Source organism: Thalassospira sp. A40-3 (genome assembly GCF_015871485.1).
Taxonomy (GTDB): Bacteria; Pseudomonadota; Alphaproteobacteria; order Rhodospirillales; family Thalassospiraceae; genus Thalassospira; species Thalassospira tepidiphila.
The window spans coordinates 2,927,501-2,985,171 of sequence record NZ_CP065428.1; the positions used below are offsets into that span (position 1 = coordinate 2,927,501).

Annotated in this window: 53 protein-coding genes and 1 pseudogene (1 of these 54 cut by a window edge); 18 read left to right on the forward strand and 36 right to left on the reverse strand. The window is 54.9% G+C overall.

All coding sequences use genetic code 11. The annotated features are described in order from the left end of the window. Window positions 1-49: 49 nt before the first annotated feature. Together IT893_RS13510 and cyaY are read right to left on the reverse strand one after the other, a co-directional pair. Complete coding sequence (locus IT893_RS13510; RefSeq protein WP_197145471.1) at window positions 50-1,846, reverse strand: ABC transporter transmembrane domain-containing protein; 1,797 nt, start codon at window positions 1,844-1,846, stop codon at window positions 50-52. A 49-nt stretch (window positions 1,847-1,895) separates the two neighbouring features. Continuing rightward, the gene (gene cyaY / locus IT893_RS13515; RefSeq protein WP_063088989.1) at window positions 1,896-2,234 is read right to left on the reverse strand and encodes an iron donor protein CyaY; all 339 of its coding nucleotides are present in this window, start codon (window positions 2,232-2,234) and stop codon (window positions 1,896-1,898) included. Between the two features lie 267 nt (window positions 2,235-2,501). Between cyaY and rpmE the strand changes: the two genes are divergently transcribed. Then, complete coding sequence (gene rpmE / locus IT893_RS13520) at window positions 2,502-2,726, forward strand: 50S ribosomal protein L31 (RefSeq protein ID WP_008891651.1); 225 nt, start codon at window positions 2,502-2,504, stop codon at window positions 2,724-2,726. A gap of 256 nt (window positions 2,727-2,982) precedes the next feature. Further along, a complete protein-coding gene (locus IT893_RS13525; protein ID WP_197145472.1) occupies window positions 2,983-4,806 on the forward strand; it encodes an adenylate/guanylate cyclase domain-containing protein in 1,824 nt (607 codons plus the stop codon). Window positions 4,807-4,924: 118 nt separating this feature from the next. On the opposite strand, the gene IT893_RS13530 is transcribed toward IT893_RS13525, so the two are convergent. Both IT893_RS13530 and IT893_RS13535 read right to left on the reverse strand, forming a co-directional pair. Continuing rightward, window positions 4,925-5,371 (reverse strand): DUF1465 family protein, encoded by a 447-nt coding sequence (locus IT893_RS13530; protein ID WP_197145473.1) that lies wholly within the window; start codon window positions 5,369-5,371, stop codon window positions 4,925-4,927. Window positions 5,372-5,862: 491 nt separating this feature from the next. Then, on the reverse strand, window positions 5,863-6,057 hold the full coding sequence (locus IT893_RS13535; protein ID WP_063088987.1) for a DUF1192 family protein: 195 nt from the start codon (window positions 6,055-6,057) through the stop codon (window positions 5,863-5,865). 89 nt (window positions 6,058-6,146) lie between these two features. Between IT893_RS13535 and IT893_RS13540 the strand changes: the two genes are divergently transcribed. The 3 genes from IT893_RS13540 (at window position 6,147) to IT893_RS13550 (ending at window position 9,111) form a co-directional block, all read left to right on the forward strand. Continuing rightward, entirely contained in the window at window positions 6,147-7,154 is a 1,008-nt protein-coding gene (locus IT893_RS13540) for an NAD(P)H-quinone oxidoreductase (RefSeq protein ID WP_252723955.1), read from the forward strand. A 300-nt stretch (window positions 7,155-7,454) separates the two neighbouring features. Beyond that, a complete protein-coding gene (locus tag IT893_RS13545) occupies window positions 7,455-8,135 on the forward strand; it encodes a DUF1013 domain-containing protein (protein ID WP_008891656.1) in 681 nt (226 codons plus the stop codon). A 166-nt stretch (window positions 8,136-8,301) separates the two neighbouring features. Further along, entirely contained in the window at window positions 8,302-9,111 is an 810-nt protein-coding gene (locus IT893_RS13550; RefSeq protein WP_197145474.1) for a DeoR/GlpR family DNA-binding transcription regulator, read from the forward strand. A gap of 5 nt (window positions 9,112-9,116) precedes the next feature. Here IT893_RS13550 and IT893_RS13555 read toward each other — a convergent pair whose 3' ends face one another. Both IT893_RS13555 and IT893_RS20310 read right to left on the reverse strand, forming a co-directional pair. Beyond that, complete coding sequence (locus IT893_RS13555; RefSeq protein ID WP_371810701.1) at window positions 9,117-9,788, reverse strand: LysR family transcriptional regulator substrate-binding protein; 672 nt, start codon at window positions 9,786-9,788, stop codon at window positions 9,117-9,119. A gap of 51 nt (window positions 9,789-9,839) precedes the next feature. Continuing rightward, window positions 9,840-10,019 (reverse strand): annotated as a pseudogene (locus IT893_RS20310) (LysR family transcriptional regulator); the annotation flags it as partial. Between the two features lie 100 nt (window positions 10,020-10,119). On the opposite strand from IT893_RS20310, the gene IT893_RS13560 reads away from it, so the two are divergent. Beyond that, the gene (locus IT893_RS13560) at window positions 10,120-10,692 is read left to right on the forward strand and encodes a GNAT family N-acetyltransferase (RefSeq protein WP_197145476.1); all 573 of its coding nucleotides are present in this window, start codon (window positions 10,120-10,122) and stop codon (window positions 10,690-10,692) included. A 96-nt stretch (window positions 10,693-10,788) separates the two neighbouring features. On the opposite strand, the gene IT893_RS13565 is transcribed toward IT893_RS13560, so the two are convergent. Both IT893_RS13565 and IT893_RS13570 read right to left on the reverse strand, forming a co-directional pair. Beyond that, the gene (locus IT893_RS13565; protein WP_063088983.1) at window positions 10,789-12,684 is read right to left on the reverse strand and encodes a propionyl-CoA synthetase; all 1,896 of its coding nucleotides are present in this window, start codon (window positions 12,682-12,684) and stop codon (window positions 10,789-10,791) included. 395 nt (window positions 12,685-13,079) lie between these two features. Next, window positions 13,080-13,244, reverse strand: a complete 165-nt coding sequence (locus IT893_RS13570) for a YdcH family protein (protein WP_008891661.1) — start codon at window positions 13,242-13,244, stop codon at window positions 13,080-13,082. A 115-nt stretch (window positions 13,245-13,359) separates the two neighbouring features. Between IT893_RS13570 and IT893_RS13575 the strand changes: the two genes are divergently transcribed. After that, window positions 13,360-13,977, forward strand: coding sequence for a UbiX family flavin prenyltransferase (locus IT893_RS13575; RefSeq protein WP_064779464.1), 618 nt, complete (start codon window positions 13,360-13,362; stop codon window positions 13,975-13,977). Between the two features lie 12 nt (window positions 13,978-13,989). On the opposite strand, the gene IT893_RS13580 is transcribed toward IT893_RS13575, so the two are convergent. Both IT893_RS13580 and IT893_RS13585 read right to left on the reverse strand, forming a co-directional pair. Then, window positions 13,990-14,454, reverse strand: coding sequence for a TIGR02444 family protein (locus IT893_RS13580; protein WP_197145477.1), 465 nt, complete (start codon window positions 14,452-14,454; stop codon window positions 13,990-13,992). A gap of 28 nt (window positions 14,455-14,482) precedes the next feature. Then, complete coding sequence (locus IT893_RS13585) at window positions 14,483-15,589, reverse strand: ATP-dependent 6-phosphofructokinase (protein WP_197145478.1); 1,107 nt, start codon at window positions 15,587-15,589, stop codon at window positions 14,483-14,485. Between the two features lie 120 nt (window positions 15,590-15,709). Here IT893_RS13585 and IT893_RS13590 point away from each other — a divergent pair, with 120 nt between their 5' ends. Then, window positions 15,710-15,916 carry a YdcH family protein gene (locus IT893_RS13590; protein WP_008891665.1) on the forward strand — a complete coding sequence of 69 codons (207 nt, stop codon included), beginning with the start codon at window positions 15,710-15,712 and terminating at the stop codon, window positions 15,914-15,916. Window positions 15,917-15,963: 47 nt separating this feature from the next. Here the strand turns inward: IT893_RS13590 and IT893_RS13595 are convergent, their stop codons facing one another. Beyond that, complete coding sequence (locus IT893_RS13595) at window positions 15,964-16,776, reverse strand: diguanylate cyclase domain-containing protein (protein ID WP_252723956.1); 813 nt, start codon at window positions 16,774-16,776, stop codon at window positions 15,964-15,966. 283 nt (window positions 16,777-17,059) lie between these two features. Between IT893_RS13595 and purE the strand changes: the two genes are divergently transcribed. The 3 genes from purE (at window position 17,060) to IT893_RS13610 (ending at window position 19,609) form a co-directional block, all read left to right on the forward strand. Next, a complete protein-coding gene (gene purE / locus IT893_RS13600; protein WP_008891667.1) occupies window positions 17,060-17,560 on the forward strand; it encodes a 5-(carboxyamino)imidazole ribonucleotide mutase in 501 nt (166 codons plus the stop codon). Between the two features lie 103 nt (window positions 17,561-17,663). Then, window positions 17,664-18,749, forward strand: a complete 1,086-nt coding sequence (locus IT893_RS13605; protein ID WP_197145479.1) for a 5-(carboxyamino)imidazole ribonucleotide synthase — start codon at window positions 17,664-17,666, stop codon at window positions 18,747-18,749. Window positions 18,750-18,928: 179 nt separating this feature from the next. Beyond that, window positions 18,929-19,609 carry a thermonuclease family protein gene (locus tag IT893_RS13610; RefSeq protein WP_197145480.1) on the forward strand — a complete coding sequence of 227 codons (681 nt, stop codon included), beginning with the start codon at window positions 18,929-18,931 and terminating at the stop codon, window positions 19,607-19,609. 112 nt (window positions 19,610-19,721) lie between these two features. Here the strand turns inward: IT893_RS13610 and IT893_RS13615 are convergent, their stop codons facing one another. From IT893_RS13615 to IT893_RS13630, 4 genes are read right to left on the reverse strand one after another with little or no spacing between them, the layout of a single operon-like run. Further along, window positions 19,722-20,417: a COQ9 family protein gene (locus IT893_RS13615; RefSeq protein ID WP_063088977.1), complete on the reverse strand. Its 696-nt coding sequence runs from the start codon at window positions 20,415-20,417 to the stop codon at window positions 19,722-19,724. Continuing rightward, window positions 20,418-21,002, reverse strand: a complete 585-nt coding sequence (def, locus tag IT893_RS13620) for a peptide deformylase (protein ID WP_197145481.1) — start codon at window positions 21,000-21,002, stop codon at window positions 20,418-20,420. Window positions 21,003-21,054: 52 nt separating this feature from the next. Then, on the reverse strand, window positions 21,055-22,287 hold the full coding sequence (locus IT893_RS13625; protein WP_063088975.1) for an HlyD family secretion protein: 1,233 nt from the start codon (window positions 22,285-22,287) through the stop codon (window positions 21,055-21,057). Continuing rightward, entirely contained in the window at window positions 22,280-22,693 is a 414-nt protein-coding gene (locus tag IT893_RS13630; RefSeq protein WP_197145482.1) for a hypothetical protein, read from the reverse strand. The genes IT893_RS13625 and IT893_RS13630 overlap by 8 nt, the downstream gene beginning before the upstream one ends. 361 nt (window positions 22,694-23,054) lie before the next feature. Here IT893_RS13630 and rpsU point away from each other — a divergent pair, with 361 nt between their 5' ends. Further along, on the forward strand, window positions 23,055-23,258 hold the full coding sequence (gene rpsU / locus IT893_RS13635) for a 30S ribosomal protein S21 (RefSeq protein WP_008891676.1): 204 nt from the start codon (window positions 23,055-23,057) through the stop codon (window positions 23,256-23,258). Window positions 23,259-23,411: 153 nt separating this feature from the next. On the opposite strand, the gene IT893_RS13640 is transcribed toward rpsU, so the two are convergent. The 7 genes from IT893_RS13640 to IT893_RS13670 form a co-directional block, all read right to left on the reverse strand. Beyond that, complete coding sequence (locus IT893_RS13640) at window positions 23,412-24,176, reverse strand: SDR family oxidoreductase (protein WP_197145483.1); 765 nt, start codon at window positions 24,174-24,176, stop codon at window positions 23,412-23,414. A 137-nt stretch (window positions 24,177-24,313) separates the two neighbouring features. After that, entirely contained in the window at window positions 24,314-24,901 is a 588-nt protein-coding gene (locus IT893_RS13645; protein WP_197145484.1) for a hypothetical protein, read from the reverse strand. Between the two features lie 119 nt (window positions 24,902-25,020). Next, window positions 25,021-26,418, reverse strand: a complete 1,398-nt coding sequence (locus tag IT893_RS13650) for an NAD(P)(+) transhydrogenase (Re/Si-specific) subunit beta (protein WP_063088968.1) — start codon at window positions 26,416-26,418, stop codon at window positions 25,021-25,023. 12 nt (window positions 26,419-26,430) lie between these two features. Next, window positions 26,431-26,862 (reverse strand): NAD(P) transhydrogenase subunit alpha, encoded by a 432-nt coding sequence (locus tag IT893_RS13655; protein ID WP_197145485.1) that lies wholly within the window; start codon window positions 26,860-26,862, stop codon window positions 26,431-26,433. Further along, the gene (locus tag IT893_RS13660) at window positions 26,855-28,018 is read right to left on the reverse strand and encodes a Re/Si-specific NAD(P)(+) transhydrogenase subunit alpha (protein WP_008891681.1); all 1,164 of its coding nucleotides are present in this window, start codon (window positions 28,016-28,018) and stop codon (window positions 26,855-26,857) included. Before IT893_RS13660 ends, IT893_RS13655 begins: the two co-directional genes overlap by 8 nt. A gap of 771 nt (window positions 28,019-28,789) precedes the next feature. Continuing rightward, a complete protein-coding gene (locus tag IT893_RS13665) occupies window positions 28,790-30,169 on the reverse strand; it encodes an AarF/ABC1/UbiB kinase family protein (RefSeq protein WP_197145486.1) in 1,380 nt (459 codons plus the stop codon). Between the two features lies 1 nt (window position 30,170). Then, window positions 30,171-31,946, reverse strand: a complete 1,776-nt coding sequence (locus tag IT893_RS13670; protein ID WP_064779479.1) for a M3 family oligoendopeptidase — start codon at window positions 31,944-31,946, stop codon at window positions 30,171-30,173. 417 nt (window positions 31,947-32,363) lie between these two features. Between IT893_RS13670 and IT893_RS13675 the strand changes: the two genes are divergently transcribed. Further along, the gene (locus IT893_RS13675; RefSeq protein WP_197145487.1) at window positions 32,364-34,184 is read left to right on the forward strand and encodes a long-chain fatty acid--CoA ligase; all 1,821 of its coding nucleotides are present in this window, start codon (window positions 32,364-32,366) and stop codon (window positions 34,182-34,184) included. Window positions 34,185-34,211: 27 nt separating this feature from the next. Further along, on the forward strand, window positions 34,212-34,634 hold the full coding sequence (locus IT893_RS13680) for an ATP-binding protein (protein WP_197145488.1): 423 nt from the start codon (window positions 34,212-34,214) through the stop codon (window positions 34,632-34,634). A 10-nt stretch (window positions 34,635-34,644) separates the two neighbouring features. Here the strand turns inward: IT893_RS13680 and IT893_RS13685 are convergent, their stop codons facing one another. Then, on the reverse strand, window positions 34,645-35,448 hold the full coding sequence (locus tag IT893_RS13685) for a DUF4197 domain-containing protein (protein ID WP_252723957.1): 804 nt from the start codon (window positions 35,446-35,448) through the stop codon (window positions 34,645-34,647). Between the two features lie 125 nt (window positions 35,449-35,573). After that, complete coding sequence (gene clpB, locus IT893_RS13690) at window positions 35,574-38,165, reverse strand: ATP-dependent chaperone ClpB (protein WP_197145490.1); 2,592 nt, start codon at window positions 38,163-38,165, stop codon at window positions 35,574-35,576. 373 nt (window positions 38,166-38,538) lie between these two features. On the opposite strand from clpB, the gene IT893_RS13695 reads away from it, so the two are divergent. Next, the gene (locus tag IT893_RS13695) at window positions 38,539-39,309 is read left to right on the forward strand and encodes an MOSC domain-containing protein (RefSeq protein WP_197145491.1); all 771 of its coding nucleotides are present in this window, start codon (window positions 38,539-38,541) and stop codon (window positions 39,307-39,309) included. Window positions 39,310-39,318: 9 nt separating this feature from the next. On the opposite strand, the gene IT893_RS13700 is transcribed toward IT893_RS13695, so the two are convergent. From IT893_RS13700 to IT893_RS13750, 11 genes are all read right to left on the reverse strand, one after another. After that, window positions 39,319-40,911 carry a type IV secretory system conjugative DNA transfer family protein gene (locus IT893_RS13700; protein WP_197145492.1) on the reverse strand — a complete coding sequence of 531 codons (1,593 nt, stop codon included), beginning with the start codon at window positions 40,909-40,911 and terminating at the stop codon, window positions 39,319-39,321. 282 nt (window positions 40,912-41,193) lie between these two features. Beyond that, window positions 41,194-41,970, reverse strand: a complete 777-nt coding sequence (locus tag IT893_RS13705) for a DUF4167 domain-containing protein (RefSeq protein ID WP_197145493.1) — start codon at window positions 41,968-41,970, stop codon at window positions 41,194-41,196. Window positions 41,971-42,262: 292 nt separating this feature from the next. Beyond that, a complete protein-coding gene (gene prmC / locus IT893_RS13710) occupies window positions 42,263-43,165 on the reverse strand; it encodes a peptide chain release factor N(5)-glutamine methyltransferase (RefSeq protein WP_197145494.1) in 903 nt (300 codons plus the stop codon). 2 nt (window positions 43,166-43,167) lie between these two features. Next, window positions 43,168-44,250 carry a peptide chain release factor 1 gene (gene prfA, locus IT893_RS13715; RefSeq protein WP_197145495.1) on the reverse strand — a complete coding sequence of 361 codons (1,083 nt, stop codon included), beginning with the start codon at window positions 44,248-44,250 and terminating at the stop codon, window positions 43,168-43,170. Continuing rightward, complete coding sequence (hemA, locus tag IT893_RS13720; RefSeq protein ID WP_008891693.1) at window positions 44,247-45,593, reverse strand: glutamyl-tRNA reductase; 1,347 nt, start codon at window positions 45,591-45,593, stop codon at window positions 44,247-44,249. Before hemA ends, prfA begins: the two co-directional genes overlap by 4 nt. 7 nt (window positions 45,594-45,600) lie before the next feature. Beyond that, the gene (hisS, locus tag IT893_RS13725) at window positions 45,601-46,842 is read right to left on the reverse strand and encodes a histidine--tRNA ligase (RefSeq protein WP_040824508.1); all 1,242 of its coding nucleotides are present in this window, start codon (window positions 46,840-46,842) and stop codon (window positions 45,601-45,603) included. A 128-nt stretch (window positions 46,843-46,970) separates the two neighbouring features. Next, window positions 46,971-48,095: a flavodoxin-dependent (E)-4-hydroxy-3-methylbut-2-enyl-diphosphate synthase gene (gene ispG, locus IT893_RS13730; RefSeq protein ID WP_197145496.1), complete on the reverse strand. Its 1,125-nt coding sequence runs from the start codon at window positions 48,093-48,095 to the stop codon at window positions 46,971-46,973. A gap of 180 nt (window positions 48,096-48,275) precedes the next feature. Beyond that, window positions 48,276-49,478 carry a helix-turn-helix domain-containing protein gene (locus IT893_RS13735; RefSeq protein ID WP_252723958.1) on the reverse strand — a complete coding sequence of 401 codons (1,203 nt, stop codon included), beginning with the start codon at window positions 49,476-49,478 and terminating at the stop codon, window positions 48,276-48,278. A 168-nt stretch (window positions 49,479-49,646) separates the two neighbouring features. After that, entirely contained in the window at window positions 49,647-51,929 is a 2,283-nt protein-coding gene (gene ptsP / locus IT893_RS13740; protein ID WP_008891697.1) for a phosphoenolpyruvate--protein phosphotransferase, read from the reverse strand. Between the two features lie 5 nt (window positions 51,930-51,934). Continuing rightward, complete coding sequence (locus IT893_RS13745; RefSeq protein ID WP_197145498.1) at window positions 51,935-52,963, reverse strand: nitronate monooxygenase family protein; 1,029 nt, start codon at window positions 52,961-52,963, stop codon at window positions 51,935-51,937. A gap of 139 nt (window positions 52,964-53,102) precedes the next feature. Further along, window positions 53,103-54,323, reverse strand: a complete 1,221-nt coding sequence (locus IT893_RS13750) for an aspartate kinase (protein WP_008891699.1) — start codon at window positions 54,321-54,323, stop codon at window positions 53,103-53,105. Window positions 54,324-54,746: 423 nt separating this feature from the next. Here IT893_RS13750 and ubiG point away from each other — a divergent pair, with 423 nt between their 5' ends. Further along, the gene (ubiG, locus tag IT893_RS13755) at window positions 54,747-55,505 is read left to right on the forward strand and encodes a bifunctional 2-polyprenyl-6-hydroxyphenol methylase/3-demethylubiquinol 3-O-methyltransferase UbiG (RefSeq protein WP_197145499.1); all 759 of its coding nucleotides are present in this window, start codon (window positions 54,747-54,749) and stop codon (window positions 55,503-55,505) included. Window positions 55,506-55,520: 15 nt separating this feature from the next. Here ubiG and IT893_RS13760 read toward each other — a convergent pair whose 3' ends face one another. After that, complete coding sequence (locus IT893_RS13760) at window positions 55,521-55,955, reverse strand: DUF1178 family protein (protein ID WP_063088954.1); 435 nt, start codon at window positions 55,953-55,955, stop codon at window positions 55,521-55,523. Between the two features lie 125 nt (window positions 55,956-56,080). On the opposite strand from IT893_RS13760, the gene IT893_RS13765 reads away from it, so the two are divergent. Together IT893_RS13765 and IT893_RS13770 are read left to right on the forward strand one after the other, a co-directional pair. Continuing rightward, complete coding sequence (locus tag IT893_RS13765) at window positions 56,081-56,605, forward strand: bifunctional 2-polyprenyl-6-hydroxyphenol methylase/3-demethylubiquinol 3-O-methyltransferase UbiG (RefSeq protein ID WP_197145500.1); 525 nt, start codon at window positions 56,081-56,083, stop codon at window positions 56,603-56,605. 149 nt (window positions 56,606-56,754) lie between these two features. Next, window positions 56,755-57,671 carry the 5' portion of a PhoX family phosphatase gene (locus IT893_RS13770; protein WP_197145501.1) on the forward strand. It continues 997 nt past the right edge of the window, so the window shows 917 of its 1,914 coding nt (coding positions 1-917); the start codon lies at window positions 56,755-56,757; its stop codon lies off the right edge, out of view.

Genomic DNA, 57,671 nt, shown 5'->3' on the forward strand with positions numbered 1-57,671 from the left:
AAAACGGATCGAGGACCGCTATACGGCACGCTTTGGCTTTATCCTGAGATCAAGCTGCGTCGCGTTCAAACTGCAGCTTGGCCAAGCGCCCGTAAAGCGGGGAGCTTTCGAGCAGTTCCTGATGCGTCCCGACTGCTACTAGCTTGCCATCATCGATCACAGCAATCCGGTCTGCATGCAGAACCGTTGCCAAACGATGCGCAATCACGAGCGTGGTGCGCTCTTTCATGATGGTTTCAAGTGCCTTTTGAACAACCTGTTCACTTTCAGCATCCAGCGCGCTGGTGGCTTCATCCAGAAGCAGGATGGCCGGATTGCGCAGGATCGCGCGCGCAATGGCAATGCGTTGACGCTGACCGCCCGACAGGCGCACACCCTTTTCACCCAGGAAGGTATTAAAGCCATCTGGCAAGCGGTCAAGGAACTCGCTGGCGTGCGCGGCGTCAGCAGCCGCACGCACATCAGCATCACTTGCCCCCGGACGGCCATAACGGATGTTGTCCCAGGCACTGGCAGCAAAGATCACCGGATCCTGTGCGACAAGACCAATGCGTTCGCGCACCGCGACCGGATCGGCCGTCTTGATGTCGATCCCGTCAACTTTGATCACACCACTTGCCGGATCATAGAAGCGCAGCAGCAGCTGAAACACGGTGGTCTTGCCTGCACCCGAAGGGCCAACAAGTGCAACCGTTTCCCCCGGCTTGACCGACAGGCTGAGCCCCTCAAGAGCAGAGCGATCCGGACGGGCAGGATAATGGAAGGTAACGTTTTCGAAACTGACATGGCCCTGATGGGGTACTGGCAACGCGAAGGGGTTTTCCGGCGCCTTGATTTCAGGTTCAGTCGACAACAACGCAACAAGGCGCTCCGCCGCACCGGCCGCGCGTTGCAAATCACCTATCACTTCACTGATGGCGCCAACCGATCCGGCAACCACCACCGCATAGAAGACAAAGGCCGAAAGTTCCCCGGCCGAGATCGTGCCATCAAGCACATCATGACCACCAATCCACAGGATGGTGCCGACCGCACCAAACACCATGACGATAACAATCGCAGTCAGAAGGGCGCGGGCGGAAATACGCGCGACCGCCGTTCTGAAGGCCCCTTCGACATGGCCGCTGAAACGCTGGCTTTCGATTTCTTCGTGGGTATAGGCCTGCACCGTGCGCAGCGCATTGAGGGTTTCTTCGGAAAAGGCGCTGACGTCGGCTACTCTGTCTTGCGACTCTCGCGACAAACGCCGCACGCGTCGGCCGTATCCGACAATCGGAATGACCACCAACGGCACCACCAGCAAGACAAGGGCTGTGAGCTTGGGACTGGTGATGGCCAACATCGTCAGTCCCCCGACAAACATCAGGGCATTGCGAAGCGCGATCGAGACGCTTGAGCCAATGACGGCCTGAAGCAATGTGGTATCGGTTGTCAGGCGCGAAAGAACTTCACCGGTTCTTGTGACTTCAAAGAAGGCTGAGTCCAGTCGGATGATATGGCGGTACACGGCGGAACGGATATCGGCAACCACACGTTCCCCGATCCAGGAAACCAGGAAGAAGCGCATGTAACTTGCGCCCGCCAGCAACAGGGTTACCGCAAACAGAACGAACAATGCCCGGTCAAGAAGCGCGCCATCACCTTCGGCAAAGCCTTCGTCAACCAGCATGCGCAAGCCATTGCCAAGCGCAAGTACGGTGCCAGATGCTGTCACCAGTGCGATCAGCGCGCCGAACAGCTGCAAACGGTATTTTGTGACGAACGGGACAATGGCACGGAGCGACGAAAGGTTCCGGCTGGTTTCACGATCGGTAAGTTTTGCAGAAGAAGTCGGTGTACGCGCCAAGGCACTTTATTCCGTATGCAGTGGTAACCACGCGGCCGATATAAAGAGATCAGCCAAGATCAAGCTTGTTCCCGGTTTTGACAGCAAGATCAGCCGAAAGCTGATCATGGAGCGTGGTCGAACCGCGGGTCGAGGTCCAGGTTTCGTTGTCTTCATCAAAGTCATAGTGGCTTGCCCCACTGACTGGCGAAGAAAGCCAGACCTGACGGTTCGGACCATGCTTGTTGATGATGAATTGTTCGCCCGAATCGAGTTCGATGGTCAGGATGCCGGACTGCAGATCAACATCAAGGTCATCGCCCAAGGCATCATCAATAACATCAGACAGCGTTTCGATGGTTTCGTCTGCAAGCTGATGGAAGCGGGTTTCCTCAAGGGCCACAGTCATATTCTCCGTCTATCATCGGGGTCCAATGCCCCGGCAAGGCGACAATCAATTGTTGGCGCACCATACTATATAAAGAGGCCTGTGCAAGTATGCATAAGCACGGGTGCGAGAAAAGCTTGAAACATGGGTCAACCACTGTTAAACGACCGCCTGATCGCTACTGCACTCCCCTCATTTGGCGTTAATCGGATAATTACCGGTTACAGGGGTTGCGCGAGCCGATTTTTTACACTATACACCGCGCTTCAAATTCCGGAGTGATAGGCGATGAAAAAAGATATCCATCCCGATTACCATGAGATCACCGTTCAGATGACTGACGGCAGCACCTTCACCACGCAGTCGACCTGGGGCAATCCGGGCGATGTGTTGAAGCTCGACATCGATCCGAAAAGCCACCCGGCTTGGACTGGTGTTCACCGTCTTCTGGACAGCGGCGGGCAGCTTGCTAAGTTCAAAAAGCGCTTCGCTGGTTTCAATATCGGCAACTAAGCAAAGAACACGCTTCTGTGTTCTGTGGGATCAGCGCCCGTCGCATCTTCTTGATGCCGCGGGCGTTTTTCTTTGTCTAAACCCTGAATTTGCATAGCTGCCGACGGTAAAAAGCTATGGTTGGAACAACTCTTGGCTGTTATTGAGCATATCTGATGGTGATTTCGGCATTTTTTTGCCATAATCCCATTCGTTAGGATAAGGCGGCACCGATTCTGCTGCCCTGTTCTGCTTGCACGCATGATCAGGCTCTTAGATGAATCAAGTGACAGCACGTAACCAGGTTAGCTATGAGGTCTATGTTAAAGACCGTTCAGGCCGGTGGCAGATCCACGGTCACTTTACTGGTGCGCAAAGAAAGCAGGCAGAAGAAGAAGCCAAACAGATCGAGCGCGCGAATCACGTTTCAGGCGTGAAAGTCATTCGCGAGGTTTACGACCACGCAACCAACAGCTCTGACGAGTATGTGATTTATGAAACGCGCGGTCAGGGCAGACTGGAAAACACCAACCCGCAGGCAAAGCCAAAGCGGTCAGCCCCACCCAAGGCCGATGCCCAGCGTCCTGCCCCCGCCCCAATGATACCAAAGGCAGATACATCTGCCGACAAGCCCAACGATGAGGCACCTGCGAGCGAGAAGAAGCCCGCTATTGCTCGCCCGTCTGCATCGGTTGCAGAAAGCCAGACCCTTATTGGTCTTGGCCTTAAGATGATGGTGGCCTTCTGTGTTGCGATTGCGGTTGGCCTTGCCACCATGTTGCTTGCTGCCAAGGGGCTTGAATTCCTGCCGGGAATGGGGCTCAAGATCAGTCAGGGCTTTTATGACAAGGCCAACTTCCTGTCCTTCACCGTTGGTTTTTTGGCCAGCGTCGTACCGATGCTGATGGCGCTGACCAAAAAGTTCAAGGGACGTGCCCGCAGATCTTCGATGGCGTCTTTTCGTTCGACAGGTTCCAAAACGGCCCGCACTGGTAATCGCACGGGCAACACACAGGGATCTGGTTCGGATGTGCGCCGCAAGTCAGCCGCAGAAATGGCGGCCGAAATGGCCCGTGAGGATGGTGACACGGACGTAGAGGTCGCAGAAGACGCGCAGGACGACACACCGGCAGAGGCCACACCGGAGCCGATTGACGATACGCCCGAAAAACCGTTGGTCGAAACACGCGAAATGCGGGCGACACGTGAACAGATGCGCGACTTCATCACCGGATCGATCGAAGCCATTCAGCGTAAAGTGACCTCGCTTGATGCCTATCACAAGTTTGGCGTTAACCTTTATGTCGCCGGGGCCTGTGACGCATGCAGTGAAAAACACGCACTGGATCAAAAAGACGGGCGCGTCATTTTGCGGGATTGCATTTCGGCTATGGGCGCGAACAAAAGCATGGCCGAGACTTTCTGCAAGAATGTCGACGACTATATTCTTGAGCCGAAATACAAGGATATGTATGGCGCGGGCCGCCAGTCGATGGACGCCTATATCAAAGATGAAAAGAGCATCACGTCATCGGTTGCCAAAGCAATCAATGACTGGAGCGACAAGCCCGCGGCAGGTCCACAAGGTGCCGGTGGCAAAAAGCTTCATGCCCTGATGTTTACCGACATCGTCAATTCCACAGCCAAGACCCAGGAACTGGGGGATCATGGCGCACAGCAGATGGTGCATATCCATAACCAGATCGTGCGCACGGCCCTGATCAACAATTATGGCAAGGAAGTCAAACATATGGGCGACGGCATCATGGCCGTGTTCCCATCCTCGGCGAGTTCGGTAGAGGCCGCCATTGAAATCCAGAAGAACATGGCGTCCCACAATGCCAGCCAGGATCTGAAATTCCAGATCCGTATCGGCATCAATGCCGGTGAAGCCATTGCCGAGGAAAACGACCTGTTTGGCAGTGTGGTGCAGCTTGCCGCGCGTGTCTGTGCGCAAGCAGGCGGTGACGAAACACTGGTTTCGGAAAACGTCAAGAATACCTATAGCGGCAGTCGGGCAAGCTTTGTCTCGCAAGGCACACGCCAGATGAAGGGCTTTGCCGACCCGATTGAGGTCTTTCAGGTTCAAGCCCGCAGCTGAGCTTTGCGCGCTCCCCCCTATATCCCGTGATCACCAGAATGCGCCATGCGCGGTCATCAACCCACAGCGCTGCAACCAGTCCTGGGCAAAAACAATGTTCGGGTAAGGCTGAGATCTATTAGCCGTTGCAGCGTGCGGCGACCTGCAATTCCATACGGGCGGCGCGCATATAAAGTGAATGGGCGCGCCCCATCAGGTCGAGAAGACCGGGCGAGAGAAAACCATATTCCTCGTGCGGATTGACCGTACAGACCCGAAGATCGACCATCAGATCATCAATATCGACAGCCTCATCCCAAGGGATTTCCCCCGCTTCAACAGCGCGCACGGCAAGAAGCCACGCCATTGCCCGTATCAATCGCGTGGTCATGCGCATCTCTTCGACGCATTGTGCAACGGCTTCGCGACTGCCCTGTTTCTTGCTTTGGCCACGATGGGCGGAAAGGTAATTCCGTGCCTCTATCAGCAGTGTGAAGGCTTCATCGTAGGTACGCGAAAAATGAACAACCGAGAAATTGCTTTGATACGACGCCGCCTTTGACGTCGGGGGATGTTCGTGAGTCATCCTGAATATATTGGGAAGGTTTTGAGCGGCTTCAAGACGGGAATTGCGCAAATAGAAAGACCGCCCACTTTCGGGGCGGTCTCACCTCAACCTGCTAAACTTGCCGGACTTTTTTTGGTTTTGTTTTTGTTGTGTGCGAACTTTAGCCAGCGCTTAAGAGGCGGTCAAGGCTATTCATGGCACAAATGTGACAATACGTATTAACCCGTACCTTTTTGCAGATTAATACGGGCACGCAGATGCGCACTGCCTTAATTGGCAGGCCACTAAGTCGCTAAAAATCAATCACAAAGAAAAAGAACCGCCCAAAAAAGGGCGGCTCAGTTTAACAGGGAGGCATCGAAACATCACGTTCGACAAGAGAGCCATCAGATGACCCTCTATTCCACATATAAGACGGCAAGTTTAATTTTCAATTAACCGCAGGTTTAAAAAAACCATCCTCACGTCTAGTAATCGAACATGCCGCTCCGAAGCATCCAGATGGGGTTTCAGCTCTTGAACAATGCTTCTGCACCTTCGGTCACACCTTTGCGGTGTTCGAGCGTCTCATCCACATGTTTAATTTCACGCTCCAGCGCTGCGCGATAGTCTTTGAGACTGGTGATCGACATTCCTTCAAGATTGCGCGGCAAGCCAAATTCACCCGATTTGAGAACAGCAAACTCTTCTTCGTCCACAATCATCCTCCATTATTCCCTGTCAGGTCAGGGGCATTGAATTTCCTTCATGTCCTAGATAGGTATAAAACGCAGTTTTCGCCAACGAGGTCCCGATGTCCAATCCAGAATTTCCCAAAAAGATGAAAGCCGTCGAGATCACGAAAGACACCGACACCCCTGCCCTTGTGCTGGGTAATGTCGCTGTGCCGGACCATGGCCCGGATGATGTCTTGGTGCGGGTTGCGGCAAGTGGGGTGAATAGACCGGACCTGATGCAAGTTGTCGGCATGTACCCGCCCCCGCCCGGTGCATCGGAAATCCCTGGGCTTGAACTGTCGGGCGAAATTGTTGCCGTTGGATCAAACGTCACCGACTGGAAATGCGGGGATAAGGTTTGCGCACTGGTTACCGGCGGAGGCTACGCCCAATATGCCGCAGTACCAGCGGCGCAATGCCTGCCGGTGCCCAACGGCATGTCCATGACAGCCGCCGCCGGGGTTCCGGAAACCTTTTTCACGGTCTGGCATAACGTCTTTGACAAGGCACAGCTGAAGGCGGGCGAGACATTTCTGGTGCATGGTGGCACATCAGGGATCGGCACCACCGCCATCCAGCTTGCCAAGGCATTTGGCGCCAGGGTGATTGCCACCGCGGGCACAGACGAAAAATGTCAGGCCTGCCGTGACCTGGGGGCAGATGTTGCGATCAACTACAAGGCCCAGGACTTTGTCGAAGAGGTCAAAGCCGCAACCGATGGCAAAGGCGCAGATGTTATTCTGGATATGGTCGCAGGCGACTATGTTAGCCGGAATTTCAAGGCAGCTGCCTTTGAAGCGCGCATTCTGATCATTGCCTTTTTGCGCGGACCCAAGGCGGAAACCAACTTTACCCCGCTGTTGCTCAAACGTCTGACACTGATGGGATCAACATTGCGTGCGCAGCCGGTCGCCAACAAAGGCGCAATTGCCACTTCGTTGCGCAAAAAAGTCTGGCCGCTTCTGGAATCCGCTCAGATCGCGCCCGTAGTTTACAAGACCTTCGCTCTTGAACAGGCATCGGAGGCACATGCCACATTGAAGGGTGGCGCACACATCGGAAAAGTGATACTGGAAGTCGACTGATCGCGTTTGGACGAAGGTCTGATAAGTTTTATCTGACCGATCCAAGGCAACATTGCTATGCTTGCGGTCCTGAAAGAAATATTCTTTTCAGAACACCGCAACAGATTGTTGCATTTACCCGCACATTGATCGAAAAGAACGCAATGGCGGATCCGATGATGCGCAGCAACCCCGGCGGTTGACCTTGCTGCATTGCCGGACCACCTAAAGAGATTATATTCTGGGGCAGACATTCCCGCGCTTTTTGGGCCTTATACCCATCGCCGGTCTCCAGAGAGAAAGAAGGAAACAGGAGGAAATATGGCACAGCCCCTCATGCCCAAAGCAACCGCTGTATGGCTTATCGACAATACCGGCTTGTCGTTCCGGCAGATTGCTGCCTTTACCGAACTCCATGAGCTTGAAATTCAGGCCATTGCAGACGGCGACGTCGGCCAGGGTATCGTTGGCCTCGATCCGGTTGCCAATGGTCAGCTGACCAAAGAAGAAATCGCGCGTTGCGAAAAAGACCCGCGCGAATTCCTGAAAATGGCGAAATCCGACCTGCCGCGCCCGCGCGCGCAGTCGAAGGGTGCACGCTATACCCCGGTTTCCAAACGTCAGGATCGCCCGAATGCGATTGCATGGCTTCTCAAACACCATCCGGAACTTTCCGATGCGCAGGTTTGCAAGCTGATCGGTACCACCAAGGACACCATTGGCAAGATCCGTGATCGTTCGCACTGGAACTCGGCCAACCTGACGCCGCGTAACCCGGTGACCATGGGCCTTTGCACTGAGCTTGACCTTGAAAAACAGGTCGTGATTGCCCGCTCGAAGAACCCGGAAAAGATCGCCAAGGATGTCGAGCCGGATCCGCTGCCCGAAGAACTGCAGATCAATCCGGAACCGGATTATCCGGGCAAGAAAAAGGACGAGAAGAAAGACGAGCCGAAAACTTCCGATTACATGGAAGCGGCCGAAAACCTCTTCAAATCCTGATCGAATTTCAAAGGTCGCCCACCGGGCGGCCTTTTTCGTTGGGGTTTACGTCCTGCTTGCGTAAGGTTTGTTTCATAGTATTGCCGCGAAACGGTAACGCAACCGACACGGTGGCGACATACCATTCGGCTGCTTTTCAAATGAACAACACCAAAGACACGTTTCCATGCAAAAACGCCCAACCGAACGCCAGGCAGGCATTGTCGAACTTGTCCGTGCTGACGGCTTTCGCACCATCGAACAACTTGCAGAACGCTTTGACGTCACCCCGCAAACCATCCGGCGTGACGTGAATGCGCTGTGCGATGAGGGCCTGCTCCGCCGTCGCCACGGCGGTGTTGAACCATCGCTTGAGCATGAAAACATCGCCTATCGGGCGCGCAAAGTTCTGAACGTCAATGACAAACGCAAGATCGCGGCCCTGGTGGCGCGCGAAATTCCCAACGGGGCGTCGCTGTTCTTTTCGATTGGTACCACCCCGGAACTTGTTGCCAATGCGCTGTTGCAACATCGCGATCTTCGGATTTTCACCAATAACCTGAATGTCGCCTATGTCGCGGCCACCAATGACAGCTTTGAGGTGACCCTGATTGGCGGGCGTCTGCGCAACCGTGACCGCGATGTTCTGGGGCCTGAGGTCGAGGCGTTCTTTAACAGCTACAAGGTTGATTACGGCATCTTTGGCGTTGGCGGGATTGATCCGGATGGCAGCCTTCTTGATTTCGATGAACAGGAAGTCCGCGCCCGATCTGCCATCCTGAAAAATGCCCGGAAATCCTATCTGGTTGCCGATCACACAAAGTTTGGACGCAACGCCGTTGTCCGCGGCGGCTCCATCCGCGATGTCAGCGCGTTCTTCACCGATTGCCCGCCGCCGGATCATATCGCCGAAATGATCACGACGGCTGGTGTGGCGCTTCACGCGCCGGAGCCGGATGCAGATTTCCCAACCTTCTTCATTTCTGAAGAAGACTGACCGGTTTACGGATCAGTTTTGCGCCTGTCAGCGGCTGCTTTCAGGCTATTGCAGACAGCCTGCAGCCCCGGTGTCAGATTTTTGTCGCGACGCATGATGAGCGCCAGTTCGCGCACGAGTGGCGGTGACAACGGGCGGGTCTTTATGGGAAATTGGGTTCGATCTGGTCTTGCGCCCATTTCGGGCAGGATCGTCGCACCGATGCCTGCCCCGACAAGTTCCCTGATCGCCTCCACACTGCCGAGTTCCATGACCGAACGACCATTAACCCCGGATTTGCGCAACCAATCATCGACCAATGTGCGCGTCAATCCCCCGCGTTCATAAAGCACCAGTGGCATCGCTTCCAGATCGGCAGGGCGAATAACATCCCCGACATCGGCATCCGCGTGAAAGATTGCGACAAACGGATCGGTCATGATCGGCGTCACCGAAAGGCTCCGCCCGGTGCATGGCATGGTCACAAGGCCGACATCGAGCTTGTTATCCTCAATCGCACGAACGATATCGCCAGCATTGCCAGTACGAACCATGATTTCGAGTTTTGGGAAGCTGCGTTGAAGCTTTTCAAGAATTGCCGGCAGGAAATAGATACAGGCCGTCGCCCCGGTTCCGATCCGCACGCGACCGGCTGCACCACTTGAAAATCCGGCCACGGCGTCCTCGGCGGCGCGCACAGACGCATCTATGTCACTGATATGGGCCAAAAGGGCCAACCCCGCCGGTGTGGCCTCGGCACGTTTGCCAACGCGTTCAATCAATTTGACACCCATGCGGGTTTCAAGCTGACGCACCTGTTGGCTGATGGCAGGCTGACTAAGATTAAGCTTATCGGCTGCGGCAGAAAAACTTCCCAGTGCGACAACATCGGCAAAGGCATGAAGCTGATCAAGGTTAAGTGCACGCATACCAAACTTTTCCTTATGCTAGGCATAATTTATCAAAGCTAAACTTATGCTGCATTTGGGCGTAATGTCAGCTCAAACATCATCATGCCGGATAAAAAACATGCCTTTGAACACCCCGACCAAAGACGTTGCCACAGCCCTGTTGCCAAACATCACCATCCGAGACGCCGCGCTTGACGACATCCCGGCCATCACGGCGATTTATCGCCACCATGTTCAGCATGGCACGGCATCGTTTGAGGAAACGGCACCTGACGAGGCCGAAATTGCCAATCGGTTCGCCGCCATTCGCGATAAAGGCCTGCCCTATCTTGTTGCCGTCCGCAGCAATACTATTGTTGGCTACTGTTATGCTGGCACCTATCGCCCACGCACGGCCTATCGCCATACGGTCGAAAATTCGATCTATGTGGCCCATGATTGCGTCGGAAAAGGGGTTGGCAGTCTTCTGATGGCGGCCCTGATTAAACGATGCGAAGAGGGCCCGTGGCGCCAAATGGTTGCCGTGATCGGAGATAGTGCGAACAAGGCGTCGATCAGCCTGCATCAACGCCATGGCTTTGAAATGGTCGGCACGTTTAAAAAGGTCGGCTACAAGTTTGACCGCTGGCTTGATTCGGTCCTGATGCAACGGCCACTTGGCGACGACAGCCCGATCATTCCCAAAACTTGATCCCAAAAAAGCACCCGCTTTTGAAAGCAAAAGCGGGTGCAAGGATGCTCCGTTAAGTTGGGAGCGGGAGTTTGCATCTGTGATGGACGGGTCTATCTATTTTGCATAACCGATTTCTTTGAGGACCTCGGCGATTTCGGGAAGGATTGCCGGATCATCAATCGTTGCCGGGGTGTTATAGCTTTCACCATCGGCGATGGAACGCATGGTCTTGCGCAGGATCTTGCCCGATCGGGTCTTGGGCAGGCGTTCGACCACAGTTGCCTTCTTGAATGCCGCCACCGGTCCAATCTGATCGCGGACCATGGCAACGACTTCGGCCAAGATCGCGTCATGCGGGCGGGTGACCCCGGACTTCAACACGATGAAGCCCAGCGGCAATTGCCCCTTAAGATCATCATGCACACCAATGACCGCGCATTCGGCGACATCAGGATGGCTTGAGAGGACTTCTTCCATGCCCCCGGTCGACAGGCGATGCCCGGCAACGTTGATGATGTCGTCAGTGCGCGACATGACGTAGATGTAGCCATCTTCGTCAATAAAGCCGGCATCCCCCGTGGCATAAAAGCCCGGGAATTCTTCAAGATAGGATGACTTGAACCGGTCATCATTCTGCCAAAGGGTCGGAAGCGTTCCCGGTGGTAGCGGCAATTTGGCGGCAAGCGCGCCAATCTGACCACGTTCAAGCGGCTTTCCGGCCTCGTCGAGAACCTGTACATCCCAACCGCAGGCTGCCACCGTTGGCGAGCCATACTTGATCGGAAGCAATTCAATCCCGCGCGGATTGGCACAAATCGACCAGCCGGTTTCAGTCTGCCACCAGTGGTCAATCACCGGCACACCAAGGCTGTTTTCCGCCCATTGCAGGGTATCGGGGTCCGAACGTTCACCGGCCAGATACAGCGCCTTAAGGCTGCCAAGGTCATAGTTGGCCATATGCGCGGCCTTGGGGTCATCGCGTTTGATCGCACGGAATGCCGTCGGTGCGGTAAACAGCACCTTGACCTTGTGCTGGGAAATTACCCGCCAGAACGCCCCGGCATCCGGCGTTCCGACCGGTTTGCCTTCATACATCACCGTCGTACAACCGGCCAGAAGCGGCGCGTAAACGATATAGGAATGGCCAACCACCCAGCCAACGTCCGACGCCGCCCAGTAAACGTCACCGGCATCGACATCATAAATGTTCTTCATCGACCAGTTGAGGGCCACCATATGCCCGCCATTGTCGCGGACAACGCCCTTGGGCTGGCCGGTCGTGCCGGACGTGTAAAGGATATAAAGCGGATCGGTGGCATCAACCGGGACGCAGTCAGACGGTGCGGCCTTCGCACATTCCACTTCCCAGTCGTAATCACGACCATCCATCAGCAACGCATCGCTTTGTGGCCGCTGGAACAGAATGACGCTTTCGGGTTTGTGATCCGCCATGGCGATGGCTTTATCGAGCAGCGGTTTATATTCAATGACGCGCGATCCTTCGATGCCGCAGCTTGCGGTCAGGATCAGTTTTGGTTTGGCGTCATTGATGCGGGTCGCCAGTTCGTTGGATGCAAAACCGCCAAACACGACAGAATGGATCGCGCCGATCCGCGCACAGGCAAGCATCGCCATCGCCGCCTGCGGGATCATCGGCATATAGATGATCACCCGATCGCCCTTGGTCACCCCGCGCGCATGCAATGCCCCGGCAAGGCGGGCGACATCGTCGCGCAGATGGGAATAGGTGAATGTCTGAACCGTATTGGTGACCGGACTGTCATAAATCAGGGCTGCCTGATCACCCCGGCCATTTTCAATGTGACGATCAAGTGCGTTATAGCAGGTATTGACCTTGCCACCGACAAACCAGCGGTAAAACGGTGCGTTGCTGTCATCGAGAACGCGATCCCATTTCTTGTACCAGGAAATGTTTTCAGCAGCTTCTGCCCAAAAGCCTTCCTTGTCGGCGATCGAACGTTCGTAGATTTCCTGATAGCGACCGGTCATTGGTGAAATACCCTCCCGCGGCGTTTGGTCTGGCGTCGAATTCGGACGCATGCGGAGCTATATGCTCGTAAATCGGCATCATAATACCGATTTAATTTACACATACCCCTTAGACATTGGTAGCGCCCTGTAATCCTTGGTTTCTGCGGATTACAATTACTCAAAACAGATACGTGGTTGATCCCCTCAGTCAGGGATTTCGTATCTGTTTGCAGCTATATGATGAATGTGGGAAGTTGCCCGTGATTTTGAAGTGCAGACATAAAGTTGCCGCCTCAAGCGTGGGCGTTAAGATGAGGCGGCAAAAGCAAGAGTTAGGAAATCTTTGAGGTCGTCAAACCGTTCGCATGGGGGATCGCGTGTTCTTGATCACGCGTTTGGCCATGCCACAACGGCTAATGGGTTATTCGGTTTATCTCGTCCTTGATTTCAAGCTTGCGGCGTTTAATGTCTGCAACAACGGAATCGTTGGGCGCCGGGCGGCGCGTCTCGAGGTGGAGTTCCTGCTCTAGTGCAGCATGTTTGGCAGTTAGAGCTTCGATATGGCTTTGAACGCTCATTCGCCTACTCCTTATATCTGACATTGCCCACAACAAGATGGTATTAATTTCGTAACATGATTTCCAGTGTTTCGATCAGAAACGTGAACAAGAACACAGCCCGGCAAGGATTGGCATGACGCAAAAAGATCGACTTATCATTGGCATAACCGGCGCATCGGGTGTGATTTACGGCATACGTTTTTTACAGTTGCTGAAAAATACGCCAATCGAGACTCATCTGGTTCTTTCCAAAGCAGCCGAGCGCACCATCGCCTATGAGACCGATTTTAAAATCCGCGAAATCAAGGAGATGGCTGACGTTGTCCATGACAATGCCGATATCGGTGCATCGATTGCGTCGGGTTCCTTTCGCGCCCGCGGTATGATCATTGCCCCCTGCTCGATGAAGTCTCTGGCCGAGGTCGCAAGCGGAGTCGCAGATAATCTGATCGCGCGTGCCGCCGACGTGATCCTTAAAGAGCGTAAGCGTCTTGTCCTGATGGCGCGTGAAACACCGCTTCATGCCGGCCATATCCGCAACATGGCGCTGGCCACGGAAAACGGCGCAATCATTGCCCCGCCGGTTCCGGCATTCTATGCCCGGCCGCAATCACTTGATGAAATGGTGACACAAAGCTGCGGACGGATTCTTGATCTGTTTGAGATTGATCTGCCCGAAACAGCCCGCTGGGGCGATACCGAGGCCGCCAACCCAATCCCGGTCACCGGCAAACCCAAAACACGCGAATAGAATAACCGCGCGCTAGGCGATCCCCATCATCCGGGTCAGGTCGCCAAGCGCCTTGTCACAAGCCTGCTGATCCAACGCGAACCGGTTGGGGGACAAATAGGCATGGGCGGCGGCCATCCGATCATCACTCGGCACGGTTTCAACCGCTTCGCACAGGATGTGCTGTTCTATGCGTTCGGCCTGCAATTCGTCTGATTTGACCTTCTGGCGCAATTCCTGTGCACTGATGCGCGGATCATCGCGCAGGTGTCGCCGTGTCTGGCGCAGTGGCTTGATCACGTTTTCGCGCCAGTCGCGCACAGATGCCTCAAGTGCTGAAATGCTTAGTGGTGCCAATCCCTTCTGACCCAGAAAGAACATGAAAAGCAGCATGTTCACATCAAGGTCACAACGTTCCTGAAGATCAAGGCACATCTTGGCGACGCCATCGCGACCATACATCGCGACCGTAAAGGCCCAGACTTCTTCCTGATCCATTCCCAACCTGCTGTGTTTTTATTGGATATCAAACGGTTTTGGCCGTTCTGGCGACTTTCGGCGGATGCCCCATATAGGCGCCAAGCCCCTTGGCGGTCGAGACCATCGTGCCTTGGGTATCAACAAGCCGCGGGCCGACAATAACATCTTCCATCGCAACATCGACGACTTTGCGCTGTTGCCAGGCGCAGACACGATCAAATTTCTTTTCTGCGATCAAATCCACCGCATGCACCCCAAAGGCCGATGCAATCACACGGTCACGCGGCGATGGTGTGCCACCCCGCTGGACATGCCCCAACACCGTCACACGGGTTTCCCAGCCGGTGCGTGCGCCAAGCTCGTCGGCAAGCCAATGGCCGATGCCGCCATAACGGACTTTCTGGCCATCATCGCCAAGGGTTACCGCCGATCCATCATCACGTTTGACCGCCTCGGCAACGATCACCAGCGCATGGTTGCGGCCGCTTTTGCGGATATTGAGGCAATGCTGGCTAAGCTCATCAAGATCATAATCCATTTCCGGGATCAGGATGACATCCGCCCCGCCCGCAACCCCGGCGAACAAGGCAATATGTCCGGCATCACGGCCCATGACCTCAAGGATCATGATCCGTTCATGGGATGCCGCGGTGGGTTGCAACCGATCAAGGGCGTCGGTTGCGACATTCACCGCCGTGGTAAAGCCAATGGAATATTCCGTCTGGGCAAGGTCGTTATCAACCGTCTTGGGGATCCCCACCAGATTGATGCCGCCCATCTTGGCCAAACGATGCAGGATCGCCATGCTGCCATCGCCGCCAATGCCAATCAGGGCATCAAGGCCAAGCTTGTGATAGCCTTCAATGACTTCGCTTGATCGGTCGGCAAAGCTGCCATCAGGCATCGGATAATGGAACGGATCGCCCTTGTTCACCGTGCCAAGGATCGTACCGCCAAGGCGCAACAACCCGTCACTATTGACCTGATCATTAAGGTCAATGGCCTGGGGCGGGTCCTGCATCAGGCCATGGGTTCCCTGACGAATACCGACAACATCCCAGCCATAGCCAAGAACCGCACCGCGGACCACCGCAAGAATAACCGCGTTCAATCCGGCGCAATCACCGCCACTGGTCAAAACTCCGATGCGCATTTGTTTCCTTCCCGATCGTGGCAAATTTGTTTTACAGGGTGGTACAAATCATATGGGTTGCCAACATGATATCTGGTATTATCACTGTCCCCTCGCATTGGTTATTAAGCTGGATCAAAAATGGACGAAATCAATCAGATCGAGATTGAAAAGAGACTTCTTTCGCTCCGCGAGGAACACCGTGATCTGGACGTCGCCATCGAACAAATGGTTCAGGCCCCCCATCATGATCAACTGCGTCTTGGCCGCATGAAAAAGCGCAAATTGGCCTTAAAGGACGAAATCCTTTATATCGAGTCGCAGCTGGTCCCAGACATTATCGCCTGATTTGCCACCGGCCACGCCAAAATCTGCCAGATGAAAATGGGAAGTAATCAGATGCCCTGCGGAATGCGATCCAGCCGGGCCAGATACATTTCCTTGTGCGCACGCAGGGCCGCATCTGTCGCCTGAAGGGCCGAGGCCGGTGTATCACCGCTTTGCGCATGATAAAGCCCGAAGACCGGGACAACCGGGATCGGTTTGCCTTTGTGCGTATAAGGATGTTGATCAAGCCATCTGGTGATGGCGTCAACGCGTTGCCAGATATCTTCCTCGTCAACGTTATACATCAGGGCCGCAAAGTCATTGCAGCCGAGATATCCCAGATGATGCGGCGCCATGATAAAATCAGCCATGATGCGCCGGACATAGTTAAACAGGCCTTCTTTGCAATCCTGCCCGTGAAGTTGCAGGATGTCGTCAAGATTGGCCAATTCGCACATCAACACCATGCGGCTTGTCCGATCCGCGCCAACCAGTGACATTTCGTTTTCAAGGATCTGCATGAAGGCCTGTCGGCTGATCGCGCCGGTAAAGGGATCGCGGCCTTCATTGCGGGCCAGATGAGTCTGGCGTTGCTTCAGTTCGTTGAGATTTTCGGTCAGGCCATTGATGCGCACCATCAGGCGACCTATCGCCTGTTCTACCGCAGGTGTCACCTGTTGGTCGGGAATACCCAGAACGTTTGCGATATCGGGGGTGTGATAGGGCGTCTTGTCGACCGCATCCGGTATGGCGTCAGTGTCGATATCAACCTGATGGTCCTGATTTGGCGCACGACGACGGCCCGCATCCTTGCCATATGCAAGAATCCCGTAAGGGCTTGATGGATATCGTCCATCCCCGCCCCCCATAGAGGGTGTCATTGATCCTGGTCTTGTGACTTTCATGTCTGACCTTCGCGTGCTACCTGCACAGTTATATAAGGCAATGGTAAATAATAGATCAAAAACGCAATTAATTCACCAAGATTTTCAATCCTGAGTGACGTCGGCTGCGATTTGCCATTACTTCATGAATTTCTTAATAAGGTCAACATCATATACAAGACTTTTCCCGATAAGACAATCCCGCAAGCAAGCTTGCATGATAGAACTTGCTGCATATAATGCGGGCCTTCATGAAACCGCCCGAAACGGAGCCGCCAATATGAGCGATCAAACCCCGGTCATCGGCATTATCATGGGAAGCCAGTCAGACTGGGAAACCATGAAAAATGCAGCAGATGTCCTTGATGCGTTGAACGTCGCGTACGAGACCAAGATCGTCTCCGCCCATCGCACGCCTGATCGCCTGTATGACTATGCCAAAACGGCAAAGTCGCGCGGCCTTAAGGTCATTATCGCCGGTGCCGGCGGGGCGGCCCACCTTCCGGGCATGGCAGCTGCCATGACCCCGCTTCCGGTTCTGGGTGTTCCGGTTCAAAGCCGTACCCTTAAGGGCCTTGATAGCCTGCTTTCCATCGTTCAGATGCCGGGCGGCGTTCCGGTTGGCACCCTTGCCATTGGTTCTGCCGGTGCCAAAAATGCCGGTTTGATGGCAGCCGAAATAATGGCGCTGATGGATGATGGCCTTGCCGCCCGCCTTGATGACTGGCGCGCAGCCCAGACCGCATCGGTCGCAGACGAGCCGGTCGACCCGGCACCCTGATCTCCTGATCTGAAAAAGGCGCCCCCGACGGGGCGCGTTTTTGTTTGATTGCACCAGATTTGACGATTGCCCGACAGATGGGCGAGTTTTGATCGAGGAATACATGACGGATTTCGACACGCGCATCATCGCCCCGGGCAGCACCATTGGCATTATGGGCAACGGTCAGCTTGGCCGTATGGCAGCCTTCTGTGCGGCGGAGCTCGGCTATAAGGTCCATGTGTTTGGCCCGGGTGCCGATAGCCCGACCGAACAGGTCTGCGCCAAGGCGACCGTTGCCGATTACAGCGACCTTGATGCACTGCGCGCCTTTGCCGAGGATGTCGATGTTGTGACGTTTGAATTTGAAAACGTCCCGCACGACAGCGTCAAACTGCTGGCGGATCTTGTGCCGGTTCGTCCGGGCTGGAAATGCCTGCATATTTCGCAAAACCGCCTGCGCGAGAAAACGTTTTGCAATGATCATGGTATTGGCACCGCGCCGTTTGAGGCGGTTCGATCCCTTGCTGATCTTGAGGCCGCCGTTGCCAAGCTTGGCCGTCCGTCGGTTCTGAAAACCACCGAACTTGGCTATGACGGCAAGGGACAGGTCAAGATTGCCGCTGATACCGACCTTGCCGAAGCCTGGTCTGAAATGGGCGGAGCCGAGGCCATCCTTGAAGGCTTCATCTCGTTCGAGCGCGAAATTTCCGTGATCGTTGCCCGTGGCGTAAAAGGCGACACCGCATGTTTCTGCCCGGTCGAGAACGTGCATACCAATCACATCCTTGACGTCACCGTTGCCCCGGCGGAAATCGCAGACGATCTTTCGAAAAAGGCCGAAGACATCGCGATCAGGCTGGTCAGCGCGATGGAATTTGTCGGGCTTCTGGCGGTTGAAATGTTTGTCACGACCGATGGTGACATTTTGGTCAATGAAGTCGCCCCGCGTCCGCACAATTCCGGTCACTGGACGATTGATGCCTGCATCACCAGTCAGTTCGAACAGTTCATCCGCGCTGTTTGCGGCCTGCCGCTGGGCGATCCGACCCATCATTCCAAGGCGCGCATGAAGAACCTTTTGGGTGACGACATCAATGACTGGCAGGCAATTTTGACCGAGCCAAATGCCAAACTGCACCTTTACGGCAAGGCCGAAGCAAAGCCCGGCCGCAAGATGGGCCATGTGACCTGGGTTCTGCCAAAGTAAGGCGTCCCCGACGTCCAAGCAAAACAAGAAATTGCCCCGGATACCAAGTGCGTCCGGGGCTTTTTCGTATGTGATTCATAACGTTACACAAAACATCACCCGGCTGGCATTTTATGCCCAGTTGATTGGCATCCGGTTTGCTGTTGAAGGGGCAGGAAACTCTTTACGGATGACATGTGATGAAAAAACTTCTGATCATTCTTTCACTGACCCTTGGCCTGATTGCTGTCGAAAGCCGCACGAACCAAGCCACAGCTACACCGGGGGCCGCAGGCTTCCCGGATGTGATCGAAGGCGACAAGCTGCGCTTTGGCATTCTGATTGTCGAACTGTTTGGCATTCGCGCGCCAAAACCCGGCATGATCTGCCGGGCCGGTTCGGTCGAATTCCAGTGCGGGGCGGCGGCGGCCCAGGCGCTTGATCGCATCATCGAAAACTATGCGATCAAATGTCAGCAGGTCTCGGACGTTCAACTGTTCCCGATGTTGACCGAATGCCAGATGGGTCAGGTCGATCTGAACCGTCTGATCCTGCGCGCCGGTTGGGCGATGGTCGATATGGTCAGCTGCGACACCCATCCGAGCTGCACCACCTATCTGCGCGATCAGCAGTTCGCCAAGGACAACAAAAAGGGCATCTGGATGGGCACCCCGCCGTCCGAACTGGTCGCCCTTGCCGCCAAGCCGGCAAAATATGACCTTCAGGAAGCCGATGACACCAACGCTCTTAAGACCCTGATTGAGGATGAGTTTGAACCACAGCGCCCGGAAAACCCGATCGAGATTGATCTGGCATCTGAAATGGAAGAAGCCAACAAACCCGACATGACGCTTCTAAGCTTCCTGACCAATACCTTCTGATCAGGCCGCATCACTGCGTCCGCAAAGTTTCCTTCCCTCAAAACTCAAAACGCCACCGGCACAATGCACGGTGGCGTTTTTGTATTCAGCGGACTTTTAGCAGGGCTATCTGTCAGCCACCAAACTGGCGGCGCATCCGGCCGGGCGTTGGCATGCAACGCGCAATCTTGGCCCCCATCTTGAAGGGTGCGGCGGCAAACTTGCCAGCCTTGCCAATCTTGGCGGTGATTTTCGGGATCTGCATGACATTGCCAATCCGGCGATCCAGGAAGGCCCAACTATCGGCGTGGCCTTCGGACGTGTCATCCAGCCAATAGGCAAGCGTTGATCCATAGACACCAGCCAGCAACATGCGCTTGGTGTACCAGTTATGATCGGTCGAGGTATCACCGGCTGCCACCCACATCGCATCCACCGTCCCATGGGTCAGTTTCAGACCAAGGGCGGCATTTTGCGGCAGGGTCATAAAGGCAAGAGCCGCACGAACAGTGTCCTTTTGCCCCTCAACCAGCTCAAGGCGGGTTTTGACCGCGGTTGCGATGCGGTCACGAATTTTCAGGTTCTCAAGGCCCTTTTCATCAAGCGCCGCGATCATTTTGCGGTCAGTCATCTCGACATACGTAACGATGGCCTGACGAATGCCATTGGGAAGCAAACGATCGACCTCGCCCGGAGCAAGATCAAGGTCTTCTGCCCCGGCATGAAGTGCCTGTTTGGTCCAGCCATCGAACGGCACATGTTCAAGGGCTGCCTCGACCAGTGCTTCGCGCTGGGCTTGCAGACGGGTCATGCTTTCAGTAACAGACATTCAGGCCTCCTCGTCATCAGATCCGGCGTCGGTCGCAACCGACTGCCTAAAGGTAGTCTCGGGCGGGTTTTCGCGCAATTCCTCGTTAAAACCGAGCAACGACATATCTTCCATACGTTCGGGATACATCACCCCGATCAAATGATCATATTCGTGCTGAACCACGCGGGCATGGAAACCACCAGCGGTGCGTTCCACATCTTCGCCCTTCTCATTTAACCCGCGGTAACGGATTTTGTTCCATCGCGGCACCACACCCTGAAGGCCCGGGATCGACAAACACCCTTCCCAGCCATCAACGATTTCATCACCAATCGGCTCGATTTCCGGGTTGATCAGGACACTTAAGGGCACCTCGCCATCGTCGGGATCGTCGCTTTTGCGAAGGGCCGGCACGTAATAAACCATGATCGCCAAGGACTGAAACACCTGTGGTGCCGCAAGGCCAACGCCCCCGGCATCCTTCATGGTGTCCTTCATATCAGCAATCAGGCGCTGAATTTCGGGATCAAGCGGGTCTTCGACACGGTCTGCAACGCGGCGCAGAACCGGGTGGCCCATCCGGGCAATTTTAAGGATCGACATGGCCCTATATCCAACCAAAAACGACCGGCTGTAAAGTCCTAATGCCCTGCCCCTAGTGTCCCGCAAAGACCAGAGTCTGGATCGGCCAAATCAATGCCTGCACGCGCAACAGGATGGCATGCACGGCACCCACTGTTTGCACCATGTGCAAAAATAGCCACCGCCCCGTTCCGATATCAGGATCTTCAAGCTGATCATGGGTGTTGGTATAGGCATTGGCGACACATTTACTGCCAAGCGGCACATCACGGATCGTTTCCGGATAAAGCGGCACCATCTTGGCCAGGAAGGTGCCCGGCCTTGCGCGATCAGTGATATCAAGCAACTGGTCTGTTGGCCGGAATTGGCCAGCAGCAATGACCGGCTGCACGTCAGTTACCACCATCGGGATGATTTCAAACGGCAATGACGCACAGGTGACCTCGGTGATCACACCAGGCTTGACCACCTGTGTTGCGATCTGGGCAAAGCCCGCCTGATAGATCGTTTCCCCGTCCTTTTCCGGGATCAGGATTCCCGCCGGGCGCAGGACCGGACTGACATAATCACCAACTTGCAGGGCAAATTGCTGGATCTTTCCGGCCACACCGGCACGTACCACGGTTTTGGAAAGCTCCGCCTCTGCCGACCTTAGTGCCGCTTGCGCATTGGCAAGCTGCGCCGGAAGAAGGCTTTGAAGCTTGGTTTCAATCACCGTCATGCTTGCAAGGGCGGCGTTCAGCCCGCCTTGCCGGGTTGTCAGCGACACTTCCAGGCGTTCGACCTCGCGGCGCGAAACCGCATTGTTTCCGCGCGACAAAAGATCGGCTTTGACTTCAAGCTCGTCGCGCACCTGATTATAGGCACCGCGGGCCTGTTCAACATTGCCCTCGGCGACGGCAAGGTCAGCACGGGTGACATCCATCTGGGCGCGGATTTCGGCAATGCGTTGCTCGGCCATGGCGACGGCTTCGCGTTCAACCCGGTTATCAATGCGAAACAGCGGATCACCGCCCGCGACGACCTGATCGTTATCGACATAAATCTCGACCACGCGCCCGCCCTTTTCCGGCAGGATCGTCACGGTTCTGAAAAATGACGACACATTCATGGTCGACGGATGGAAATAGAAAATAGTCGCAATAAGCGTGATCGTCAGGATCGCACAGCCAACAATGCCATAGCGCAGCTCATACCAGACGGAAAACAGGGTGATTTCCTTGCCGATGCGTTTGCCCTGCTTGTAACGGCGGAACAGGTAATCGGGCAGGATGGTGAACAGCGAACACAAAAGAAGCTCAAACATCTTTGGCATTCTCCTGCGTCGTTACTGGCTCTGACGCACCGGGCGAGTCGTCGACAGCCCCCTTGTTGCGCGCCATTGCCTTGACAGACTGGGCAATCGACTGGAGCGGACTATAGAAATCCGGCACCTGAACCACCGCAATCACAAGGGCAGCCAACCAGAACAGGTTGTTATGGGTAAACAATGCCAGAAGGGTCAGGATACTGATCAGCTGGATTTGCGTATGGTTGGCGTGATGGGCCATCCGTTCGGGGAGTGCATGCAGGCTAAGATAAAGCGCCCCAGCACCGAACACCGCCAGCACCACGAACCACACAACAATGGTGAATAAAACATCTGTTTCACCGGGGGCAGTAACAAAAAACGGCGCATGTGCAATCGCCGTTTCGCGCAAACCACCTTCCATTTCCCATCCTCCGAGCTGTTTGCATATCCCGCCCGGAACCCCGGGGAAACCAGATCATGTACCCGATCAGGATCAGGTAATAGATGTTGTTATCTCAAAGCATTATAACAACCTTTAATGCATTTCTACCATATGGTTATCGCCACATGGTTTTAAAGCAACCAAACAGGAAAACCCGGTAATTGCCCAAAGGGTTCGCCAAAACGCGGCCAATAAACGCCCAAGGCGAATATCCCCTTCCCTCTTTTCTTTTTGCCAGATTTGCACTATATACAGCCCACGGTCAGTTTGACCGTAAATCCAACCGGGGGGCATTCCGCACTCCGGGTGTTTTTGTTTTTTTGAAAGGAGCGTGGTTTCCGTGCAGGTAATCGTTCGCGACAACAATGTCGATCAGGCTCTGAAAGCGCTTAAGAAAAAGATGCAGCGCGAGGGCATTTTCCGTGAGATGAAACTCCGTCGCCACTTTGAAAAGCCGTCGGAGAAGAAAGCTCGCGAAGGGGCGGAAGCAATCCGTCGTGCCCGCAAGCTGGAGCGTAAGCGCATCGAGCGCGAAGGCTTCTAGTCTTTTTCACTTTCGGGGTATCTCGAACGTGACTGTACGATCGAATTTAGCTTGCTAAATTCGGACCCGTGCGCCAAGCCCGCCTCGGAGCAATCCGGGCGGGTTTGGTTTTTTCTAGGCCTTGGCCGCAATCATGACCTGATCAAGAATTGATCAAGCGGCCTTGCAGATCGAGTTGCCACCATCGGCCAGCATGGCCGAGCCGGTAACAAAGCTTGAATGATCAGATGCCAGAAACAATGCCGCCTTGGCAATTTCGTCTGGTGCGGCGATCCGGCCGAGCGCATGGAACTTTTCCACCATTGCCCGTGCTTCCGGATCATTGGCAAAGCTTGCCGCCATCGGGGTATCAGTCCCGCCCGGCAACAACGCATTTACCCGCACATTGGCGCCGCCATATTCCACGGCCAGACATTGCGCCATCCCGATCAGGCCCATTTTACTTGCCGCATAGGCCGTCATGCCCTGCAGGCCAATGGTATGCCCAACAAAGGTAGAGGTAAAAATAACCGATCCGCCGCCGCGTTTGGCAATTGCGGGCATCTGGTATTTCGCCCCGAACATGGCTGAAGTCAGATTGGTTCGAATGGTTTTCTCCCACTCCCCAACATCAATATCGCTCAGCGCACCGGGTGATCCGAGGGTTCCGACATTGTTGAACCCCACATCAAGCCCGCCATATTCACCAATCGCGGCATCAACCAATGCCTTGGCAAACGCCTCGTCGCAGACATCCCCGGCAAGGGCAAATGCCTTGCCGCCTGCCCCATTGATTTCCGTTACAACCTGATCAAGCCGGTCTTCCGAGCGCGCCGCAAGCACAAGCTTTGCCCCTTCCCGGGCAAACAGTTTGGCCGATGCGGCGCCGATCCCGGAACTTGCGCCGGTGATGATAACAACCTTGTCTTCAAGCAACATGATCTATCCAATCCATCTGGCACCGGCCCAGTTGAGCGAGCGGTGCGGTTAACGATGGCAAAAGGATATGGGGCAGAGCCCAGTGTTGCTCGCCGGTTTCGGACCTCACGTTCGTGTCTCGCAGAAACCCGGATGTATCAGTTACCCGATACCCACGCCCGGACGTCATCCATCATCGTCGGCTCATAGCCAATCGGATCAGGTATCGGCTCAGACCGCACAATGATGCCCGACTGGGTGCGATAGACGGTATAAAGCGTATCTTGCCTGATATCGGTAAAGGTCGAACTGCCATATTCGGCATCGACCAGGAAATTCCATTCCGCCAGATAATTCATCAGATCCAGCGCATCGCCCTGCCCCAGATCGTAGGCCATCTTCGGCTTGGTGTTTTCATCATTGATATCGCTATAGCGCCCCTCAAAGCGCACCAGCTTATAGCGGGCATCCATGCCCATCACATTGGCCCAGGGTTTGAGTTTAATGAACTCCGCATCAATCCGCCACTGATCACCATAAATCTCAAAGATGCCGACATCCCCGCCTTCACCCGCCGCCAGATGCGCCTCGAACAAATCCTCCTCAATCGGCTCGAAATACATCTTTGCAATCGGCTCCTCGGCCGTCAGCCGGACATAGGTCAGGATCGTCAGCCCCATGGACGCCACCAGCGCCACAGCAAGCACAACCACCAAAAGCAGAGAAACCCTTACCAACCGAAACATGCGACCTTCCGAACCAAAACTTCAGGGCGAAGCATGACAGAACTATAAGACGTTGTAGCGCCGAAAAAAAGGCGGCCCCATGGGAGCCGCCTTTTGTCGTTTCAAACCGGATGGTTTGATCAGTTGTCGAGATGCATGACGATTTCTTCGCACATCTTTTTGGCATCGCCGAACAACATCATGGTGTTGTCCTTGAAGAACAGTTCGTTCTGGATGCCAGCGTAACCGGCTGACATGCCGCGTTTGACGAACAGGACCGTTTTGGCCTTTTCGACTTCAAGGATCGGCATGCCGAAGATCGGGCTTGCCGGGTCGGTTTTAGCTGCCGGGTTGGTGATGTCGTTTGCACCAATCACGAAGGCAACGTCAGCCGATCCGAAATCACGGTTGATTTCTTCCATTTCCAGCACGTCGTCATAGGGCACGCTGGCCTCGGCCAGAAGCACGTTCATATGACCCGGCATACGTCCGGCCACCGGATGGATGGCGTAGCGGACTTTGACACCCTCGGCTTTAAGGATATCGGCCATTTCACGAAGCGCATGCTGTGCCTGTGCGACGGCCATGCCATAGCCCGGCACGATGATGACGCTCGATGCGTTCTTCATGATGAAGGAGGCATCATCGGCCGATCCGGATTTGACCGAACGATCACCATCACCGCCTGCACCGGCGGCTGCTTCGCCCTCTGCGCCAAAGCCACCAAAGATGACATTGAAGATCGAGCGGTTCATGCCCTTGCACATGATGTAGGACAGGATCGCACCCGACGCGCCGACAAGCGCACCGGTAATGATCAGCGCACTGTTCTGAAGCGTAAAGCCGATGCCACATGCCGCCCAACCCGAGTATGAGTTCAGCATGGAAACAACGACCGGCATGTCTGCCCCGCCAATCGGAATGATCAGCGTAACACCCAAAACAAGGGCGAGTGCAACAAGGATCCAGAATGCGGTATGGCTTTCGGTCACCACCAGGATGACGCCGAAGACAACAATGGCAATCCCGATGGCAAGGTTAAGCATATGCTGCCCCTTGAACCGGACAGGCGTGCCTGAAACGATGCCCTGCAACTTACCAAACGCGATCAAGGATCCCGTGAAGGTAATCGCACCAATCGCAACACCAAGGCCCATTTCAATCAGGCTGGCCGCACCGATATTGCCCGCCGTTCCGATGCCATAGGCACCCGGCGAATAAAGGGCAGCACCGGCGACAAACACCGCCGCCAGACCAACCAGTGAGTGGAAGGCCGCAACAAGCTGTGGCAGGGCGGTCATCTGGATCTTAAGCGCGATGACCGTACCAATCGCACCACCGATCAGAATACCGACGATGATGGTTGTGTATGACAGCACAGCCGGGCTTGCCAACGTGGTAAAGATGGCAATTGCCATACCCACCATGCCAAGGATGTTCCCGGTCCGGGCCGATTCAGGTGACGAAAGTCCGCGCAACGAAAGAATGAAGCAGACCGAGGCCACCAGATACAGGAAAGCCGATAGGTTTTCCGACATTGTGTGTTCCCCCTACTTCTTTTTCTTGAACATATGCAGCATGCGCTGGGCGACGATGAAGCCACCAAAAATGTTGACCGAGGCCAACACCACCGCAATGAAGCCCATCATTTTGGAGAAGTTCATCTCCACCGGGCCTGCTGCCAGAAGCGCACCGACGATAATCACCGACGAAATGGCGTTGGTCACAGCCATCAGGGGTGAATGAAGGGCCGGGGTAACTTTCCACACGACGTAATAGCCAACAAAGCAGGCCAAGACGAAAACGGTCAGGCCAAGAACCGTCGGGCCGACGCCTGATCCCTGTACCGCAACCGCGGCCGTGCCAGCGGCATCGGACGCACCACTTGCCAGACTATCGGCAAGCTTTGCGGCCTTTTCCGCAAGGCCAAGGGCGGCATCGCGGAGTTCATTTGCATTCTGGGCTACGGATTGATCAGCCATTTGCGACCTCCTCCCCGCCGAATTTCGGATGAACGACCTTTCCATCATGGGTCAGGCGCGTCTCGGCGATGATCTGGTCCTCGCCATTAAACGACAGCGTGCCTTTGTCCTTATCGACAGAAAGGGTGATGAAGTTCAAAAGGTTCTTGGCATACATCGCCGTTGCATCGGTTGCGACGGAACTGGTGATGTTGGCAGGACCAATCAGCTTGACGCCATTATCGGTCATCACCGTTTCACCAAGCTTCACACCGGCAACGTTGCCACCACGCTCAGCCGCCAGGTCAATAATGACCGAGCCCGGTTTCATGCCCGCCACCATATCGGCGGTGACGATTTCCGGTGCCGGACGGCCCGGAATAAGGGCCGTGGTAATGACGATGTCGGTTTTGGTCAGAACCTCTTTCAGCTTTTCAGCCTGTTTTTTCTTGTAGTCGTCCGACATTTCCTTGGCGTAGCCACCGGAAGTTTCGGCATCAGATGCCGTGTCGTCTTCGACTTCAATAAAGGTCCCGCCAAGCGATTGAACCTGTTCCTTGACCGCCGGGCGTACATCAAATGCCGAGACAACGGCACCAAGGCGCTTGGCCGTTGCAATCGCCTGAAGGCCGGCAACACCGGCCCCGACAACAACAACGCGTGCAGGTGCAAGTGTGCCCGCCGCCGTCATCATCATCGGATAGATGCGGCCAAATTCATGGGCGGCATCCAGAACGGCGCGATAGCCCGCCAGGTTGGATTGCGAGGACAGCACATCCATCGACTGTGCGCGTGAAATACGCGGCATCAGTTCCATCGAATAGCCATCAACACCGGCCTTTGCCATCGCCTCGATCAGGTCCTTGCGATCATAGGGCTCAAGCAGGGCCACAACGGCGGCCCCCTTTTTATAGGCGGTTAATTCGTTGGTTTTGCCGTCAATGACAGGTGGGCGCACCTTGAAGATGACATCGGCATCCTTCACGGTGGTTTTCATTGTTTTGGCAATGGTTGCACCAGCATCGACAAAGCGATCATCCGGTATGGCGGCGTCTATTCCGGCGCCAGCCTCGATTGCAACGTCAAACCCCAGAGCCTTAAGCTTTTTTACGGTCTCTGGCGTGACGGCAACGCGCTTTTCCCCGGGCCATATTTCCTTTGGAACGGCCAGTTTCATCGCGTTTGACCTCCTTCCCTAAATGATTGGTCAGTTTGACAATCCGTCTTCATTCAAAGCAACCGGTTCCAGAACGTCATTTCGCGTTCCTTTTGGACCGATCACCGGGCAACCCTTGTCCAGTTCAAATCATCCGGGCCAGCACACCTACACCTAAAGCGGCCCGAAAAAGAAAAAGGCGGTTCTTCAGCAATCGCAGAAGAAACCGCCCACTTTCCCACCACGCATTACAAGGAAAAAACCTTGCTGACATATCAGGTCCCACCCGCCATTGGTGCTCAGGACAAACAATCAATGACGCCCTGCATGTCTGCGTTGAAAGCAAGATGCGATTTCTGATCCGCAACCACAATCCGAAAAACCGACAAAAAATCACTTTAACTTTATATCAGTTAATATATCGAAAAATCCATTATGTGCGGAAATTCGCACATTTCATTTCCATTATGGAACAGGTCCTGATCCGGATCGTCACACAATAGAACGTTGATTTTTGGCAGTTTCCCCTGTTTTCGCCTCACGTTGTAAGTGAATATTATCTTACAAATAAACGCCCAAGTCTTCATTTATTCCCAAATGGGCACGCAATAGGGAACGTTGCAAACGCAAAAAGGTTCGCAAAAATATTCTCGATTTTTGGGAAACCAAACCGGATCAGACATCAAAAATCGGATTTTCCATCGCGCAGTTTGCCCAAACGGGCACTCGACTCTGCATTGAAAACCCGACTCGCTTGGGTCCGGATATGTTGGTGAATGCGCCTGGCGCGCCTTATTGGTCGGGGCGTTCCAAACCGATCTGGGCCAGTGCATCTTTTTGACGGGCTTCAAGTTTTGCCACGTCAAAATCGCCGACAAGATCGTTAAACAGGCGATACCAATTCACCTCTGCATCAAGACGCAGGAACACCGCGCCAAGCCCGACGGCTGCGCGGTCAACCAGAACGAACTCGCGGGGTGGTTTGACACCGCCGACACGGCGGAGTTCCTGATGAACCTTGCCCGCGACCTCTGCGCCATAGGCGACAGAGTTGGTTTCACCCATCTTGCGTTCGCGGTCATCCAGGATCGGGCCATACACAAAGCTGGCCCAGATATTCAGCACATCAATCAGTTCGCGTGATGGATTTTCAAAACCCCAGCTTTCATAGGCTGAAACAGCCTTTTCCTCGTCCTCGTCACGAAGGGCTTCATAAAGCGTAATCACCGCCCTGACGAAATCGGGCTTGAAAATGCGGATACAGCCGAAATCCAGAAGATTGACCGAAAGGTCATCCCGCAGGGTGTAATTACCGAGATGCGGATCGCCATGGATCACGCCATAACGGTAAAACGGCACATACCAGGCGCGAAACATATTAAGCGCCACCTGATTGCGCGCATCCTGATCGGGATCGCTTTCAAGGAAGTGTTTGAACTTCTGCCCGGTTTGCCAGGTCATGGTCAAAAGCCGCTTGGTGGTCAGCTCATCAACCGGTTCGGGCACATGAACGCAATCTACATCGGCCAGCATATGGCGATAAAGGCGCATATGCGTGGCTTCACGCTCATAGTCGAGTTCTTCGCGCAGGCGGGCGGTGAGTTCTTCCTGAATGTTTTGCGCATCAATCGCGCTGTCATAGCGCTTATAGATCGCAAAAGCCGCGCGCAGTTGCTTAAGGTCGGCCTCAACCGTTGCCGACATATCCGGGTATTGCAGCTTGCACGCCACATCACGCCCATCGGGCAGTGTTGCCTTGTGCACCTGCCCAAGTGACGCTGCCGCCACGGCGTCGTGGCTGAATTCGGTGAATTTCGATTGCCATCCCGCCCCCAGTTCGCTTCGCATGCGGCGTTTGACAAACAGCCAGCCCATGCTAGGTGCATCGGCCTGAAGTTCGGCCAGGGCCTGGGTATATTCCTTGGGCAGGGCATCGGGGATGGTGGATAATATCTGGGCGACCTTCATCAGCGGGCCCTTGAGCCCGCCAAGGGCCGAGGTCAGTTCGGCGGCGTATTTGGCGTGATCAATCTCGCCGCCGAACATTTTTCCGGTGGCAAGGCGCGCGGCCAGTTTGCTGGCCGATGCGCCCACCCGTGCATAACGACGAACCCGCCCGCCAAACCTGTTTTCCTCGTTTGCGGCGGTATAATCATCGTCGTTATCACTCATATCAGGAAAGCTCCTCCAGTTCGTCGATCATGCGTTTGATCATATTAAGGCCCCGCTGCCAGAAGGCCGGGTCCGATGCATCAAGTCCGAACGGTGCCAGAAGTTCCTTGTGCCGTTTGGTGCCCCCGGCCTTCAGCATATCAAGATACTTCTGCTGGAAGCCGTCTTCGGCACCCTGATAAACGTCATAAAGCGAGTTCACCAGGCAATCGCCAAAGGCATAGGCATAGACATAGAACGGCGAATGGATGAAGTGCGGAATATAAGACCAGTAGTACTTGTATTCGTCTTCATAACGGATGGCATCGCCCAGGCTTTCATGCTGTACGGCAATCCAGATCTCGCAGATCTCATCGACGGTCAATTCACCTTCGCGGCGCTTTTCATGGACGCGCTTTTCGAATTCAAAGAACGCGATCTGACGCACGACGGTGTTGAGCATATCCTCGACCTTGCCAGCCAGCATGATGCGCTTCATCTTCGGATCACTTTCCGAACGCAGCATCGACTGGAAAGTCAGCATTTCACCAAACACCGATGCCGTCTCCGCAAGGGTCAGCGGCGTATCAGACAGGAAATAGCCCTGCTCTGCCGCCAGCACCTGATGCACACCATGGCCAAGCTCATGGGCAAGCGTCATCACATCACGCGTCTTGCCGTGATAGTTCAAAAGCAGGTACGGATGTGCTGACGGCACGGTCGGATGGGCAAAGGCACCCGATGACTTGCCCGCACGCGGCGGCACATCGATCCACGGATTATCAAAGAATTTCTGACCGACTTCTGCCAGTTCCGGCGAAAATTCGCCATAGGCCTTAAGAACAGTCGAACGCGCAGTATCCCAGTCGATCTGACGATCATCATCATCAGGTAGCGGCGCATTGCGATCCCAGTAATCAAGCTGATCGACGCCGAACCATTTCGCCTTCAGACGGTAATAGCGATGCGACAGATCGGCATGGCTGTTTTTAACGGCGGTATTGAGCGCATCAACAACCTCGTCCTCAACTTGGTTGGACAGGTTGCGCGATGATACCGGGGTTGGGAATTTGCGCAGGCGATCATCAATTTCCTTGTCCTTGGCAAGGGTATTGGTGATGTGCGCCAGAAGCTTGATGTTCTTGCCCAGAACGTCGCCAATGGATTTCGCGGCTTTCTTGCGATCTTCGACCTTGCTTGATGACAGCATGTTGGCGGCATCTGACATGGTCAGTTCTTCGCCATCAATCGGGAAGCGGAGCTCTGCCATGGTCTGATCAAACAGGCGCACCCATGCGGCTGATCCGGCAACGCGGCGTTCATGCAGGACCTGCTCGACCTCATCCGACAGCTGATGCGGGCGGAAGGCACGGTTTTCATCCAACCACGGGCGATAACGACGCAGCGCTTCGCTTTGTTCGTATTTCGCATCGAGCGATGCTTCTTCGATCCGGTTAATCTCAAGACCAAAGAACAGCGACAGGCTGGAAATGCCGGTCATTTCTTCCTGAACGAACTGATAGAACTGGCCAATGGCTGCGTCCGAGCTATCGCCGGCATATTTAAGCTGGGCGAACGAGCCGATCTTGCCGCAAATTTCGCTGATGGCTTCATATTCGACAATGGCGGCTGCCAGTTCATCACCGGTCAGGTCGTTAAGTTTGCCCTGATAGCTTTTCTGAAACGCCTGAGAGCGGCTTTTGGCATCATCAAGATCGCGCCGAATATTCGGGTCTTTCAGATCGTTATAGAGATCGGTCAGATCCCAGGTCGGCAAATTCTTGTTGATCGCGTTCATTTGTCCTCCAGACAGTCTCTTTGATCATCCTGACCCGATATATAGCCTGTCAAAGCCATAGCACCAGACCTGTTGACAGATACGGTTTCAAATTGCTGGCTCGATCATATCGTTCCTTGCACCATCGACAACCGCAAAGCCATATCCAGCCCAAACAAACTGCAATTTGCAGTACACTTGCGCCGGAACAAGGCATTGAAACGCACGTTGCTGTGATATCGGTGACAATTCGGACTTTAAAATGTCATTTTCAGGCTGCGCAATTGTGCAATCCCTGATAACAAATTCATCTTGGAACGTTCGTTTATTCCAATCTGCGCGGCCGTTGTGCAGGTATAAGGTTTATTGGAACGTCCCCATCAGGGCAGCGCAAAGATTGCCCGTTCCCGGGATCAAAAAGTGAGGCAAGGAAACGTCATGACGAGTTTGCAGGATTATGCCGACTGGCAAAACTTGCCGACCATGTTTTTCGACAAGGCAAAGAAACATGGCGATACGCCGTTTCTTTGGACCAAGGACCCGGAAGGCAAGGAATTTGTCCCCACCTCCTGGCAAGAGGCCGCCGATCAGGTCCGGGCCCTTGCACGTGCGCTTTATGACATTGGCGTACGTCCCGGGGACCGGGTTTTGCTGGTGTCGGAAAACCGCACCGAATGGGGCATAGCCGATCTTGCCATCATGTGCGTTGGCGCAATGACCGTTCCGGCCTACACCACCAATACCGAGCGCGACCACCTTCACGCGATCGAGGACAGTGGTGCGGCGATTGCCATCATCTCGACCAAGAAACTCGCCCAGCCCTTCCTGCACGCCGCCCTTGATAGCGGGCGCTGCCGCCATGCGATCATGATGGAAGAATGGGGCCAAAGCTTTGTTGGTGATATCACCATTTCACGTTGGGACGATCTGATTGCCAAGGGGCGCGGCCTGACCCATGACGTTGATGCCTGGGTTTCCAAGATCAAGCGCGATGATCTTGCCTGCCTGATTTATACATCCGGCACGGGCGGCTCGCCCAAGGGTGTGATGCTAAGCCATGGGGCGATCTTGTCGAACTGCATGGGGGCGTTTGACATCATCGAAACCCTTGGCATTGACGAGGAAATCTTCCTGTCCTTCCTGCCGCTGTCGCATTCCTATGAACATACTGCGGGGCTTTACTTCCCGATCAGTATTGATGCCCAGATCTATTATGCCGAGGGGCTTGATAAACTGGCCGCCAACCTGGCCGAAGTCCGCCCGACCATCATGACGGCTGTGCCGCGCCTGTATGAGATGCTCTATCAGCGCATGAGCCGCATGGTCGAAAAGGAAGGCGGCATCAAGCAAAAGCTGTTTAACCTGACCCTGCGTCTGGGACGCAAGAATTACGAAGGCGAACGGCTTAACCTTCTAGAAAAGCTTCAGAACTTTGTCTGCGAACTCCTTCTGCGTCGCAAGCTGCGCCAGCGTTTTGGCGGCCGGATCAAGGCCATGGTTTCGGGCGGTGGCCCCCTGAACTATGAACTGGGCGTTCTGTTTGTGTCATGCGGCATTCGCATTCTGCAGGGCTATGGCCAGACCGAATTTGCCCCGGTGGTTTCGTGCAACCGTGCTGAAAACAACAAACTGCGCACAGTCGGCCCGCCGATGGTGGGGGCCGAGGTCAAAATCGCCGAAGATGGTGAAATCCTGCTGCGCGGCGAAAGCATGATGAAAGGCTACTGGAACCTGCCTGACGTGACGGCCGCAGCCATCATTGATGGCTGGCTGCATACCGGTGACATCGGCAAATTCGATGAACAGGGCAGCCTGATGATCACGGATCGCAAGAAGGATATCATCGTCAATTCCGGTGGCGACAATATCTCGCCGCAGCGGATCGAAGGCCTGATGACGCTTGAAACTGAAATCTCGCAGGCAATGGTCTATGGCGATGACAAACCCTATCTGGTGGCGGTTGTCTGGCCGGACGAAGACTTCATGCGCGAATTTGCCCGCGATAACGGGCTATCAAATGATATTGAAGTCCTTGGCAAAAACGAAGAATTCCGCAAAGTCATCCGCACTGCGATTGATCACGTCAATCAACGCCTGTCGACGATTGAAAAGGTACGCAGCTTCATGTTTGCCGAAGCAGCCTTTACCATCGACAACGAGATGCTGACGCCGTCGATGAAAATTCGTCGCCACAAAATCCGCGAAGCCTATGCCAAGCAGCTTGATGGCCTTTATCAGCGTAAACGCAGCGGCCAATAATAAGACAAACCACAGACCAGATTGACGATGACCCGCCCCAAAGAAATCAAACAAACCCTCACCCTGGTCCGGGGCCTTCCCGGATCAGGCAAATCGACACTGGCCAGAAATCTTTGTCAGGCGACCGGTGCCGTTCATCTGGAAGCCGACATGTTCATGGTCGACCATGAAGGGTTTTACGAGTTTGACGGCACCCGCCTGTCGCAAACCCACGCCCGCTGCGAAGCCGAATGCCATAACGCCCTGTCGGAGGGATATGACGTTGTTGTGTCCAACACCTTCACCCGCTTCTGGGAAATGAAGGCCTATATCGACATGGCGGAAAAGCACGACATTCTGTTGCAGATTGTCGAATGCCATGGCCGTTTCGGCAGCATCCATATGGTGCCCGACGAAACCCTTGCAGATATGCGCGATCGCTGGGAACCGTTGCCGGAAAAGTACCGCTAGGCGCGCGCCCCTAGTTTACGGTTGAGAAGACCTTTTTGAGGATATCCGTGGTCCAACGCGTCGGGTCGCTTCGGATATCGGCTTCCTGCACGGCGATATAATGGAATAAACCATCCATCGCCTTGGCGGTTGCGTGATCCGTCAGCGATGCTTTTAGATCCGGCACAAACGGTAGCTGGTCATATTGTCCCAGCATCTGATCATACAGCGATAACGCCCCGGTGTCGGACAACGCATCGGTTATCACTGGCCGTAGACGCCCTTCGATATCAGTTCCCGACACGCGGCGCAGATATTGGGTCGCGGCATCATCCGGGCCCTGCAAAATGCCCTTGGCATCGGCGACCGTCATCTGGCGCACCGCATTGACCAAGATATCGCCAGCATCCTGCATGGTCTGTTCAGCCGCGCGGTTCATGCGCAATTCGATTTCATCGGCATAACTGCCAAGCCCCGCCGCGCTTAACAATTTCTGCGCGGTCTGAACTTCGTCGGGCAATGGAATATGCGCAACCGGGTCGGCGTTAAAACCGTCAACCGCGCCAAGTTGGTCGGTGACCAATTCAACACCCATATCAAGTGCCTGTTTCAAGCCCTGCTCGACCGTGTCCGATGAAAGCGCGGAAACGCCAGAACCAGAACCACCGGACGTGCTTGCCGATCCCGATGAATTCATCGCATCGCCAAGGGCTTCTTTGGCCTTGTCAAAAAACGACTGGGCATTTGCGGGAACGATTGTACCGGCAGCCATAACACCCATGACAAGTGCCACTGCACCGGTTTTAAAAAGGAAATCGGAATTGCGTTTGCGCATCTGCGACCCTGCGGTTTTTGATTGTTGTGTATCAGCAAACAAGACAATGGCCAAAAAACATGGCCCGAAAAAGACAAAACCCCGGTTAACCAACCGGGGTTTTGCATGTGAGGTATCAGGCGACCTTATTCAACAACCTCGACCTTTTTACCATTGAGCAAAAGGTCATTGGCCTCGGTCGAGACCGGAACGGTGTCACCATCCTTGATCCCGCCTTCGAGGATCTGCATCGCCAGCGGGTTCTGCAGATAACGCTGGATCACGCGTTTGAGCGGACGGGCCCCATAAACCGGGTCATAGCCCTTCTCAGACAACCAGTCCTTGGCGGCATCATCAAGTTTCAGGGTGATCTTGCGATCAACCAGCAACTTATCAAGGCGACCAAGCTGGATATCGACAATCTTGCTCATCTGATCGCGATGCAAACGATGGAACAGAATCGTTTCATCCAGACGGTTGAGGAATTCCGGACGGAACGATGCCCGAACGATTTCCATGACCTGGGCCCGGACTTCGCCGCTGTCGTGACCCGGTTCCTGATTGGCAAGGATTTCCCCGCCCAGGTTCGAGGTCAGAATAATCAGCGTATTGCGGAAATCCACAACCCGGCCCTGCCCATCGGTCAGGCGGCCTTCATCAAGAACCTGCAGAAGGACGTTGAACACATCGGGATGTGCCTTTTCGACCTCGTCAAACAGGACAACCTGATACGGACGACGACGTACCGCCTCGGTCAGCGAACCGCCTTCCTCATAGCCAACATAGCCCGGAGGCGCACCGATCAGGCGGGCCACCGCATGCTTTTCCATGAATTCGGACATATCAATCCGCACCATGGCCTGTTCATCATCAAACAGGAACTGGGCAAGGGCCTTGGTCAGCTCGGTTTTACCAACACCCGTCGGACCAAGGAACAGGAACGAACCGATCGGTCGGTTTGGATCCTGCAAGCCAGCCCGCGCACGGCGCACCGCGTTCGAGATTGATCGAACGGCATCATCCTGACCGACAACCCGTTTGCGCAGCGTGTCTTCCATTTCAAGAAGCTTTTCACGCTCACCCTCGAGCATCTTGTCGACCGGAATACCGGTCCAGCGCGAAACCACGGACGCGATGTGTTTTTCGGTAACCGCTTCTTCCTTGATGCCACGCGACGGATCGTTTTCCGCCTTTTCAAGCAGTGCCTGAAGGGCCGGGATTTCTTCGTATTGAAGCTGTCCGGCACGATCAAGCTTGCCATCGCGCATCGCACGTTCAAGTTCACCACGGGCCTGATCAAGCTGTTCCTTGATGTGGGTCGATGCGGCAAGTTCTTTCTTCTGGGCTTCCCACTTCGCGGTCAGCTCAGCCGATTTGCCTTCCAGCTCTGCCAGTTCCTTTTCCAGACGGCCAAGACGGTCTTTGGATGCGCTATCCTGCTCTTTCTTGAGCGCTTCACGCTCGATCTTGAGCTGGATGATCCGGCGATCCAGTTCGTCGATTTCCTCTGGCTTGGAATCAAGCTCCATACGCAGACGCGACGATGCTTCGTCCATCAAATCGATTGCCTTGTCAGGCAGGAACCGATCCGTGATGTATCGGTTCGAAAGCGTTGCGGCTGCGACCAGTGCGGCATCGGCAATGCGAACCCCGTGATGAAGCTCGTACTTGTCCTTGATCCCGCGCAGGATCGATACCGTGTCGGAAACCGACGGCTCGCTGACAAATACCGGCTGGAAACGACGGGCAAGCGCCGCGTCCTTTTCGATATGTTTACGGTATTCATCAAGGGTCGTCGCACCCACACAGTGCAGCTCGCCGCGGGCCAAAGCCGGTTTTAGAAGGTTCGATGCATCCATCGATCCTTCGGCCTTACCAGCACCGACAAGCGTATGCAGTTCGTCGATAAACAGAACGACCTGACCGGCCTCTGATTCAATCTCGCTCAGCACCGCTTTCAGGCGTTCTTCAAATTCACCGCGGAATTTTGCACCGGCAATCAACGCACCAAGGTCAAGCGACAGAAGCTTCTTGTCCTTAAGCGTTTCGGGAACGTCACCCTTGACGATACGCAGTGCCAGACCTTCGGCAATTGCGGTTTTACCAACCCCGGGCTCACCAATCAGAACCGGGTTGTTCTTGGTCCGGCGTGACAGAACCTGCACCGCACGACGGATTTCCTCATCACGACCAATGACCGGATCAAGTTTACCTTCGCGCGCGGCCTCGGTCAGGTCACGGGCATATTTCTTAAGCGCCTCATACTGATTTTCGGCCCCCGCACTATCGGCCGTGCGGCCCTTGCGAATGTCATTGATCGCACCGTTCAGCGCCTGTGCCGTAACACCGGCATCTGCAAGCACCTTGCCCGCGGTTGATTTCGGATCAAGTGCAATGGTCAGAAGCAGCCGTTCAGCCGTGACAAAGCTGTCACCGGCTTTTTTGGCGACTTCCTGTGCCTGATCAATCAGACGGGCAAATTCAGATGAAAGATAAATCTGACCATTGCCGCCGGAAACCTTTGGCAATTTCGCCAGTTCCTGCGCGCACCGTTCCTGGGCAAGTTTGGGCTTACCGCCGGATGCCTTGATCAGATTGGCTGCCAGACCTTCTTCGTCGTCAAGCAGCACCTTAAGCAGATGAATCGGGACAAATTGCTGATGGTTTTCACGCAACGCAAGCGACTGCGCTGATTGCAGAAAACCTTTTGACCGATCCGTAAAGTTTTCAAATTCCATTCCTGTCACTCCTTGAGCCAACAGTATTCAAACGATTTGGACCTTCTTGGAAGCGTCCACGGCATTGGTGTCATTACCGAATTCTAAAATTATAGATTATTTCGACAGCGACAACATTGATATGTCTCAGTCTAGCGTGTTTGCAACCATATACCCCTACAAAAGTTGCAAGAATTATTTGTGCACCGCAGCACAACTTTCTGTCATTATTCTAGATATCATATGAGGATACTGAACTAATGACATTGCCAGCCAGTCCCTTCGGGGTTGCCCTTGGCAAAACAACGTTCTAACGTCGCCCGAATAAACAAACCTGACATGCCATTCGTCCCGTTTTTCCGGCATGCCAAAGCGCCATACAGGAATAATGATCATGACGATCGAACTCAAAGCCATCAAAAGATACCCGGTCAAGGGAATGCGCGGTGTTGACCTTAAACAGGCAAAAATCAGCGCACACCACATGATTACCGATGATCGTCGCTTTGTGATTGCAACCCAATCATCTGTCGGACAGGAAGGCGTTCATGAATGGGCCCGCAAAAGCAACTTCCTGCAATTGGTCAACACGCCAAAGCTTGCTGAAATCGGCACCGAATATGACGACGCCACCTGCACCCTGACCATCCTTCGAAATGGCCGCGCCATCTGCAAAGGCAAGCTGGACGATAGCATGGGCCGCACCGTGGTTGAGGATTTCCTAAAGGCGTTTCTGAAAAACGAGATCGCCGGCACGCCGAAAATCTATTCAGTCCCCGATACGAATTTCGGCGACATGAAGGAACCTTACATATCGCTGCTGAACCTGGCATCGATCCGTGATTTCGGGTCGCGCATAGTGCAAAGCGAAATCGATCCGATGCGTTTTCGCGGCAACCTGTTGATTGATGGGCTGGAGCCGTGGAAAGAGCTTGAATGGAACGAAGACAAAATCATCAAGATCAATGATGTGTCGTTCCGCGTTGTCCACCCGATCACGCGCTGCAAGGCAACAAGCGTTAATCCCGACACGGCGATTTCCGATATCAATGTGCCACAGATGCTGCGCAAAGGGGTAAACCACCTTTATATGGGGATTTACATCGAAGCGCTTGAAGACGGCATGATCACACCGGGTGACAAGCTGACCGTGACCGTCGCCTAAGGGCCGTTATCAGTTGCCGGAATTGAATGTCGGGGCGTGTACGGCGATGCCCTTGAACATCTCGTCATGATACCAATCAATGCGGTGCGCACGAATGGGCGGGCATCCCTTGCGGAACAATATCTGTTCTTCCTTGGGGAAGCGCGCCACTTCGGCTGATCGCAGGATGGGCTGATTATCTTGGGACCGTAAATGCACCGGACGGCTGGTATCCTTGCCGCCGCCGGTGTCATCAAATTTCGACATTGCGGTCAGGCCCGAAACCCAATCCAGGTTAAACGCCCCTTCCTGACTCAGAACCGAAATCGCGTCCACCCGGCCAACGACATTTTCCCAGTTCAGGCAAACATCCATCAGGCCACTGACACCTGAGAACCCCGGCCAGACGATCATCCCCTCGCCGTATCCACCGCCCAGAAGCCGCTCGAACAAGGGCATCCGGCCAACATTTTCGATCCCATCCAACAAAACCAGGAATTCAGGATCGCCCGACTTCCAGCCACGCTGATTAAGCAGGTTCATCATACCTGTCAGCATCACGCGGCTGAAGGATGGCTGAACTTCCGGGTTATCACCGCCAAGCTGACCAACGATAAAGATCGAAACCGGGCCACTGTTGATGTCTTCAAGTGTGAAGCTGCTTTTGCTGACCAGACGTGCGATTTGCGGATTGTCGAATTCTTCGGTGGCGGCACGGCAGGCCTCGATGATCTTCATCCGCTGATCTTCAGTCATATCGAGGATATTCAGCGCGACCTCGGATATGCGGCCATCCGCAGACTCAATCCCCATCAGTTCTTCAAGGGTTTTGTAGAACCGGTGCGATGGCATGATCAGGTTGCGGCGTACCTCGGCAAGGTTGCGGTCTTCCTTGGCGCTGCGCTGGATCGTGTAAACGATAAAGCCCTGCAACAACGTCCGTGCAATACGGACTTCCTGTTCATCGAGTTCCTTGACAAATACCGGCGCCAAAAGCGTATCGGCGATAAAGCCGGTATCCGTGATCATTCCTTCCCCCTGCTGGCGGATGAAATCGAACGGATTGAACTGTTGGGTTTCGACGCCGGTTTGTTTGTGCGGATCAATGACAATCAGTCTTTGTCCAAGCTTGGTACGGCGATCATGAATGGCGCGAAAAATGCTGCCATGCCGTTCATATACAAACAGATTACCGGTATGCAAAAGCGCGTTTGGCTCTGCCGAGGCGCGATAGAATTCTTCGGGTTTGGTCGAAAAGGTAATCACCCGCTTAAGACCCTTGGCCCCGATCAGGCGCTTGTCCTCGCCCCAACGCCCCAGAACGAAGGACGGATTGCTTTCAAGCAGCTTGCGACCGTTAAGGTCTTCAAGAGTGGCCCACGCACCCTCACCACGACCACCAGTCCCTTTTCCGCCCAGTTTCTTCTTTTGTGATTTGGACGATGATGATGGCTTCATTCGGTTCAGGATGATGACAACCAGCGGAATGAACATCGGGACGATGAAACAGACAGCCCCCAAAAGGGCCAACTCGTAATCACCGTTAAACAGCCCAAGGGCGATAACCATACCGCCAAGAGCCCACAGCAAAACCATGACGACCCGAAATAAGCCAGTCCCCATCTATCACTCCCCACGAATGCGCCTGCACCGTGAAAAGATGCCGGTTCTTTTATCCCGATCTTGCTTCCACGGTTTTATTGATGATTTGTCCCTGCACCCGCGCGAAAAATAATCGAAGGTTGCACGAGATGCTCAATTATATGCTTATACAGTTTTATGACCCTTAAAGCACTGAGTCTTTGGGGGAATGCGCCGTTTTGCAGATGATCCAAACGACAACACCCCTGCAAGCGACGGGCTTGCAGGGGTGTTTGTCATGTTGAAAGACCGCCTCGGGTCAGATCAGGCCGAAACCGGCTCGGATCCTTCGTCAGAGGTGGCACCTTCTTCGTCATCGCGACCAGCTGCGCGGCTACGACCGCGGCGGGCCGTCGGATGGCGGCCACGGGTACGTGCAGTACCGCTTGCGGCACGGCGCGGTTTCTTTTCACCGTCTTCGCCCTGCTCTGCAGTGTCGGTTTTGTCGGCACTTGCCGGTGCATCATCACCAGATGCTTCTGCCGGTGCGCTTTCCTCTGCGCTGGCGTCATCATCTGATTTCCGCGGACGACCACGGCCCGGACCACGTGCATCCGAACGACGCGCACGCGGCGTGCGTTTCGGACGGCCACCATCATCATCCGACGTTTCAGCAGAAGTGTTTTCTGCCTCTACCGGGGTGTTTTCATCGCCATTGTTTGACGCAGATTCTGCGTTTTCGTTGGCGTCACCCTGTTGATCATCGTTCTGATTTGACTGGCCATCACTGCGGTCGTCACGGCCACGATTGTTGCGCTGACGATTGTTGTCACCACCACGTTCCTCACGGCGCTGGTTTTCCCATTCCTGGGCAGCCTGAAGGATGCGGTGGTAATGTTCCGCGTGCTGATAGAAGTTTTCCGCAAGAACCGGATCGTCGGTGCAATCCTTCGCAAGGGAAATGTATTTTTCATAGACCTGTTGGGCGTTACCGCGTACGCGGCCGTCCGGTCCATTACTGTCAAAATTCTGAAATTTTGGATTTACTGGACGTTTATTCGACTGTTGCCGTCCGCGCGGACGTTTATTGTTATTTCTCATATCAACATGACTTTGGTGTTGAAGGACAATCCGGTAGCATCATCGGCTCCGGAACCACTCCGTCTGAAAAACATATTTCCCGCTAAACAGCGCCGATCACGGCATTATTTTTACAAACCTGCCGGGAACCTTGAAAGGAACGGAGATTGTCGACTGTTTACAGGGGAACACGGCGCTTTCATAAGCGCGTTGGGCACCCGGCCCGTTCGATTCAACCTATATGGCTTGACGGGTTATTCCAACTGTTTTTTTCACTCGCCTGCGCTTTTTTTACATCACAGGTGCGGAAATATCAGATTACGCAACGTCCGACGGAACAACGGGTTTTCTTTGCCGCAACGCAGCGGACAATTCCGCCAAGGTCTTCGCGATACTCCACCCCGACAAAACCGGCCTCAACCAGCATCTGGCCGACATCGTTTTCCTGCCCGCGACCGATTTCAAAGATGACGAAACCGCCGGGCTTTGCCAGGTCAAACGCAACACGCGACAAAACACGATAGGCCGCCAAGCCATCCCCCTCATCGGTCAGGGCAAGACGGGGGTCAAACTTTTGCACCTCCGGCGACAGGGTCGTCATCTCGTCGGCGGTGATGTAGGGCGGGTTTGACATTACAAGGTCAAATCCCTCTGCCCGGTCTTTTTCATCAAGGGCGCTGTCCCAATCCGAGACGCGGAATTCGACCACATCATCAAGCTCAAGCAGCTTGGCATTTTCACGCGCACAGGCCACCGCACCCGCGCTTAGATCAAGTCCGATGCCGGTCGCGCCTGGCAGATCGCCAATCGCGGACAACAACAAACACCCCGTCCCTGTGCCAAAATCAACAATCCGCGGCGCATCTGCGTCCTCAAGGAAATCAATCGCCCATTCGACAAGTGTTTCACTATCGGGGCGGGGCTCAAGCGTTTCGGGTGACAGTTTGAAAGTATGGCGCCAGAAAGCACGCTCGCCCAAGATACGACCGACCGGTTCATGCCCGACCCGGCGGGCAATCATGCCCCGAAAGGTTTCGGCCTTGTCATCAGGCACAGTATCTTCGGGCCATGCACTGATCCTGCCCCCATCAACACCGGCGGCGCGCGCCAGAAGAATACGCGCATCCATCCGCGCGTTTTCAATACCGGCATCGGTTAAGGCCGCGACGGCCTCAGCCATCAGGCTGCCAAGGGTCGATGGGGTGTCAGAAGACATGATCAGCTTTCAATTTCGGCAAGCTTCTGGGCCTGCTCTTCGGCGATCAGGGCATCAATCATTTCATCAACCGCCGGACCACCGGCAATGAAATCATCCAAGCGATAAAGTGTAAGGTTAATGCGGTGATCTGACACGCGGCCTTGCGGGAAGTTATAGGTGCGAATGCGTTCCGAACGATCACCCGACCCGACCTGTGATTTACGGTCGGCCGCACGCTCGCTGTCCTTGCTTTCGCGTTCTTGATCATAAAGACGCGACATCAGCATCTTCATCGCTTTTTCTTTGTTCTTGTGCTGCGACTTTGCTTCCTGGCTGGCGGCAACCACACCGGTCGGAATATGGGTAATGCGCACGGCACTATCGGTGGTGTTAACGTGCTGACCACCCGCACCCTGCGATCGATAGGTATCAATGCGCAGATCCTTGGGATCGATCTTGATGTCGACTTCTTCGGCCTCTGGCAGAACGGCCACGGTCGCAGCCGAGGTATGAATACGCCCGCCACCCTCGGTCACCGGTACACGTTGAACACGATGCACGCCACTTTCAAATTTCAGGCGGGCAAACACATCCGTACCCGATACGTTGACGATCACTTCCTTGAAACCGCCAAGGTCGTTTTCGCTGGCATCCATCTGTTCGAATTTCCAGCCGCGGCCTTCGGCGTAACGCTGATACATGCGGTACAAATCAGCGGCAAACAGAGCGGCTTCCTCCCCGCCGGTGCCGGCGCGAATTTCGAGGATGGCGTTCTTGGTGTCGGCTGTGTCTTTCGGGATCAGCATCAGTTTCATCTGACGCTCTGCCTCGGGCAGCTTATCCTGAAGGTCGTATTTTTCGGCCTCGGCCATTTCGCGCATATCGCGATCGCTTTGCGGATCGGCCAGGATTTCCTCGGCTTCTTCCAGATCGTTCAGAAGCTTTTTATAAGCTTCGATCGCCTCGACCACCGGGGCCAATTCTGCATGTTCGCGCGACAGCTTGGAAAAGCCATCCCCATCAAGCTCTCCGCTTGAAAGAAGCGAATTGAGTTCGTCGAACCGGCGCGTAACGCCTTCGAGTTTCCCAAGGTCCAAACTCACTCTTTATTCTCCTGTTCAGGGTCGCTTGGCACGTCATCGCGACCAAGCGGCTTGTCTTCAAGTTCAAACAGGCGCGACAACAGTTTCTGGGCCTTCACCCATTCGACGGTGCCCGCACCGTCTGTTGTCGTCGCCAAATCTTTCAATGCCTGTGTCGGCGTATGCAAAAGGCGATTGATCAAAAGCCTTGTCGCCTTTTCCGCATCCCCATGACTTTCAGCCAGCGCATCTGCGCGTACCGCTTCAAACCGTTTGCGCAGATCGGCAATTGCCGGCACGGCTGCGCGCTGCGCACGGTCGCGCACAAAGTTATCAATCTCCGCTTCAATCAGCGCCCAGGCCTGATCGGCCTTTTCTTCGCGGCCACCGCGCCCTTCGGCGGCGATCTTTTCCAGATCCTCGATCCGGTAAAAGAAAACCTCGTCAATCTCGTCGACCTGCGGATCAATATCCCCCGGCACGGCCGTATCGATCATCAGAACCGGGCGAAACCGGCGACGTTTGACCGCCGCCATCGCACGATCCTTGTCGATCATGTAACGCCGTGATCCACCTGCTGTCAGCACCAGGTCTGCCTCGGCCAAAAGCCGGTCCAGATCATCGATTTCCGACCAGTGGCAATCCAGCCGGCGCGCCACCAGACGCGCACGGGCCGCCAAGCGATCTGTTACCAGAATGCGGCCGATACCCCGTTCGGCCAGCGATGCGGCAATCAGTTCCCCCATGTCGCCAGCCCCCGCCAAAAGCAGAGTACAGTCGCCAAGATCCCCATGCAGGTCGCGCGCAACCGATTGCGCCGCGGCGGCAATTGATACAGCCCCCTGCCCGATCCCGGTCTGATTGCGGACCTTTTTGGCAATGGCATAGGCCGTCTGATAGACCAGCTCCAACTCGCGCCCGACCAGATCATGCTTGCGCGCGATCCGGTGGGCATCCTTGACCTGACCAAAAACTTCAGGCTCGCCGATCACCAGACTGTCGAGTGACGCCGCGACCGCAAACATATGGCGAAGCGCATCCCGACCAGACCGGATGTAAAGCTCGGTCGCAAGCTGATCCCGATCCAGATCCGCCCAAAGCGACATCAGATCAATCAGGCGTTCGCGCCCGCGTTCGGCCTCGGACGCCAAAAGATGCACTTCGGTGCGATTGCAGGTCGAAACGACAACCGCCTGACCGAGACGGGCCTGTTCAATGGCGGCCAAAAACTGTGGCAGACGGGCTTCTTCGATAAAAAGACGGTCGCGGGTATCCTCGCTTGAACGCCGATGATTGGTGCCGATCACCATCAGGCGATCCAGCGGCCAATCCCCGGCATCCTCATGCGAAATCGCGTCCGTCACACCATTCTCACTTTTTGCCGATCACATCAGCCAGTTGATCAAGCGCCACTTCCTGCTGCTCGCCACTGTCTAGGTCACGCAACTGGGCCACACCCTTGGCAAGTTCATCATCCCCAAGGATAACGGCCTTGCAGGCATTGGCCTTGTCCGCACGCTTCATGCGCTTTTTCATGTTGCCGGAATAGCCAAGCTCGACCGCGACACCCGCTTCGCGCAGGGTCTGGGCAAGGGTGCGACATTTGGCCTCGGCCGCGTCCCCCATCGGGATCAGTGCCACGGGGCGTGCACCCGCCGGGGCTTCGCCCACCATCAATGCCAGGCGTTCAACACCCGCAGCCCAACCAACACCGGCCGTCTGCGGACCACCCATGGTCGATATCAGCCCGTCATAACGGCCACCGGCCATAACAGTGCCCTGTGCACCAAGGGTGTTGGTGGTGAACTCGAAACAGGTGTGGCAGTAATAATCAAGACCACGCACCAGACGCGGGTTCAGTTCATAATTGATGCCGATATCGCCAAGCCCCTCGGTCAGGCCCTTGAAGAATTCCTTGGAATGCTCGTTGAGGTATTCGGCAAACAACGGCGCGTTGGCCACCAGTTCACGATCGCCTTCGTCCTTGGAATCAAGGATACGCAACGGGTTCTTTTCAAGGCGCGAACGGCTGTCTTCCGACAGCTTGTCAAAATGGCCCTTGAAGTAATCAACCAGCACATCGCGATACGCCGCACGGCTTTCCGGGTCACCAAGGGTGTTAAGCTCAAGCGTGATGCTGTCCCAAAGACCAAGGGCCTTTAAGATATGCGCGCCATAGCCGATCATTTCGATATCGCCCGCGACCTGTTCGACGCCAAGCAGTTCGGCACCGATCTGGTGGAACTGGCGCTGACGGCCTTTTTGCGGGCGTTCATAGCGGAACATCGGGCCATAATAGCTGACCTTGACCGGGGACATCTGCTGCATGCCATTGGAAATATAGGCACGCGCGATACCCGCCGTTCCTTCGGGACGGAGCGTGATCTGTTCGCCGCCGCGATCCTCAAAGGTGTACATTTCCTTGGTCACGACGTCGGACGTATCGCCAAGGGTGCGTGCAAACACCTCGGTAAATTCGAAGATCGGCGTGGTCATGCGATGGTAGCCATACAACTCGCCGATTTCGCGTGCGGTATTCGCGATGTAATCCTGCAGACGGTTCTGTTCCGGCAGAAGGTCGTGCGTGCCACGGACGGGTTGAAGCGATGCCACTTTGGGTCTCCGATCTAACTTGAATTCCAGATATTTGCGCGAAACATCAATCGGCGCAAACACATGCGAACATGAAAATAGCTTTCCGCCGGTGTGGCGGAAAGCCAAAAATACTCAATAAAGCTTTGCTATTCCGCCGCGGTTTTCTTGGCGGCTTCTTCGGCTTCGATCTTGGCAGCACGTTCTTCGACCAGTTCGACGATATGGTCGACCATCTTTTCCGTGCTGATATTGTGATCCGGGCGGCCGGAAATATACATCTTGTGGTTCCCACCACCGCCACCGGTCAGCCCAATATCCGTTTCACGTGCTTCGCCCGGACCATTGACGATACAGCCAATGATCGACAGCGAAATCGGGGTGGAAATATGGGCAAGGCGCTTTTCAAGCTCTGCCACTGTTTCGACCACGTTAAAGCCCTGACGCGCGCAAGACGGGCAAGAAATGATCTGAACCCCGCGGGTACGAAGACCCAGCGATTTCAGAATATCAAAACCAACATGGATTTCCTCAACCGGGTCGGCAGACAGCGATACACGCAAGGTATCACCAATACCGGCCCAAAGCAGGTTGCCCATGCCAATCGATGACTTCACCGTACCACCGCGCAGACCGCCAGCCTCCGTGATGCCAAGATGCAGCGGATAGTCACATGCCTCGGCCAGACCGTAATAGGCGGCAACCGCAAGGAACACGTCCGATGCCTTGACCGAGATTTTGAATTCGCGGAAATCCTGATCTTCAAGGATTTTGGCGTGGTTCAACGCACTTTCAACCATCGCCTCTGGGCATGGTTCGCCGTAACGTTCCAGCAATTCCTTTTCAAGCGACCCGGCATTGACACCGATACGCATTGAACAGCCATGATCCTTGGCGGCCTTCACAACTTCACGCACACGTTCGGTCGAACCGATATTGCCCGGGTTGATGCGCAGGCAAGCGGCGCCGGCTTCGGCAGCCTCGATCGCGCGTTTGTAATGGAAATGGATGTCGGCCACGATCGGGACATGCACCTGTTTGACGATGTCTTTCAGGGCCGCGGTTGATTCCCGATCCGGGCAGGATACACGAACGATATCCGCACCTGCTTCTTCCAGTCGATGGATCTGCGCAACGGTCGCGTTCACATCGGTGGTCAGGGTGTTGGTCATCGACTGCACCGAGATCGGTGCATCCCCGCCAACTTCCACGTCACCGACACGGATTTTGCGGCTTTGACGGCGTTCAATATCGCGATATGGGCGGACGCTCATTTCCGGTTCCAAAATGTTTTAGATGTCTTGGGGGTGTATATAGCTTATCAAACGCGGTTTAGAAACCGTTGGCTAACAGATTTTCCGCCAGATTTCGCATAGCTGTCACGAAAAAGGCGACCCGTTCGGATCGCCTTTCGCATTTTGTCTGTTTTCATCGCCCGCAGGCGTTGGCCAAACCTATTGAACGGTTGGTTCTTCTGCCTGGGTCAGATCACCGACATCAAGCGAGAAGTCCGAAATCACCGCACCGTATTCCCCAACCGGCTGGGCTTCGGAACCATCGATGCTATAGGTAAGAGCACCGGCATTGCCGACTTCAAGTTTCAAACCGTCACGATTCGGAACCATATAGGTATCACCGGCTGTCAGCATCCGGGTCAGCAGAACATTGCCATCTGCCTCGCGAATACGAACCCAGCTGGTTTCCACCGCCGAAATGGTGACACGGCTATCGACATTGACCGCGCCAAATACGCGTGCGCCACCGGCCTCGTCAACTTCGGGTGCCGCGGGAACCGATGCAACTTCCGCTGCCGGTGCTGCCGGCGTTTCTGCGGCTGGTGCCTCTGCGACTTCGGCTTCAACCGGTGCCTGTTCTGTGGTGGTTACCACTTCGTTGGCAACGGGTGCAGCTTCCTGCGCCGGGGCTTCGGCAACTTCCTCGGTAACAACTGGTGCTTCTGCCAGTTCTTCGGTGGCTTCTGCGACTTCAGCTACGGGTTCAGATGCGGGTTCTGCGACCGGGGCCTCGGAAACGGTGGTTTCTTCAACCGATGCTTCCGCGTTGCCGGCACTTTCCGGTGCAGAGGCAACTGGTGTCCCCTGATCGGCAATGACCGGTGCAGGCGTTGTTATTTCTGCCTCGGCGGCCTGTGCATCTGCGGCGTTTTCAAGATTACGCGGCGCTGAATCCTGGCTTGCCGTTGTCGAGTAGCTTGCAAGTCGCTCTGGCAACGGATCAACCAGATCGGCAATGGTTTTGCCCTGGCTCGACAGGTAGTACCATCCGCCATAAGCACCAAGACCAAGCATAACCGCGATCAGCAATACCGCCCCACCGGGTACACGGCTTTCCTGAACGGGTTTTGGGAAGGACAGTTCACTACGCACGGCCGGCGCATTGCTTTCTGCGCGGAAGCGACGTGCGATCTCTGCACCGTCCAGTCCAAGATGTTCGGCGTATGCCTTTACGAAGCCAAGGCCATACGGACCATTCGGCAATGCCGCATAGTCGCTGCTTTCAATGGCTTCGATGTAAATTTTGCGAATACGAAGCATGCGGCAAACGTCTTCGACTGTTTGCCCCAAACCAACGCGGGTCGCCTTCAAAAGGCTCCCGACCTCGGTATAACCACCGATCTGGTCTTTATGTTCGTCCATCACACTGTCATTTGCAGACGAATCCCCGGACAAAGGCCTGAAACGAAGGCGTTCTCGGGTTTCGTCATCCAAATGATCTTCCTTTCGCTTTTTGATCGCCAACTGCGCACCCCCACGTTACGATCTAGCAATAAAACTAGCAGATATCCCCACCAAAAGCGATTGTTTTTAAAGTTTTACACCGTGATCTATTGCGAAAGCCTTAAGACGCGAACGCAATGATCTGGTCGGATTATCCATTATCGTCAGAATATAACTCTCGACTTCAGACTTACACATGCTTCTGACCATTTCCTTGACCGGACCAACAGAGGCAGGCGCCATCGACAAGCGTTTAATTCCCAAACCGATAAGGGCCATCGCTTCAAGCGGACGTCCTGCCATTTCACCACAGATGGTCAGGCGAACGTCCTTTTGATCGCACAATGTCACCAACTGGCGCATGAATGCGAACACACTTGGCGACAGCGTGTCATAACGGCCCTCGATCCTCGGATTGCCGCGGTCAGCAGCAAACATGAACTGCAACAGATCATTCGTCCCGACCGAGAGGAAATCAACCCGTTGCAGCAAGGCCGGAGCCTGCCAGATCAGGGCGGGAACTTCAAGCATGGCTCCGACTTCGACCTTGCGCGGGATAAATCCGCGTACGGCTTCACGTTTGAGCTGCTCGTCAAGAACCGCCTTTGCCTGATCAAATTCAGCAACTTCGGCGATCATCGGGAACATGACATAAAGATCGCGGTCATGCCCGGCCCGGATCAGTGCGCGCAACTGATGCACAAGCACCGCCGGACGATCCAGTGTGATCCGGATCGATCGCCAGCCCATCGCCGGATTCTCTTCTGTCATATCCTCCCAATAGGGCAGCAATTTGTCACCGCCCACATCAAGAGTCCTGAAAACCACCGGCCGGCCTTCGGCCTGTTCAAAAATACGATCATAAAGCCGGGTCTGATCGGTAATGTCGGGCATGGCGGATCGCACCATGAACGGAATTTCCGTCCGATAAAGACCAATCCCGTCCGCCCCGCTTTCAATCACATGCGGAACATCAATCAGAAGCCCGGCATTCACGTTAAGTGAAATCTCCGCCCCATCGGTCGTTTCCGCCGGAAGGTCACGCATCTGGGCATAAAGCGCTTTTCGCTCTGCCCGGGCGCGCAACGCGCCGTCAATCACTGCGCGGACGTCTTCGCTTGGCCGAACGAAAAGCTGGCTGTTATCGGAATCGACAATCAGTGGATCACCGGCCTCGACCTTATCAAGCACACCCTTAACGCCGCCCAGAACCGGGATATCAAGCGCGCGCGCAACGATTGCGACGTGCGAGGTGTGCGAGCCTTCTTCAAGGGCAAGACCGCGCAGACGGGTGTGATCATAATCAAGAAGTTCTGCCGGGCCGATATTGCGCGCCACCAGAATGATGTCATCGGGCAGATCGCCAAAGGCCGGGGATTGATACTGCCCCGAAAGATGTTGCAGCAATCGGTTGGCCAGATCTTCAAGATCGTGCAACCGTTCACGCAAATAGGGGTCGGTCACCTGCGCCATGCGTGCACGGGTATCGTCATGCACCTTCTGAACCGCGGCCTCGGCCGTCAGGCCGGTATGCACCGCCTCAGTAATGCGGTTCAGCCAGCCGGTATCCTGGGCAATCATCCGATAGGCTTCAAGGATATCACCCGGATCATCGCCTTCATCCATGCCGTTGATGCCTGAAACAGCTTCCAGCATCTTATCAAGATGGTTCTGAAGGCCGTGCATGGCTTCGCGCAGGCGGGTCAGTTCTTCTTCCGGGTCGTCAGAAACCATGCGGTCAATGACGATGCGCGGCTCATGCAAAACGGCAATGCCCTTGCCAATCCCCGGTGCCAGACGCGCCCCGCCCAGACGCAGCGGCAACAACGCGATGCCATCGGCCGGGATCAGTTCCTCGCGGCTGACAAGTTCGCCACCGGCGACCATTTCGGCCAGCACCATGGCGACGTTTTCAAGGGCTTCCTGTTCGTCCTCGGAATACAGGCGTTCGGTCCGGTTCTGCACGGCAAGCACACCGATAATGCGGCCCCCGCGCAGGATCGGCACACCGATCATCGAATGATAGATTTCCTCGCCGGTTTCCGGACGATAGGCAAAGTTCGGGTGGCCTTGCGCGTCCTTGAGGTTAAGCGGACGCGCATGGGCGGCGACAAAGCCAACAATCCCCTCACCCACGCGAAGGCGGGTCAAGTGAACCGCTTCCTTGGACAGACCACAGGTCGCAAACAGTTCCAGCACTTCGCCCGCACGCATCACATAGACCGAGCACACCTCTGCAACCATATCGGCAGCAATGATGGTCACAATCTGTCCGAGGCGTTCTTCAGCAGTCCCCGGTCCAGCCATGACGTCGCGCACACGCTTTAGAAGGCGTCGCGGACCTGTGACTGCGGCGGACGGAATGCTCATCTGACTTAGCTGTCTCTCTTAACCAGGGATTGAACGGCCTGTTCGACCAACTCTTCGAGGATTTCGGAAACCGGTTGTTCTTTCTTTACCATACCAACCGACTGTCCTGCCATAACCGATCCGCTTTCGACGTCACCATCGATCACCGCACGGCGCAGGGCACCGGCCCAGAAATGTTCAATTTCAAGCTGTGCAGCGCCTTGGTCAAGCTCGCCTGCGCGGAACTTTTCAATCACGGCACGCTGGGTATTGCGGAATTCTTCCGTGCCCTTGTTGGCAAGCGCACGTACCGGAATAACCGGGAAACGATCATCAAGCTGCACCGTGGTGACCGCGTCGCGGGCACTTGCACGGATAAAGGCCTTCTTGAAATCGGGATGCGCAATGCATTCCTCGGCACAAACAAGCCGCGTGCCGATCTGAACACCCGATGCGCCCTGCTCAAGCAAGCCGGTAATCGCTTCACCGCGGCCAATACCCCCGGCGCAGAAAACAGGAATGTCGGAAACTTCCGGCAGGATTTCCTGTGCCAGAACCGTCAGCGATACCGGGCCAACATGGCCGCCAGCTTCGCTGCCCTCAATCACCAGCGCATCAGCACCCGAACGGATCAGCTTCTTGGCCAGAACCAGTGCCGGGGCAAAGCAGATAACCTTGGCAAATTCCTTGGCCTGCTTGATCGAGTTTGATGACGGCAGGCCGCCAGCAAGAACCACATGCCCAACGCTGTGTTCACGGCACACTTCAATCAGTTCATTAAGCTGCGGGTGCATGGTGATCAGGTTGACGCCAAACGGCTTATTGGTCATTTCCTTGGTGGCGGCGATTTCAGCCGACAACAGATCCGGGGTCATCGACCCGCAGGCAATCACACCAAAACCACCCGCATTGGAGACCGCCGAAACAAGGTGACGCTCTGAAACCCAGGACATGGCGCCGGCCATGATGGCGTAGTCGGTGCCAAGGAATTCCTTGCCCGATGCCCACAGGTTTTCCAGGCGCGCCCGTGCGGCGTCAATTTTCGGATCACTCATATTCTCTGTACCCCAAAGCAGAAACGCAGGAGACCAGTGGTCTCCTGCCATTTCATTACAAAGGCTGAAACACACTGCTCCAGCTAGTATGTATTATTACAGGTAATTTAACAGCGGCTTAATCGCCAAACTGTTGAACTTACTCGGCATCCAGACCGTATGCCGTGTGCAATGCACGAACGGCAAGTTCGGTATATTCCTCGGCGATCAGAACACTGACCTTGATTTCCGACGTCGAGATGACCTGAATGTTGATGCCTTTTTCCGCAAGGGTTTCAAACATCTTGCGCGCAACACCGACGTGGGAACGCATACCCACACCAATGATCGACACCTTGGTCACATCAGAGGTGCTGAGCAGTTCCTGATAGGCGATCTTGTCTTTGTTCTTTTCGATCACCTGAAGCGCACGCTGGAATTCACCCCGCGGAACGGTAAAGGTCATGTCCGTGCTTTTGCCGTCTTCTGAGACGTTCTGCACGATCATGTCGACATTGATATTGGCATCAGCCAGCGGGCTGAAGATTGAAGCGGCAATACCCGGCTTGTCCGCAACTTTCACCAAGGTGATCTTGGCTTCATCACGGCTATAGGCAATTCCGCTGACGACTTCCTGTTCCACGATCTCGTCCTCGTCTACAACAAGTGTTCCTTCTGCATCACTAAAGGTAGAACGGACCTGCACCCGGACGCGATGGTTCATTGCCATCTCGACAGAACGGGTTTGCAGAACCTTTGCACCAAGAGATGCGAGTTCCAGCATTTCTTCGTAGGTAATCTTTTCGATCTTGCGCGCCTTGGGCACAATGCGCGGATCGGTGGTGTAAACACCATCGACATCGGTGTAGATGTCGCAACGATCTGCGTTAAGTGCCGCGGCAAGGGCGACCGCCGACGTATCCGAACCACCACGCCCAAGGGTGGTGATGCGGTTATCGGGTGCGATCCCCTGGAAACCGGCCACGCAAACGACTTCGCCGCCATTCATGCGCTTATCAAGCTCGGTAGTGTCGATTTCCTTGATGCGGGCCTTGGCATGTGCGCCGTCGGTCTTGATCGGGATCTGCCAGCCAAGCCAGGAACGTGCAGGCACATCCATGCTTTGCAGCGCCATCGCCAGCAAACCGACAGTCACCTGTTCGCCCGACGATACGATCACGTCATATTCACGTGCATCATACATCGGCGAAACTTCCTGCGCCCAGCCAACCAGTTCGTTGGTTTTGCCCGACATCGCGGACACGACAACAGCAACCTGATTGCCGGCATCGACCTCGGATTTCACCCGGCGCGCGACATTCTTGATTTTCTCGACATCGGCGACCGAAGTGCCGCCAAATTTCATGACAATACGGGCCATGAAGTATCCCCGCTATGCTCGCCGTCCATCGGCTGTCCGAACGTGACGGCATGTGATCCGGTCCCGGCCCGGGTAAGCATGCCGAATTTGCGGCGCTTCCCCTGATCCAAGCGGCGTAATCAATACTGCCATAATCCCCGCGAAACAAGCGTCAAGGATGCCGATAAATTGCGTGAGAGCAATTTTTTTGACCTGAAAATGTCCCAAACCGTCCGAATGCGGCAAATTGGGTCGCATATCATGCGAAAATTACCCAATAACCCTGATGATATGCATCATCGGAACATGGCTGCCTTGCTTTGAATTTCTGCCAGATCGCCGCCATCGCACCGTCATTTGACAGGTGAGTATTGCCTTGCCGTGCGCGCACGCGTAAACAGGGCGTCATACAGCAACGTTGTTTTACGCCTTCGGAGCCACACCATGTCGGACGCATCCGCACCCACCAGCCGCACCGCCAATGCCGATGAAATCGCACGTTTTTCTGCGATGTCTGAAAAGTGGTGGGATCCAAATGGCGTGATGAAGCCGCTGCACAAATTCAATCCGGTGCGCCTGCAAATCCTGCGCGATAATATCTGTGCGCATCTTGGCCGCGACCCGGAAACGATTGAGCCGCTTAAAGGCATCGAAATCATCGATATTGGTTGTGGGGCTGGATTGTTGTCCGAGCCGCTTGCGCGCATGGGCGCAAAGATGACATCGATTGACGCGTCTGAAAGCAATATCGAAGTCGCCAAAATCCATGCCGCACAATCCGGCCTTGAAATCGACTATCGCTGCGCAACACCTGAAATGCTGGCCGATGAGGGCAAGCAGTTTGATATCGTTTTGAACATGGAAGTCATCGAACATGTCGATGACCCGCAATTCTTCATGCAGGCTTGTGCATCGGTGCTCAAACCGGGTGGCTTGATGTTTGTTGCAACACTGAACCGCACGATCAAGTCACTGGCACTGGCCAAGATCGGCGCCGAATACGTTCTGCGCTGGCTGCCTGCGGGCACCCATGACTGGCGCAAATTTGTCAAACCATCGGAAATGTCGGGCTATCTGCGTGGTGCGGGTCTGGACCTTCAAGACATTACCGGGGTGGCTTACAACCCGTTCAACGACACATGGTCGCCCGCCCCGCGCGATCTTGATGTGAATTATATGGTGATTGCACGAAAGCCTGACTGATCTTCTTGGATCGCGTCAGTTCTTTTTGGTTCCGTCATCCCACGGCAACGCCATGACATCGATGCCTTCATCGACCAGTTCGGCGGTTTCCTTAAGCGACGCCTGACCATAAATGCCGCGCTTTTCGGTTTCGCCATAATGGATTTTGCGGGCTTCTTCGGCAAACTTGTTGCCGACATTTTCGCAATTGCTTTCGACCTGTTTGCGAATTTCGGCAATTGCGGCCTGGGTCGCTTCGGCAATCGCCTTTTGCTGTTGTTTTTCAGCAGCGACCTCTTTTTGGCGTGACGTGCGCAGACGCGGCGCCATCAGGGCCTTGCCAACATTTGACGTTCCACACACCGGGCAGGACAAATCCCCGCTGGCGGCCTGCGCGTCATATGTTGCGCCGTCCTTGAACCAACCTTCGAATTCGTGATCATGTTCGCATTTAAGCTGAAATAGAATCATGATGGTACGTGTATAAGCCAAACCAGTAGCAAAACGATAACACTATCAGATACAGATCATATGGCGCGCATCGGCGGGGATCGCCAGCCTGCGGGCGCCACACTCAATAACCAAGATTTACGAAAATGTCATCCCAATTGCCATCAAGCTGGGTCACACAGCACTGTCCCACGCCACGCCCCATCCGCAATCGCGCGCTTGATCTTGCCTGCGGCAAGGGACGGCACAGCTTCTGGCTGGCGGATCAGGGCTGGCAGGTGACGGCAATTGATCGCGATCTTACGCAAACCGATACCGATACGAACCAGGCGATCACTTGGATCGAAGCGGATCTTGAAACCGGCAGCTGGCCGTTGGGCGATCAAGAGTTCGATCTGATCGTTGTTGCCAATTACCTGCATCGGCCACTGTTTGAATATCTGCGCAACGCCGTCCGACCGGGCGGCACCCTGATCTATGAAACCTTCATGGTCGGGAATGAGGCATATGGCCGTCCGCGATCACCGGATTTCCTGCTGCGCACCGATGAACTGGCAGACACATTTGCCGACTGGACGATCATCGCCCAGCAACAAGGCCCGATCAGACCGAAACCGGGTGATGAAATTACAGCGGTAAAACAATCTATTGTGGCGCAGAAGCCTGAATAAGGCTGATCCGCTGAACGGCACGGATGACTGAAACAAATCCGTAACATACTGTTTTTGCAAAAAGAAACACAACTTTCACAATTAAAATGTGTCGTTTCTGGCATCTTCCCTGCTGCTGTTTCAGGCATAGGCGTTAAGAGAGAAAAGCCATGAACGATAAATACGAAATCATCGAAGATAGCGACGATATCCCGTCCAACCCGACCAACAATCCGTGCATCGACGATCTGATCAATGCACGCTTTTCCCGCCGCGGCTTTTTCAAAGGCCTGATGGCGACGTCGGCTGTTGTGGGCGCAGGCATTGCGACCAGAGGCGTTGCCAAGGCGCAGTCACCTTCGACCCTGACCTTCAAATCCATCCCGCAGAAAATCACCGAAACCCATGCTGTTGCTGATGGCTATGACGCAAGTGTGCTGATCCGTTGGGGCGACAAGGTTGTCGCCGATGCACCGGCATTCGTTCCGGGTCAGGTCGATGCCAACGCGCAGAACAAGCAGTTCGGTTATAACTGCGACTATGTCGGCTATATGCCGCTTCCGGTTGGTTCGCAGAATTCCGACCATGGTCTGCTGTGCGTCAGCCACGAATACACCAATGCCGAATTGATGTGGTCGGGCCTTAAGGACGCAATGGACGCATCCGAAGAACAGGCACTGCATGAAATTGCTGCCCACGGTCATTCGGTCATCGAAGTCAAGAAAACCGGCGGCAAATGGCAGGTTGTTGACGGGTCTGATTATGCACGCCGCATTTCCCCGATCGACACCGAAATGCAGATTACCGGCCCGGCTGCCGGTCATGACCGCCTTAAAACCAACACCGATCCGACCGGCACCCGTGTTATCGGGACGCTGAACAACTGTGCAGGTGGTAAAACCCCGTGGGGCACGGTTCTGATCGCCGAAGAAAACTTCAACGGATACTTTGGCGGCGATATCGCCAAAACCAGCGAAGAACGCAACTACAAGCGTCTGGGCATCAGCCAGGACAGCTGGTACTCGTGGGTTAAATATTTCGACCGCTTCAACGTTGAAAAAGACCCGAACGAGCCGAACAAATTTGG

Excerpts from the sequence above, each read along its gene's own strand:
- cyaY (WP_063088989.1), bottom strand. The coding sequence starts at position 2,234 with ATGACTGTGGCCCTTGAGGAAACCCGCTTCCATCAGCTTGCAGACGAA.
- rpmE (WP_008891651.1), top strand. The coding sequence starts at position 2,502 with ATGAAAAAAGATATCCATCCCGATTACCATGAGATCACCGTTCAGATG.
- IT893_RS13525 (WP_197145472.1), top strand. The coding sequence starts at position 2,983 with ATGAATCAAGTGACAGCACGTAACCAGGTTAGCTATGAGGTCTATGTT.
- IT893_RS13530 (WP_197145473.1), bottom strand. The coding sequence starts at position 5,371 with ATGACTCACGAACATCCCCCGACGTCAAAGGCGGCGTCGTATCAAAGC.
- IT893_RS13535 (WP_063088987.1), bottom strand. The coding sequence starts at position 6,057 with ATGATTGTGGACGAAGAAGAGTTTGCTGTTCTCAAATCGGGTGAATTT.
- IT893_RS13540 (WP_252723955.1), top strand. The coding sequence starts at position 6,147 with ATGTCCAATCCAGAATTTCCCAAAAAGATGAAAGCCGTCGAGATCACG.
- IT893_RS13545 (WP_008891656.1), top strand. The coding sequence starts at position 7,455 with ATGGCACAGCCCCTCATGCCCAAAGCAACCGCTGTATGGCTTATCGAC.
- IT893_RS13550 (WP_197145474.1), top strand. The coding sequence starts at position 8,302 with ATGCAAAAACGCCCAACCGAACGCCAGGCAGGCATTGTCGAACTTGTC.
- IT893_RS13560 (WP_197145476.1), top strand. The coding sequence starts at position 10,120 with ATGCCTTTGAACACCCCGACCAAAGACGTTGCCACAGCCCTGTTGCCA.
- IT893_RS13565 (WP_063088983.1), bottom strand. The coding sequence starts at position 12,684 with ATGACCGGTCGCTATCAGGAAATCTACGAACGTTCGATCGCCGACAAG.
- IT893_RS13570 (WP_008891661.1), bottom strand. The coding sequence starts at position 13,244 with ATGAGCGTTCAAAGCCATATCGAAGCTCTAACTGCCAAACATGCTGCA.
- IT893_RS13575 (WP_064779464.1), top strand. The coding sequence starts at position 13,360 with ATGACGCAAAAAGATCGACTTATCATTGGCATAACCGGCGCATCGGGT.
- IT893_RS13580 (WP_197145477.1), bottom strand. The coding sequence starts at position 14,454 with ATGGATCAGGAAGAAGTCTGGGCCTTTACGGTCGCGATGTATGGTCGC.
- IT893_RS13585 (WP_197145478.1), bottom strand. The coding sequence starts at position 15,589 with ATGCGCATCGGAGTTTTGACCAGTGGCGGTGATTGCGCCGGATTGAAC.
- IT893_RS13590 (WP_008891665.1), top strand. The coding sequence starts at position 15,710 with ATGGACGAAATCAATCAGATCGAGATTGAAAAGAGACTTCTTTCGCTC.
- IT893_RS13595 (WP_252723956.1), bottom strand. The coding sequence starts at position 16,776 with ATGACACCCTCTATGGGGGGCGGGGATGGACGATATCCATCAAGCCCT.
- purE (WP_008891667.1), top strand. The coding sequence starts at position 17,060 with ATGAGCGATCAAACCCCGGTCATCGGCATTATCATGGGAAGCCAGTCA.
- IT893_RS13605 (WP_197145479.1), top strand. The coding sequence starts at position 17,664 with ATGACGGATTTCGACACGCGCATCATCGCCCCGGGCAGCACCATTGGC.
- IT893_RS13610 (WP_197145480.1), top strand. The coding sequence starts at position 18,929 with ATGAAAAAACTTCTGATCATTCTTTCACTGACCCTTGGCCTGATTGCT.
- IT893_RS13615 (WP_063088977.1), bottom strand. The coding sequence starts at position 20,417 with ATGTCTGTTACTGAAAGCATGACCCGTCTGCAAGCCCAGCGCGAAGCA.
- def (WP_197145481.1), bottom strand. The coding sequence starts at position 21,002 with ATGTCGATCCTTAAAATTGCCCGGATGGGCCACCCGGTTCTGCGCCGC.
- IT893_RS13625 (WP_063088975.1), bottom strand. The coding sequence starts at position 22,287 with ATGTTTGAGCTTCTTTTGTGTTCGCTGTTCACCATCCTGCCCGATTAC.
- IT893_RS13630 (WP_197145482.1), bottom strand. The coding sequence starts at position 22,693 with ATGGAAGGTGGTTTGCGCGAAACGGCGATTGCACATGCGCCGTTTTTT.
- IT893_RS13640 (WP_197145483.1), bottom strand. The coding sequence starts at position 24,176 with ATGTTGCTTGAAGACAAGGTTGTTATCATCACCGGCGCAAGTTCCGGG.
- IT893_RS13645 (WP_197145484.1), bottom strand. The coding sequence starts at position 24,901 with ATGTTTCGGTTGGTAAGGGTTTCTCTGCTTTTGGTGGTTGTGCTTGCT.
- IT893_RS13650 (WP_063088968.1), bottom strand. The coding sequence starts at position 26,418 with ATGTCGGAAAACCTATCGGCTTTCCTGTATCTGGTGGCCTCGGTCTGC.
- IT893_RS13655 (WP_197145485.1), bottom strand. The coding sequence starts at position 26,862 with ATGGCTGATCAATCCGTAGCCCAGAATGCAAATGAACTCCGCGATGCC.
- IT893_RS13660 (WP_008891681.1), bottom strand. The coding sequence starts at position 28,018 with ATGAAACTGGCCGTTCCAAAGGAAATATGGCCCGGGGAAAAGCGCGTT.
- IT893_RS13665 (WP_197145486.1), bottom strand. The coding sequence starts at position 30,169 with ATGAGTGATAACGACGATGATTATACCGCCGCAAACGAGGAAAACAGG.
- IT893_RS13670 (WP_064779479.1), bottom strand. The coding sequence starts at position 31,946 with ATGAACGCGATCAACAAGAATTTGCCGACCTGGGATCTGACCGATCTC.
- IT893_RS13675 (WP_197145487.1), top strand. The coding sequence starts at position 32,364 with ATGACGAGTTTGCAGGATTATGCCGACTGGCAAAACTTGCCGACCATG.
- IT893_RS13680 (WP_197145488.1), top strand. The coding sequence starts at position 34,212 with ATGACCCGCCCCAAAGAAATCAAACAAACCCTCACCCTGGTCCGGGGC.
- IT893_RS13685 (WP_252723957.1), bottom strand. The coding sequence starts at position 35,448 with ATGCGCAAACGCAATTCCGATTTCCTTTTTAAAACCGGTGCAGTGGCA.
- clpB (WP_197145490.1), bottom strand. The coding sequence starts at position 38,165 with ATGGAATTTGAAAACTTTACGGATCGGTCAAAAGGTTTTCTGCAATCA.
- IT893_RS13695 (WP_197145491.1), top strand. The coding sequence starts at position 38,539 with ATGACGATCGAACTCAAAGCCATCAAAAGATACCCGGTCAAGGGAATG.
- IT893_RS13700 (WP_197145492.1), bottom strand. The coding sequence starts at position 40,911 with ATGGGGACTGGCTTATTTCGGGTCGTCATGGTTTTGCTGTGGGCTCTT.
- IT893_RS13705 (WP_197145493.1), bottom strand. The coding sequence starts at position 41,970 with ATGAGAAATAACAATAAACGTCCGCGCGGACGGCAACAGTCGAATAAA.
- prmC (WP_197145494.1), bottom strand. The coding sequence starts at position 43,165 with ATGTCTTCTGACACCCCATCGACCCTTGGCAGCCTGATGGCTGAGGCC.
- ispG (WP_197145496.1), bottom strand. The coding sequence starts at position 48,095 with ATGAGCGTCCGCCCATATCGCGATATTGAACGCCGTCAAAGCCGCAAA.
- IT893_RS13735 (WP_252723958.1), bottom strand. The coding sequence starts at position 49,478 with ATGGACGAACATAAAGACCAGATCGGTGGTTATACCGAGGTCGGGAGC.
- ptsP (WP_008891697.1), bottom strand. The coding sequence starts at position 51,929 with ATGAGCATTCCGTCCGCCGCAGTCACAGGTCCGCGACGCCTTCTAAAG.
- IT893_RS13745 (WP_197145498.1), bottom strand. The coding sequence starts at position 52,963 with ATGAGTGATCCGAAAATTGACGCCGCACGGGCGCGCCTGGAAAACCTG.
- IT893_RS13750 (WP_008891699.1), bottom strand. The coding sequence starts at position 54,323 with ATGGCCCGTATTGTCATGAAATTTGGCGGCACTTCGGTCGCCGATGTC.
- ubiG (WP_197145499.1), top strand. The coding sequence starts at position 54,747 with ATGTCGGACGCATCCGCACCCACCAGCCGCACCGCCAATGCCGATGAA.
- IT893_RS13760 (WP_063088954.1), bottom strand. The coding sequence starts at position 55,955 with ATGATTCTATTTCAGCTTAAATGCGAACATGATCACGAATTCGAAGGT.
- IT893_RS13765 (WP_197145500.1), top strand. The coding sequence starts at position 56,081 with ATGTCATCCCAATTGCCATCAAGCTGGGTCACACAGCACTGTCCCACG.